This is a genomic window from Aeromonas veronii (assembly GCA_041319085.1).
Classification (GTDB): Bacteria; Pseudomonadota; Gammaproteobacteria; order Enterobacterales; family Aeromonadaceae; genus Aeromonas; species Aeromonas veronii_F.
Genome location: CP101033.1, coordinates 4,105,001 through 4,162,527 on the forward strand (window position 1 = coordinate 4,105,001; position 57,527 = coordinate 4,162,527).

At 58.4% G+C, this 57,527-nt stretch carries 51 protein-coding genes and 8 pseudogenes; 21 read left to right on the plus strand and 38 right to left on the minus strand.

All coding sequences use genetic code 11. The features are described 5' to 3' along the window. Window positions 1-150 precede the first annotated feature (150 nt). The 6 genes from NMD14_19535 to NMD14_19560 are packed head-to-tail and all read right to left on the minus strand — an operon-like array spanning window position 151 to window position 4,978. Window positions 151-1,329: a hypothetical protein gene (locus NMD14_19535; protein ID XEI32834.1), complete on the minus strand. Its 1,179-nt coding sequence runs from the start codon at window positions 1,327-1,329 to the stop codon at window positions 151-153. A gap of 2 nt (window positions 1,330-1,331) precedes the next feature. Beyond that, window positions 1,332-1,994, minus strand: a complete 663-nt coding sequence (locus tag NMD14_19540) for an energy transducer TonB (protein XEI32835.1) — start codon at window positions 1,992-1,994, stop codon at window positions 1,332-1,334. Then, window positions 1,991-2,392, minus strand: a complete 402-nt coding sequence (locus tag NMD14_19545; GenBank protein XEI32836.1) for a biopolymer transporter ExbD — start codon at window positions 2,390-2,392, stop codon at window positions 1,991-1,993. Before NMD14_19545 ends, NMD14_19540 begins: the two co-directional genes overlap by 4 nt. Continuing rightward, window positions 2,389-2,919 carry a MotA/TolQ/ExbB proton channel family protein gene (locus tag NMD14_19550; GenBank protein XEI32837.1) on the minus strand — a complete coding sequence of 177 codons (531 nt, stop codon included), beginning with the start codon at window positions 2,917-2,919 and terminating at the stop codon, window positions 2,389-2,391. Before NMD14_19550 ends, NMD14_19545 begins: the two co-directional genes overlap by 4 nt. Further along, window positions 2,916-4,220, minus strand: coding sequence for a MotA/TolQ/ExbB proton channel family protein (locus tag NMD14_19555; protein XEI32838.1), 1,305 nt, complete (start codon window positions 4,218-4,220; stop codon window positions 2,916-2,918). Before NMD14_19555 ends, NMD14_19550 begins: the two co-directional genes overlap by 4 nt. Then, a complete protein-coding gene (locus NMD14_19560) occupies window positions 4,217-4,978 on the minus strand; it encodes a DUF3450 domain-containing protein (protein ID XEI32839.1) in 762 nt (253 codons plus the stop codon). Before NMD14_19560 ends, NMD14_19555 begins: the two co-directional genes overlap by 4 nt. A gap of 210 nt (window positions 4,979-5,188) precedes the next feature. Here NMD14_19560 and NMD14_19565 point away from each other — a divergent pair, with 210 nt between their 5' ends. Continuing rightward, complete coding sequence (locus NMD14_19565; protein ID XEI32840.1) at window positions 5,189-5,965, plus strand: LuxR family transcriptional regulator; 777 nt, start codon at window positions 5,189-5,191, stop codon at window positions 5,963-5,965. Between the two features lie 73 nt (window positions 5,966-6,038). Here NMD14_19565 and glmS read toward each other — a convergent pair whose 3' ends face one another. Both glmS and NMD14_19575 read right to left on the minus strand, forming a co-directional pair. Continuing rightward, a complete protein-coding gene (glmS, locus tag NMD14_19570) occupies window positions 6,039-7,871 on the minus strand; it encodes a glutamine--fructose-6-phosphate transaminase (isomerizing) (GenBank protein XEI32841.1) in 1,833 nt (610 codons plus the stop codon). 68 nt (window positions 7,872-7,939) lie between these two features. Beyond that, window positions 7,940-8,713 (minus strand): DeoR family transcriptional regulator, encoded by a 774-nt coding sequence (locus NMD14_19575; GenBank protein ID XEI32842.1) that lies wholly within the window; start codon window positions 8,711-8,713, stop codon window positions 7,940-7,942. A gap of 122 nt (window positions 8,714-8,835) precedes the next feature. Here NMD14_19575 and blrA point away from each other — a divergent pair, with 122 nt between their 5' ends. The 4 genes and pseudogenes from blrA (at window position 8,836) to creD (ending at window position 13,312) form a co-directional block, all read left to right on the plus strand. Continuing rightward, complete coding sequence (gene blrA, locus NMD14_19580) at window positions 8,836-9,510, plus strand: beta-lactam response regulator transcription factor BlrA (protein XEI32843.1); 675 nt, start codon at window positions 8,836-8,838, stop codon at window positions 9,508-9,510. After that, a complete protein-coding gene (gene blrB, locus NMD14_19585) occupies window positions 9,507-10,928 on the plus strand; it encodes a beta-lactam sensor histidine kinase BlrB (GenBank protein XEI32844.1) in 1,422 nt (473 codons plus the stop codon). The genes blrA and blrB overlap by 4 nt, the downstream gene beginning before the upstream one ends. Before the next feature lie 95 nt (window positions 10,929-11,023). After that, window positions 11,024-11,818 (plus strand): OXA-12 family class D beta-lactamase, encoded by a 795-nt coding sequence (blaOXA, locus tag NMD14_19590; protein XEI32845.1) that lies wholly within the window; start codon window positions 11,024-11,026, stop codon window positions 11,816-11,818. A gap of 121 nt (window positions 11,819-11,939) precedes the next feature. Next, window positions 11,940-13,312: pseudogene (gene creD / locus NMD14_19595) on the plus strand (cell envelope integrity protein CreD). A gap of 56 nt (window positions 13,313-13,368) precedes the next feature. On the opposite strand, the gene glmU reads toward creD, so the two are convergent. From glmU to mioC, 15 genes are all read right to left on the minus strand, one after another. Beyond that, a complete protein-coding gene (glmU, locus tag NMD14_19600; protein ID XEI32846.1) occupies window positions 13,369-14,730 on the minus strand; it encodes a bifunctional UDP-N-acetylglucosamine diphosphorylase/glucosamine-1-phosphate N-acetyltransferase GlmU in 1,362 nt (453 codons plus the stop codon). A 95-nt stretch (window positions 14,731-14,825) separates the two neighbouring features. After that, window positions 14,826-15,254: a F0F1 ATP synthase subunit epsilon gene (locus NMD14_19605; protein XEI32847.1), complete on the minus strand. Its 429-nt coding sequence runs from the start codon at window positions 15,252-15,254 to the stop codon at window positions 14,826-14,828. 18 nt (window positions 15,255-15,272) lie between these two features. Then, a complete protein-coding gene (gene atpD, locus NMD14_19610; protein XEI32848.1) occupies window positions 15,273-16,661 on the minus strand; it encodes a F0F1 ATP synthase subunit beta in 1,389 nt (462 codons plus the stop codon). A gap of 33 nt (window positions 16,662-16,694) precedes the next feature. Next, window positions 16,695-17,561, minus strand: coding sequence for a F0F1 ATP synthase subunit gamma (gene atpG, locus NMD14_19615; GenBank protein ID XEI32849.1), 867 nt, complete (start codon window positions 17,559-17,561; stop codon window positions 16,695-16,697). Window positions 17,562-17,604: 43 nt separating this feature from the next. Then, window positions 17,605-19,146, minus strand: a complete 1,542-nt coding sequence (atpA, locus tag NMD14_19620) for a F0F1 ATP synthase subunit alpha (GenBank protein XEI32850.1) — start codon at window positions 19,144-19,146, stop codon at window positions 17,605-17,607. A gap of 15 nt (window positions 19,147-19,161) precedes the next feature. After that, window positions 19,162-19,695: a F0F1 ATP synthase subunit delta gene (gene atpH / locus NMD14_19625; protein XEI32851.1), complete on the minus strand. Its 534-nt coding sequence runs from the start codon at window positions 19,693-19,695 to the stop codon at window positions 19,162-19,164. A 13-nt stretch (window positions 19,696-19,708) separates the two neighbouring features. Then, window positions 19,709-20,179, minus strand: a complete 471-nt coding sequence (gene atpF / locus NMD14_19630; GenBank protein XEI32852.1) for a F0F1 ATP synthase subunit B — start codon at window positions 20,177-20,179, stop codon at window positions 19,709-19,711. A 54-nt stretch (window positions 20,180-20,233) separates the two neighbouring features. Further along, complete coding sequence (gene atpE, locus NMD14_19635) at window positions 20,234-20,476, minus strand: F0F1 ATP synthase subunit C (protein ID XEI32853.1); 243 nt, start codon at window positions 20,474-20,476, stop codon at window positions 20,234-20,236. A 58-nt stretch (window positions 20,477-20,534) separates the two neighbouring features. Further along, window positions 20,535-21,317, minus strand: coding sequence for a F0F1 ATP synthase subunit A (atpB, locus tag NMD14_19640; GenBank protein ID XEI32854.1), 783 nt, complete (start codon window positions 21,315-21,317; stop codon window positions 20,535-20,537). A gap of 8 nt (window positions 21,318-21,325) precedes the next feature. Next, a complete protein-coding gene (locus NMD14_19645; GenBank protein XEI32855.1) occupies window positions 21,326-21,736 on the minus strand; it encodes an ATP synthase subunit I in 411 nt (136 codons plus the stop codon). 190 nt (window positions 21,737-21,926) lie between these two features. Beyond that, window positions 21,927-22,835, minus strand: coding sequence for a ParB/RepB/Spo0J family partition protein (locus NMD14_19650; protein XEI32856.1), 909 nt, complete (start codon window positions 22,833-22,835; stop codon window positions 21,927-21,929). Continuing rightward, the gene (locus tag NMD14_19655) at window positions 22,832-23,635 is read right to left on the minus strand and encodes an AAA family ATPase (GenBank protein XEI32857.1); all 804 of its coding nucleotides are present in this window, start codon (window positions 23,633-23,635) and stop codon (window positions 22,832-22,834) included. The genes NMD14_19650 and NMD14_19655 overlap by 4 nt, the downstream gene beginning before the upstream one ends. A gap of 26 nt (window positions 23,636-23,661) precedes the next feature. Next, window positions 23,662-24,288, minus strand: a complete 627-nt coding sequence (gene rsmG, locus NMD14_19660) for a 16S rRNA (guanine(527)-N(7))-methyltransferase RsmG (GenBank protein ID XEI32858.1) — start codon at window positions 24,286-24,288, stop codon at window positions 23,662-23,664. 8 nt (window positions 24,289-24,296) lie between these two features. Then, entirely contained in the window at window positions 24,297-26,186 is a 1,890-nt protein-coding gene (gene mnmG / locus NMD14_19665; protein ID XEI32859.1) for a tRNA uridine-5-carboxymethylaminomethyl(34) synthesis enzyme MnmG, read from the minus strand. A gap of 508 nt (window positions 26,187-26,694) precedes the next feature. Next, window positions 26,695-27,144: an FMN-binding protein MioC gene (mioC, locus tag NMD14_19670; GenBank protein ID XEI32860.1), complete on the minus strand. Its 450-nt coding sequence runs from the start codon at window positions 27,142-27,144 to the stop codon at window positions 26,695-26,697. A gap of 396 nt (window positions 27,145-27,540) precedes the next feature. On the opposite strand from mioC, the gene NMD14_19675 reads away from it, so the two are divergent. The 5 genes from NMD14_19675 to fhuB all read left to right on the plus strand — a co-directional run bounded on the left by NMD14_19675 (window position 27,541) and on the right by fhuB (window position 35,071). Continuing rightward, window positions 27,541-29,637: a TonB-dependent siderophore receptor gene (locus NMD14_19675; GenBank protein ID XEI32861.1), complete on the plus strand. Its 2,097-nt coding sequence runs from the start codon at window positions 27,541-27,543 to the stop codon at window positions 29,635-29,637. Between the two features lie 79 nt (window positions 29,638-29,716). Beyond that, on the plus strand, window positions 29,717-31,363 hold the full coding sequence (locus NMD14_19680; GenBank protein XEI32862.1) for a multidrug ABC transporter permease/ATP-binding protein: 1,647 nt from the start codon (window positions 29,717-29,719) through the stop codon (window positions 31,361-31,363). A gap of 46 nt (window positions 31,364-31,409) precedes the next feature. Further along, the gene (locus NMD14_19685) at window positions 31,410-32,174 is read left to right on the plus strand and encodes an ATP-binding cassette domain-containing protein (GenBank protein ID XEI32863.1); all 765 of its coding nucleotides are present in this window, start codon (window positions 31,410-31,412) and stop codon (window positions 32,172-32,174) included. A 54-nt stretch (window positions 32,175-32,228) separates the two neighbouring features. After that, window positions 32,229-33,092 carry an ABC transporter substrate-binding protein gene (locus tag NMD14_19690; protein XEI34806.1) on the plus strand — a complete coding sequence of 288 codons (864 nt, stop codon included), beginning with the start codon at window positions 32,229-32,231 and terminating at the stop codon, window positions 33,090-33,092. Continuing rightward, a complete protein-coding gene (gene fhuB, locus NMD14_19695) occupies window positions 33,089-35,071 on the plus strand; it encodes a Fe(3+)-hydroxamate ABC transporter permease FhuB (GenBank protein XEI32864.1) in 1,983 nt (660 codons plus the stop codon). The genes NMD14_19690 and fhuB overlap by 4 nt, the downstream gene beginning before the upstream one ends. Window positions 35,072-35,124: 53 nt before the next feature. Here fhuB and NMD14_19700 read toward each other — a convergent pair whose 3' ends face one another. The 4 genes and pseudogenes from NMD14_19700 to intI1 form a co-directional block, all read right to left on the minus strand. Continuing rightward, a complete protein-coding gene (locus tag NMD14_19700) occupies window positions 35,125-36,462 on the minus strand; it encodes an IS4 family transposase (GenBank protein XEI32865.1) in 1,338 nt (445 codons plus the stop codon). 593 nt (window positions 36,463-37,055) lie between these two features. Next, a complete protein-coding gene (locus tag NMD14_19705; GenBank protein ID XEI32866.1) occupies window positions 37,056-38,375 on the minus strand; it encodes a type II toxin-antitoxin system HipA family toxin in 1,320 nt (439 codons plus the stop codon). Then, a complete protein-coding gene (locus tag NMD14_19710) occupies window positions 38,375-38,629 on the minus strand; it encodes a helix-turn-helix domain-containing protein (GenBank protein XEI32867.1) in 255 nt (84 codons plus the stop codon). The genes NMD14_19705 and NMD14_19710 overlap by 1 nt, the downstream gene beginning before the upstream one ends. A 695-nt stretch (window positions 38,630-39,324) precedes the next feature. Continuing rightward, window positions 39,325-40,337: pseudogene (gene intI1, locus NMD14_19715) on the minus strand (class 1 integron integrase IntI1). A gap of 144 nt (window positions 40,338-40,481) precedes the next feature. On the opposite strand from intI1, the gene dfrA12 reads away from it, so the two are divergent. The 9 genes and pseudogenes from dfrA12 to NMD14_19760 all read left to right on the plus strand — a co-directional run bounded on the left by dfrA12 (window position 40,482) and on the right by NMD14_19760 (window position 46,520). After that, window positions 40,482-40,979: a trimethoprim-resistant dihydrofolate reductase DfrA12 gene (dfrA12, locus tag NMD14_19720; GenBank protein ID XEI32868.1), complete on the plus strand. Its 498-nt coding sequence runs from the start codon at window positions 40,482-40,484 to the stop codon at window positions 40,977-40,979. Window positions 40,980-41,090: 111 nt separating this feature from the next. Continuing rightward, window positions 41,091-41,381 (plus strand): DUF1010 domain-containing protein, encoded by a 291-nt coding sequence (locus NMD14_19725; GenBank protein XEI32869.1) that lies wholly within the window; start codon window positions 41,091-41,093, stop codon window positions 41,379-41,381. A 5-nt stretch (window positions 41,382-41,386) separates the two neighbouring features. After that, window positions 41,387-42,225: pseudogene (locus NMD14_19730) on the plus strand (AadA family aminoglycoside 3''-O-nucleotidyltransferase). 116 nt (window positions 42,226-42,341) lie between these two features. Then, a complete protein-coding gene (locus NMD14_19735) occupies window positions 42,342-42,689 on the plus strand; it encodes a quaternary ammonium compound efflux SMR transporter QacE delta 1 (protein ID XEI32870.1) in 348 nt (115 codons plus the stop codon). Beyond that, complete coding sequence (gene sul1 / locus NMD14_19740; GenBank protein XEI32871.1) at window positions 42,683-43,522, plus strand: sulfonamide-resistant dihydropteroate synthase Sul1; 840 nt, start codon at window positions 42,683-42,685, stop codon at window positions 43,520-43,522. The genes NMD14_19735 and sul1 overlap by 7 nt, the downstream gene beginning before the upstream one ends. Before the next feature lie 127 nt (window positions 43,523-43,649). After that, window positions 43,650-43,853, plus strand: a complete 204-nt coding sequence (locus NMD14_19745; GenBank protein ID XEI34810.1) for a hypothetical protein — start codon at window positions 43,650-43,652, stop codon at window positions 43,851-43,853. Between the two features lie 155 nt (window positions 43,854-44,008). Beyond that, entirely contained in the window at window positions 44,009-45,214 is a 1,206-nt protein-coding gene (gene chrA, locus NMD14_19750) for a chromate efflux transporter (protein ID XEI32872.1), read from the plus strand. 10 nt (window positions 45,215-45,224) lie between these two features. Continuing rightward, entirely contained in the window at window positions 45,225-45,530 is a 306-nt protein-coding gene (locus NMD14_19755) for a PadR family transcriptional regulator (protein ID XEI32873.1), read from the plus strand. Between the two features lie 226 nt (window positions 45,531-45,756). Continuing rightward, window positions 45,757-46,520 (plus strand): annotated as a pseudogene (locus NMD14_19760) (IS6-like element IS6100 family transposase). Between the two features lie 492 nt (window positions 46,521-47,012). On the opposite strand, the gene mphR(A) reads toward NMD14_19760, so the two are convergent. From mphR(A) to NMD14_19815, 11 genes and pseudogenes are all read right to left on the minus strand, one after another. Then, window positions 47,013-47,597 (minus strand): macrolide-binding transcriptional repressor MphR(A), encoded by a 585-nt coding sequence (gene mphR(A), locus NMD14_19765; protein ID XEI32874.1) that lies wholly within the window; start codon window positions 47,595-47,597, stop codon window positions 47,013-47,015. After that, a pseudogene (gene mrx(A) / locus NMD14_19770) lies at window positions 47,597-48,834 on the minus strand (macrolide resistance MFS transporter Mrx(A)). Before mrx(A) ends, mphR(A) begins: the two are co-directional and overlap by 1 nt. Next, entirely contained in the window at window positions 48,831-49,736 is a 906-nt protein-coding gene (locus NMD14_19775; GenBank protein ID XEI32875.1) for an Mph(A) family macrolide 2'-phosphotransferase, read from the minus strand. The pseudogene mrx(A) and the gene NMD14_19775 overlap by 4 nt, the downstream one beginning before the upstream one ends. Window positions 49,737-49,857: 121 nt before the next feature. Continuing rightward, window positions 49,858-50,562 (minus strand): IS6-like element IS26 family transposase, encoded by a 705-nt coding sequence (locus tag NMD14_19780; protein XEI32876.1) that lies wholly within the window; start codon window positions 50,560-50,562, stop codon window positions 49,858-49,860. Window positions 50,563-50,626: 64 nt separating this feature from the next. Continuing rightward, window positions 50,627-51,877, minus strand: a pseudogene (locus NMD14_19785) (transposase). Between the two features lie 74 nt (window positions 51,878-51,951). After that, window positions 51,952-52,620: an EAL domain-containing protein gene (locus tag NMD14_19790; GenBank protein XEI34807.1), complete on the minus strand. Its 669-nt coding sequence runs from the start codon at window positions 52,618-52,620 to the stop codon at window positions 51,952-51,954. Between the two features lie 35 nt (window positions 52,621-52,655). Further along, entirely contained in the window at window positions 52,656-52,892 is a 237-nt protein-coding gene (gene merE, locus NMD14_19795) for a broad-spectrum mercury transporter MerE (GenBank protein ID XEI32877.1), read from the minus strand. Further along, on the minus strand, window positions 52,889-53,251 hold the full coding sequence (gene merD, locus NMD14_19800; protein XEI32878.1) for a mercury resistance co-regulator MerD: 363 nt from the start codon (window positions 53,249-53,251) through the stop codon (window positions 52,889-52,891). The genes merE and merD overlap by 4 nt, the downstream gene beginning before the upstream one ends. A 17-nt stretch (window positions 53,252-53,268) precedes the next feature. Further along, window positions 53,269-53,766: pseudogene (locus NMD14_19805) on the minus strand (mercuric reductase). A 160-nt stretch (window positions 53,767-53,926) separates the two neighbouring features. Beyond that, on the minus strand, window positions 53,927-54,787 hold the full coding sequence (locus tag NMD14_19810; GenBank protein XEI32879.1) for a broad-spectrum class A beta-lactamase TEM-1: 861 nt from the start codon (window positions 54,785-54,787) through the stop codon (window positions 53,927-53,929). Window positions 54,788-54,969: 182 nt separating this feature from the next. Further along, window positions 54,970-55,287, minus strand: a pseudogene (locus tag NMD14_19815) (recombinase family protein). 62 nt (window positions 55,288-55,349) lie between these two features. Here NMD14_19815 and NMD14_19820 point away from each other — a divergent pair. Both NMD14_19820 and NMD14_19825 read left to right on the plus strand, forming a co-directional pair. After that, a complete protein-coding gene (locus tag NMD14_19820) occupies window positions 55,350-56,054 on the plus strand; it encodes an IS6-like element IS26 family transposase (protein ID XEI32880.1) in 705 nt (234 codons plus the stop codon). A gap of 72 nt (window positions 56,055-56,126) precedes the next feature. Next, window positions 56,127-57,371, plus strand: coding sequence for a RepB family DNA primase (locus tag NMD14_19825; GenBank protein XEI32881.1), 1,245 nt, complete (start codon window positions 56,127-56,129; stop codon window positions 57,369-57,371). The last annotated feature ends 156 nt before the right edge of the window (window positions 57,372-57,527 follow it).

The following is a 57,527-nucleotide window of genomic DNA, read 5'->3' on the forward strand; positions in this document are numbered from 1 at the left end:
AAGCTGGCTCATCAGTTCGGCGTGTTCCGCCGTGCTGGTAGGGGCGCATTATAGGGAGCCGCGCCGGGATGACAAGGGCTTTTTGCAAAAACGTGTTCGTTTGCTGCAAAAGCGAACTGCCCCCTCCCAAACAGCCACTCGGCACCTCTTTTACGCCGCTTTTTTGCTCAACTCTTCGCTTTGTGCCCGGATATAGTTGACCCAGCTGGTTGCCTTCTGCTGCCAGTTATCCTGTTGCAGCAGCTCACGGGCCAGTTCCAGCGCCTGGGCATACTGCTCCTTATTAAGGTGTGCCTGCACCAGCAATGCTTTGGCACGATTGCCTTGCTCGCCTTTTACCGACGTGATGGCGGCGAGCTGGGTCATGGCGGCATCTGTCTTACCCTGTTGCAGCAGCAGTTCGGCGGCGCGCATGGCGGCTTTGGGCTGACCGTGCTGGTTAGCGAGCTGCTGCCAGCTATCAACCGCTTGTGACCACTCCCGGGCACCTTCCCACAATTGGGCCAGCAGTTGGCGGTTTTCAGCACTTTGCTTCATCTGCCCCTTGGCCATGGCCGCTTCCAGCATACGAGCACCACGATAAGGCAGCCCTTGCCAGGCATAGAGGCGGATCAGCTGATTGCGGGCTGACGCGTCATCCATCAGTTTTCTGTCGATGGCAGTTTGAAGCAACGCCAGCGCCTGATCGCCGCGCTTGGCGGAGAGGTTGAGCGACACCGCCTGCTGCCACCATTTGCTCTCTGTCGGCTCGTGACGGATCAGCTCGGCCGCCTGATCGGCTGCCACACTATAACGTTGCTGGGCGGTGAGGGCAGAGAGACGAATAATGGCGGCCTGCTTCTGCCAACCCTTCTTCAACAACTGTTCGCTCTGGCTGGCGGCATCACCGTACTGCTTGTTGTGGTAATAGAGGCCGGCCAGACGCAGGCGCAGTGCATCGTCTTGCTTCAGTGCCAGCGCCGCCTTGTAGCTGGCGATGGCGCCAGACCAGTTGGATTGCTGGGCCTGAATATCGCCGCGCAGTCGCAGCAGCTGGAGCTGTTGCTGCTCGGGCCACTCTTTATAGGTGAGAGCCTGCTCCACATAACGGCTCGCCTGGGCGGTCTGTTGCAGGTTGGCTGCCAAGGACGCCTGCAGCTGGGCCAGCCAGGCACGCTCGGCATCGCTATTTGGCTTGAGGCCGGATGCCTTGCTCTGGGCCTGTTGCCATTGGCCAGACTGATAGAGCTTCATCACGGGTTCAAGCTGACGGGAGAAGTGAGGACTGACCTCCATCGCCAAACAGGCTTGGCTGACCAGGGCCAGCAGACAGATCCAGATCCGCAACATAGTTATGACTCCAGTTTGAATTTGAGCGTGATGACTTGCACCAGCTTGTCGGTGGCACCCGGTCTCGGCTGATAACGCCATTGCTTAATCGCCCCCATGGCCGCCCGCTCGAACTGACGTTTCGGCTTGGCCTCGACCACTTCCACATCCTGCACGCTACCTTCGGCATTCACGCTAAAGCGCAGGGTGACGAATCCTTCGATCCCTGACTGTTGGGCACGATAGGGGTAGACCGGCTCGATCCGTTGCAGCGGCATCAGCATGTCACCGGCGCCGATACCCGCCCCCTGCTGCTGGCCGTGGTAATTGCCACTCAATACCGGTGCGGCACTGGTCGCTACACCCGGGGCATAAACCTGCACCGCGCTGAGGCTGGAAACCAGATCCAGGCTCGGCTCAACGGCCGCCAAAGGGGCCGCTGCGGGCATCGGCAGCGGTGCCGAGGCCAATGCGGCAGGAGGCTCTGGCAGAGGCTCGGGCTCCTGCGGTACCGTACGCTCGCGCACCTGCACCTCGGTCACCTCGTTCTGCATATTGATGACGATGGGCTTCTGTTCGCTCGCCACCTTCTCGCCCCGGGGCGGTTCAACCAGCGTGGCCATAAACAGCAGGATGCCCAGACTGAGGGCAACCCCCAGCCCCAGGCTCATCAGCTTGTATTTCATTTCGGCGCCACCGCCACGGCGATATTGGCGATACCCGCCGCCTTGGCCTCATCCATCACCCGCACCACCTTGCCGTGGGGCACCCGCTCGTCGGCCTGGATCACCAGACTCGCATCGGGTTGCTCCGCCAGCAGACGGGCAATGGTGGCCTGCACCCGCTCCACATCGATCTGCTTGCGGTCGAGGAAGATCTGACCCTGAGCCCCGATCGCCAGCATGATGCTGGAGGATTTCTGCGCCTTGGCCTGACTGGCCTGGGGTCTATGTACCTCGAGCCCGGCTTCGCGCACGAAGGAGGTGGTGACAATAAAGAAGATCAGCATGATGAACACGATATCCAGCATGGGGGTCATGTCGATCTGCACTTCGTCACGCTGGCGTTTGGATTGCCGTCTCATTGCATTACCTTCTCTTCTCGCAGGCCGTCCCGGGTTTTGGCCAGCGCACGCTTGGCCTGACTCTCGAGCCGACTGAGTAACAACACGCCGGAGAGCGCCACCACCATGCCTGCCATGGTGGGGATGGTGGCGCGGGAGATTCCGCCCGCCATGCTCTCCGGGTTAAAGCGGTTGGCTGCAGCCAACGCATCGAATACACCGATCATGCCGGTCACTGTGCCCAGCAACCCCAGCATGGGGCAGAGCACCACCAGGGTGCGGATGAAGATCAGATGACGATTCAGTTCCAGCTCTACTTGCGCCAGCCAGCGGCTGCGGATCGCCCGGGCGTGCCAACTGTGGCGCTCGCTGCGGGCCTGCCAGCGGCCGAGCAGCTGTTGCTGCAAGGGGCCGAAACCCAGATTGAGGTAGAGCAGCCGCTCGATCATCAAAATCCACATCAGCACCAGCAGGGCCAGAATAACCCAGAGCACCGGGCCGCCACGGCCCATGAAACTCTGCAGCTGTTGCCAGATGTCGAGCATCATGCTGCTCGCTCCATCCCGTTGTTATTGCTCTCGGCGCGCTCGGCCAGAATGCCGGCTACCTGCTGCTCCAGTACATTGGAAAGCTCGGTAAAGCGTGACTGCAACAGACTGTGGGCCAGGATCAGCGGAATGGCCGCTACCAGACCCTGTACCGTGGTGACCAGCGCCATGGAGATGCCGCCCGCCATGATCTTGGGATCGCCGGTACCAAACTGGGTGATGGCCTGGAAGGTGCCGATCATCCCGGTTACGGTACCGAGCAGACCCAGCATGGGAGCGATGGCCGCGATCACCTTGACCATGCCGATGCCGCGCTCCATGCGAGGAGTCTCCTGCAGGATTGCCTCATCAAGACGCAGCTCGAGGGTCTCCATGCTCAGCTCGGGGTGTTTGTCTGCCACCGTCAGCACCCGGCCAAGGGCGTTGTCGGCATGGTACTCGCCGCTCTTGAGCTGGCGACGAACCCGACCCAGTTCTCGGGAGAGGCTCCACAGCCGTACCGCCGCAATTCCCAGACCGATGGCGGCCAGCAGCACGATAATGGCACCGACCTGCCCCCCCTGTTGTACTTGCTGCCAGAAGGTGGGCGCCTGTGCCTGCATCGCCAGCAGAGTGCCATGAGAAGGATCCAGCGGCAGCGTTTCCCCTTCCTGACCCTGATACGCCGCAACGGCAGAGAGCACGCGACCGGGCAGCCCCAGCACCGGACTCAAGCCTTCGGCGGTCGGTTGCAAGAAGCTTTCGCTCCCCAGCAGGGCAAAGCTGCCAACCCGGGTCAGCGACTGCTCGCTGGCAGCCCCCTGGGCATCGAGCACCTTGCCGTTGAATTGGGCAACCCGGCCAGATTCGCGGATCTCTTGCAGCAGAGTAGCGGGCAGCAGAGCGAGAGCTGCGCGATCCGGCACCTGTTTATCCTGTGCCATGGCTTTCAGCGGGGCGAGACGCTCCGGGTACTGGCCCTCGACGGCGGATTCGCTCAGCAGCTTGACTGCATCGCTGGCGCTCTGACGGGTAACCGCGAAGATCTCGTTCATGTCGCCGGAGGCTTGCTCCCACCGGGCGTTGAGTTCGACCAGTTGCTTCTCGTTGCTGGCGAACTGGCTGGCCAGCTCCTTGCTCAGGCGCTGGGCCTCGGCCAGTCTGGCGCGGGCAGTGCCGAGCTCCTTGGCAACAGTCGCCAGATCTTGCTGAGCCTGCTGCTCACGAGCCTGTTCCTGCGGCTGCCACTCATCGGCGACCGCGGCGTTGGCACCGCAGGAGAGGGCAATAAGGAGGGGGAACCACTTCATGGTGACTCTCATGATTGGGCCTCCTGACTGCGGCTGACAGAGAGGGGGATATTGAGCAACTGGGGAACGTTCTTGTCGGCGGCCACATCCATCGCCTCGGCGATGGGGGAGAGCCACTGGCTATCGAGGGCTTGCCACTGCTTCTCCTCGGCAGACCAGCGCCATGCCTGACTGCGATCGGCAGTCATCGCCAGCAGGGAGACCCGACCGAGCGCCAGCACATCGACCCGACGCGGGGCACCATCCAGCTCCAGCTCGGCGGAATAGCTGTCCATCCGGCTGCCGTACTCGGCTTCAATCTGATAGGCCTGCAGCAACTGACGGAATTTCTCCGCCTCGCTAACGTCTGCGCGGGCCAGGGTCGCTTTCAGCTGTTCAACCCGCGCCAAACGATCTTCCTTGCGCAGCGGGATGTCATTTTGCACCAGCTGTTCCAGATCTGCCTGCATCTGCAGCATCAGCGGAATCAAGCCCTGACGGGTCTCTTGCACCGCTTCAAGCTGCTGGCTCAATTTACCCAGCTCATTTTGCTGATCGGCCACCAGAGATTGCATGTAGCGGTTGTAGGCTTCGAGGTCGCGCAGTTGCAGCTGGGCATTTTGCAGCTCCAGTCGTGCGGCAACGGCGGCATCGGCGGCTTTTTCCACCCGCTGCTGAGAGGCTTTCCCGGCAGCTATGCTGTTCTTGAGGGCGGGAGCAACCAGCTCATCCCCGATGGCAGCAAAGTGGACTGACAGTGGCAGCAGGGCCACACCCCATAACTTGTTCATTGAAATACATCTTATTAATGATAACTATTATCATTATCTCAAATGCAACGCAGACTGGCAACGAGAGGATTTCCTTGGCCTTTATGCACAAAAAAAGGATAATTTTTAAGCAAGCACGGAATAAGTGGCGCCAATAGCCACCGCACAAATATAAATAACGAGAAAAAATCTTTTCGATCAGTGTGATAGCGATCGAAAAAGGAGAAAGTAATGCTCAACGATGCGATCTGGGAACATATAGACCAGTTCACCAAGGCAACAAAAACCAGCGATATCCAGCAACTGCTGGAGCGCTTCAGTCATCAAATGGGCTTTGATTACTTTCGGCTGCTGATTATTTTCCCCATTAGCATGCAAAAATCCCACGTAGCACTGTTCAACAACTGTCCGACCACCTGGTTTGACGCTTATAGCGAAAACCAGTATCTGACCCAGGATCCGGTGGTCTATCTGGGGCTGAAACAGACCCAGCCGATCTTCTGGAACAAGCTCGACTGCGACTCGCCCTGGCTGCCCAGCGCCAGCCGCGACGTGATGAACCTGGCGGCCGATTTCGGGGTGCGCAATGGCGTCTCCTTTCCGCTGCACACCCCGCAGGGGGAGCACGGCATCCTGTCATTCATTACCAAGGAGAAATCCAACTCCGACCTGATGTTTGAAAATGTCCCACTGCTGTCGTTCTGCGCCAGCTACATCTTCAACGCGGCGCTGCAACTGATCAAAAGCAGACCGGATCTGATGAAGTACCTGGCCGAGCTGTCGGATCGGGAGAAGGAGTGCCTGTTCTGGGCCAGCGAGGGCAAGACCTCCTGGGAAATCGCCACCATCCTCGGTATCAGTGAGCGGACGGTCAACTTTCACCTGACCCAGGTGACCAACAAGACCGATTCGAAAAACCGCAGTCAGGCCATCGCCAAGGGGATCACCAGCGGCATTATAGTGCCCTCTCTTGACGAGGTGACCATCACCAACCTGCGGCTGTCGTAACCCTCAGCCGAAACAAAAAGAGCCGCAATTGCGGCTCTTTTTCATTTCAGAAAGTGACTTATCAGAGAGTGACTTACTCAACAGTCACCGATTTTGCCAGGTTGCGCGGCTGGTCCACGTCGGTGCCCTTGATCAGGGCAACGTGATAGGAGAGCAGCTGCAGCGGCACGGTATAGACGATGGGGGCGATCACCTCTTCCACATGGTTGAGGTTCATGACCCGCATGGTCTCGTCGCTCTTGAAGCCGGTATCGGCATCGGCGAACACGTAAAGGATACCGCCACGGGCGCGTACCTCTTCCACGTTGGACTTGAGCTTCTCCAGCAGATCGTTGTTCGGCGCAACCACAATGATGGGCATTTCGGCATCGATCAGCGCCAGCGGGCCGTGCTTCAGTTCGCCTGCGGCATAGGCTTCGGCGTGGATATAGGAGATCTCTTTGAGCTTGAGCGCCCCTTCCATGGCGATGGGGTACTGGCTGCCACGGCCGAGGAACAGGCTGTGGTGCTTGTCGGCAAACTCTTCGGCCAGGGTTTCGATATCCTTGGCCAGTGCCAGGCTCTCTTTAATGCGCAGCGGCAGGGCTTGCAATGCCTTGACCAGTTCGGCTTCGGCGGCTGCGCTCAAGTGGCCACGGCAGTGACCAACCGAGGCCACCAGCATCAGCAGGCCAGCCAGCTGGGTGGTGAACGCCTTGGTGGAGGCCACCCCAATTTCTGCCCCCGCGCGGGTCATAAAGGCCAGATCTGATTCACGCACCAGCGAAGAGCCCGGCACGTTGCAGATAGCCAGCGAGCTCATGTAGCCGGACTCCTTGGCCAGACGCAGCGCCGCCAGGGTATCGGCGGTCTCGCCACTCTGCGACAGGGTCACCAGCAGGCTGTTGGGACGTACCACCGACTTGCGGTAGCGGAACTCGGAGGCGATCTCCACATCGCAGGAGACGCCAGCGATCTCTTCGAACCAGTAGCGGGCCACCATGCCGGAGTTGTAGGAGGTGCCGCAGGCGACAATCTGCACGTGCTCGACCTTGTCGAAGATGGCGCGCGCACCGTTGCCGAACGATTCGACCACCACGTGATCGCTGCCCAGACGCCCTTCCAGGGTATTGGTGATGGCTTTGGGCTGCTCGTAGATCTCTTTGAGCATGTAGTGGCGGTATTCGCCCTTGTCACCGGCATCGTGGGAGAGCTCGGATTCCAGCTCCTCGCGCACCACGGCGTTGTCGTTGGTATCGAAGATGCGCACATCGCGGCGGGTCACTTCGGCCACATCACCCTCTTCCAGGAAGATGAAGCGACGGGTCACCGGCAGCAGCGCCATCTGGTCGGAGGCGATAAAGTTCTCGCCGATACCGCGGCCGATCACCAGCGGTGAACCGGATCGGGCCACCACCACGCGGCTGTCGTCGCGGCTGTCCATCACCACAGTACCGTAGGCACCGCGCAGTTGCTTCACCGCCACCTGCATAGCCGCCAGCAGGCTGGGGGCGGATTTCAGCTCATGGTGCACCAGATGGGCGATCACCTCGGTATCTGTGTCGGAGCTGAACTCATAACCCATACCCTGCAGCCGGGTGCGCAGTTCCTCGTGGTTTTCGATGATGCCGTTGTGGACCACCACGATATGCTCGGAGACGTGGGGGTGGGCGTTGCGCTCGGACGGCTCGCCGTGGGTGGCCCAGCGGGTATGAGCGATACCGGTACCGCCATGGACGGACTGCTCGTCGAGCGCCTTGGCCAGCTCGGCCACTTTGCCCAGACGGCGAACCCGCTGCAGCGGCTGGTTGGCGCTGAACACGGCCACACCGGCTGAGTCATAACCGCGGTACTCCAGACGGCGCAGGCCCTCTACCAGAATTTCAGCCACATCACGTTGGGCTACGGCCCCGACGATGCCACACATAGGATTCTCCTTGAGACGTTAATGCTTAATACGTTTGGATAGTTGGATATTCGGTCTAGCCAGTCATATCAACTGGCAACAGGGGCACAGATTAACTGGATCCCCTTGGCTTGAATCTGTGCTCTGGCCTCGCTGGCCAGCCCCTCGTCGGTCACCAGGGTATGGATGCTCGACCAGGGCAGTTCGAGATTGGGGATCTTGCGGCCGATCTTCTCCGACTCGACCATCACAATGACCTCCCGCGACACCTCGGCCATCACCCGCGACAACCCCACCAGCTCGTTAAAGGTGGTGGTGCCACGCTCCGGGTCGATACCGTCGGCACCGATAAAGAGCTGGTCGAAGTCGTAGGAGCGCAGCACCTGTTCCGCCACCTGCCCCTGGAAGGACTCCGAGTGAGGGTCCCAAGTGCCACCGGTCATCAGCAGGGTAGGCTCATTTTCCAGCTCGCGCAGGGCACCGGCCACATTGAGGGAGTTGGTCATCACAATGAGGCCGCGCTTGTTGCCGAGCAGCGGGATCATGGCGCTGGTGGTGCTGCCACTGTCGATGATGACGCGATTGTGATCACGCAACCGCTCGGCCGCCGCACGGGCAATGGCTAACTTTCGGTTCGAAACTTGTTCAGGATTAGCCTCGACCACCATCTCGCTCGGCAAAGGGACAGCACCACCGTAACGGCGCAGCAGCAGGCCGCCGGTCTCCAGCACCGCCAGATCTTTACGGATAGTCACTTCGGAGGTAGAAAAGTGTTTGGCAAGGGCGTCGACACTCACTTCACCCAGCTCTTGTACCAGGGTCACTATGGTGTGGCGACGTTGTTGAGTATTACGTTTTGTCATTTTTAAATTTCGATTCGAAAGAACATCGAAATTTTAGCCCCTTTTTCGGAAAAATAAAACAGCAAATAGGATCCGTTTTGCTTCGATGCCAGAATGGGGAGCCAATTTGCGACGAGGATGCCATGCAAAAGAGAGTCATCTGGCTGGTGGAGGATGAGGCCAGCATCGCCGACACCCTGATTTACGCCCTGCAGACCGATGGGTTCGAGGTGGAGTGGTTCATGCTGGGCCAACAGTTGCTGACACGACTGGAACAGACGCGACCCGACTTCCTGATCCTCGATGTGGGGCTGCCCGATATCAGCGGCTTCGAACTCTGCAAGCAGGTGAGAGCGCTGACCGATATTCCCCTGATGTTCCTCACCGCCCGCAGCGAGGAGATAGACCGGCTGATCGGGCTGGAGATCGGTGCCGACGACTATGTGGCCAAACCCTTCTCGCCACGGGAGGTGTGTGCCCGGGTGCGGGTCATCCTGCGCCGCAGCCAACCCGTCGCCCCCCAACCCAGCGCCCTGCTGGTGCTGGATGAGGAGCGGGCCCGCATCCATTTTCGCGGCCAGCCGCTGGCCCTCACCCGCTACGAATATCTGCTGCTCAAGACCCTGATGCAGGCGCCGGGGCGGGTCTACTCCCGTCAGCAGCTGATGGATCTGGTGTGGCAGGATGCCGAGGAGAGTCTGGATCGCACCGTCGATACCCATATCAAGACCATCCGCGCCAAGCTGCGCGAGCATGATCCCGAGGCCAACCTGATCCTCACCCACCGCGGGCTGGGCTACAGCCTGGAGCTGGCATGAGACTCGGGCTGCAACTGCTGTGCGGCCTGCTGCTGATCTTCGCGCTGGCCGCCTGGTTCGTGCTGGAGATCTTCGTCGAGGAGATCAAACCCGGGGTGCGCAGCGCCACCGAGGATACCCTGGTGGACATGACCCAGCTGCTGGCGCCGCTCGCGCTCGATGATCTGCAAGAGGGCAATATGATGAACGGGCGGTTGGCCAGCGCCTTCGCCCGCCTCAACCAGAATCCCATCAATGCGATGATCGATGGCCATCTCAAGCAGCAGGCGGAGTATCGCATTTATGTGACTGACCAGAAGGGTATGGTGATTTACGACTCCGATGGCACGGATCTGGGCAAGGACTATTCGCGCTGGAACGATGTCTACCGCACCCTGCGCGGCCAGTATGGCGCCCGCAGCACCCGCACCGAGCCCGATGATGCCACCAGCTCGACCATGTATGTGGCGGCGCCGCTGCGGGAAGGGGCCGAAATCATCGGCTCCCTCACCGTCGCCAAACCCAACCGCACCCTGATGCCCGCCATCGAACGGGGGGAACAGGAGCTGCTGCGGGCCGGCGGCCAGATGCTGCTCATCTCGCTGCTGATCGGCAGCCTGCTGGTGTGGTGGCTCAACCGCGCCATCGGCAAGCTGGTGCACTACGCCGACTCGGTCAGCAAGGGGGAGGCGGCACCGCTGCCACGGCTGCACACCGTCGAACTGGATCGGCTCGGCCGCTCGCTGGAGACCATGCGCCACCAGCTCGATGGCAAAAGCTACATCGAGGATTACGTCCATAGCCTGACCCACGAGCTGAAGAGCCCGCTGGCCGCCATTCGCGGGGCAGGGGAGATTTTGGCCGAAACGCCGCCCCCCGAAGTCGCCAAACGGTTTATCGGCAACATCAATCTGGAAACCGCCCGCATGCAGCAGCTGATCGAGCGAATGCTGCAACTGGCGCGGCTGGAGTCGGGGCAGGGGCTGGATCGCCAGTCGGTGGAGCCGGCAAAACTGGGCAAGCGCACCCTCGACGCCCGCCAGATCATCGCCCAGCGCCGTCAGGTCGGGTTGGTGGCCGAGCTGGCCAGCGCGCCGAAACAGAAGTGGGATCCGCTGCTGGTGGAGCAGGCCATCGGCAACCTGCTGGATAACGCCATCGACTTCTCTCCCGCCAACGGGCAGGTCACCCTGAGCGGCAGCCAGCAGGAGGAGGGCTACTGTTTTCGGGTCACCGACAGCGGCCCCGGCATTCCCGACTACGCCCTGCCACGCATCTTCGAGCGCTTCTACTCCCTGCCGCGGCCGGACAAGGGCAAGAGCAGCGGTCTGGGGCTCAGCTTCGCTCATGAGGTGGCCCACCAGCATGGCGGCCGTCTGACCCTGAGCAACCGGCCGGAAGGGGGCGCGCTGGCGGAACTCTGGCTGCCATTCGCCTAGTCACCCCCCGCCACTTCACATTCACCACACAAAGCGGCGTTAAACTGCCGCCTTATCTTATTGATTAGCCTCATCCATTTGCTCAAGGAAATGCTATGTCCCGCCTGCTTCTCTCCAGCCTGCTGGCTGCCGGTCTGCTCGCAGCCCTGCCAGCCTCCGCCGCCAGCGGCTGCTTTCTCTATGCTGACGGCAACGGCCAGACCCTCTCCAGCGAAGGGGACTGCTCCAGCCAGCTACCGCCCGCGTCCACCTTCAAGATCCCGCTGGCGCTGATGGGTTACGACAGCGGTTTTCTGGTGGATGAAGAGCATCCGGCGCTGCCTTACAAGCCGAGCTATGACGGCTGGCTACCCGCCTGGCGCGAAACCACCACCCCGCGCCGCTGGGAAACCTACTCGGTCGTCTGGTTCTCCCAGCAGATCACCGAATGGCTGGGGATGGAGCGCTTCCAGCAATACGTCGACCGCTTCGACTACGGCAACCGGGATCTCTCCGGCAATCCGGGCAAACATGACGGCCTGACCCAAGCCTGGCTCAGTTCCAGCCTCGCCATCAGTCCGGAGGAGCAGGCCCGCTTCCTCGGCAAAATGGTGAGCGGCAAGCTGCCGGTTTCGGCGCAGACCCTGCAGTACACCGCCAATATCCTCAAGGTGAGCGAGATCGACGGCTGGCAGATCCACGGCAAGACCGGCATGGGCTACCCGAAGAAGCTGGATGGCAGCCTCAACCGCGATCAGCAGATTGGCTGGTTCGTCGGCTGGGCCAGCAAACCGGGCAAGCAGCTGATCTTCGTCCATACCGTGGTGCAAAAGCCCGGCAAGCAGTTCGCCTCCCTCAAGGCGAAAGAAGAGGTGCTAGCCGCATTGCCCGGGAAGTTGAAGACCCTGTAATTCCTCCAGAAACCGGCGCAATGCCGGTTTTTTTGATCCTTCTTCACCACCACTTCACACAAGCCCATCCCCCCTTCACGTCCGGCCGGCAGACTCGCTCTATACAACAAGGAGACGTGTCATGGTCAAACAGATATTCACCCACAAGATCTTTCTGCTGCTATTGCTCAGCCTGCTGTTGATGGTGCCGGTGCAATCCATCATGGAGCTCAACCGCGAGCGTCAGGCTTACCGCAGTCAGGCCATTCACAGCATCATGGCCAGCAGCAGCGGCCCGCAACGGCTGATGGGGCCTATCCTGGTACAGCCCTATACCCGCTCGGTCACGGTCGAGCAAGAGGGCAAGCGCTTCGTCCGTCAGGAGCAGGTCTACCGCTACCTGCTGCCGGAGCAGCTGGATATCAAGGCCAACATGGAGGTCACCCCGCGCAAGCTGGGCATCTATCAGGCGCAGGTCTACCAGACCCGGCTCACCCTATCCGGCCGCCTGCCCACCCGGCAGAGTTTGCTGAATGACGCGACCTCACCGCTCGGTGAAACGGCCGAGCTGGTGGCGGGCAAACCCTACCTGAGCCTGGTGCTCTCCGATGCCCGCGGTATCAACAGCGTCCCCGAACTGCAACTCGGCACACAGCGGATCCCGTTTGCCCCCGGCGCCCGCCTCGGTGATGCGCTCGCGGGTATCCATGCCCCGATCGACAGCCTGCCGCAGCAGGATGGCACCTTCCATCTGGAGCTCAATCTGCAGGGGATGAACGCCCTCGACATAGTCCCGCTGGGCAAGGAGAGCACCCTGCTGCTGGCGAGTAACTGGCCCCATCCAAACTTTATCGGCGACTTTCTGCCGGGCAGTCGTACCCTGAGCCCGCAAGGGTTTGAGGCCAACTGGCAAACCAGCTGGTTTGCCAGCGACATGGAGACCCGCTTCAACCGGATGATGAACGGGGGCGATAGCCATCTCTCCACCTTCAGCGTCAGTCTGGTGCAGCCGGTGGATCACTATCAGCTCAACGAGCGGGCGGCCAAATATGCCCTGCTGTTTATCGGCCTCACCTTTATCAGCTTCTTCATGTTCGAGCTGCTCAAGGGGCTGCGGGTCCACCCGATCCAGTACGCGCTGGTGGGCATGGGGCTGGCCATCTTCTATCTGGACTGCTGGCACTGACCGAGCACCTCGGTTTTGGCTGGGCCTATCTGGTGGCCGCGCTGGCCAGTGTGCTGCTCAACGGCTTCTACCTCAGCCATGTGCTGGGTGGCCCGAAGCAGGGGATCGGTTTCGCGGCACTGCTCGGGCTGGTCTATGCCATCCTCTACAGCCTGCTGCAGGCCGAAGAGATCGCCTTGCTGCTCGGCGCCCTGCTGTTGTTCGCCACCCTGGCGCTGATCATGATGCTGACCCGCAAGCTCGACTGGTATCAGGTGATGGACTACAGCCCCCCCACCACCACATGGGCGGCCCCCCAGCCATCGAGCAGTGACACCATCCATCAGTGATAAGTCCAAAAAAAACCGGCGCCATCAGGCGCCGGTTCTATTTTATTGATCGGGCATCACTTCTTCTTGACCGGGCGAGCCCAGTTTTTGATGTGACGCTGGGGCACCCGGGTGATCACCAGCTCGTTCTCTGCCACATCCTTGGTGATGGTGGAACCCGCCCCTAGAGTCGCACCCTTGCCAATGCGCACCGGCGCCACCAGCTGGGTATCGGAACCGACAAACACATCATCCTCGATGATGGTCTGGAACTTGTTCACGCCGTCGTAGTTGCAGGTGATGGTACCGGCACCGATATTCACCTTGGCCCCCACCTCGGCATCCCCCAGATAGGTGAGGTGACCACACTTGGAGCCAACCCCTAGCCGGGCCTTCTTCATCTCGACGAAGTTGCCGACGTGGGCATCCTGCTCCAGCACGGCACCCGGGCGCAGACGGGCAAACGGGCCGACCGAGCACTGATCCGCCACCTGAGCCCCTTCAACGATGGAGTAGGGCTTCACTTCGGTGTGATCGCCAATGACGCAATCCTTCAACACAGCACCGGCACCGATACGAACGTGGTTGCCGAGGGTTACCTTGCCTTCGATGATGACGTTGACGTCGATCACCACCTCTTCACCGATCTCGAGGGTTCCGCGCAGATCGAAGCGAGCCGGGTCGATCAGGGTGACACCGGCGATCATCAGCTTCTCGGCCTGCATCTGCTGGTAGCTGCGCTCAAGGGCAGCCAGCTGGACCCGGTTGTTGGCCCCTTCCACCTCGGCGGCACGCTCCGGATGGACCGCCGCGATCGGGCAGCCATCGCCGTGCGCCATGGCGATCACGTCGGTCAGGTAGAATTCGCCCTGGGCATTTTTGTTGTCCAGACGGGAGAGCCAGCTGCGCAGCTGGCCGCCGTTGGCCACCAGCACGCCGGTGTTCACTTCGCGAATGGTCAGCTGCTCGGCGTTGGCATCTTTCTGCTCGACGATACCGACCACCTGACCGTTTTCACGGACGATACGGCCATAGCCGGTGGGGTTGTCCAGCACCACGGTCAGCAGTGCCATGCCATCGCTTGCCTTGGCAGCCAGCAGTCGTTGCAGAGTCTCTGGCTGGATCAGCGGGGTATCGCCGTACAGCACCAGCACGTCGTCTTCATCCTGCCAGAACGGGATGGCCTGGGCGACGGCATGACCGGTCCCCAGCTGCTGCGCCTGCAGCACCCAGTTCACGTCGGCAGCGACGATCCGCTCTTTCAGCAGCTCGGCACCGTGGCCATAGACCAGATGCAGCTGCTCGGCGCCGACCTGACGGGCGGTATCGATCACATGGGAGACCATGGGTTTGTTGGCTACCGGGTGCAGTACCTTGGGCAGAACGGAACGCATGCGGGTACCTTTACCCGCCGCCAGGATCACGACGTTGAGAGACATGACTTCGACCTTGAACTTGTGTGGAAATACTCGGCGGAGTCTATCGAACGGGTAAAAAAAAAGCGACCCGAAGGTCGCTTTTTACATCACCGTTATCAGCGGTAATTCTTTTTGACGATATCGATGACTCGCAGTTGAGCCATCGCCTTGGCCAGCTCGGTGGCGGCCTGGGCGTAGTCGATATCACCATGGGAGCTGTGGATCCGCTCTTCGGCTGCGCGCTTGGCTTCCTGGGCTTTCGCCTCATCCAAGTCGTCAGCACGAATCGCGGTGTCCGCCAGCACGGTCACGGATTCAGGTTGTACTTCCAGCATACCGCCGGAGATGTACAGCACCTCTTCAGTTCCGTTCTGCTTCACCAAGCGGACCAGGCCCGGCTTGATGGCAGTCAGCAACGGAGCATGACCGTGGCGGAGACCCAACTCACCTTCGGAGCCTGATACCTGAGCGGATTGCACGCGACCGGAAAACAGTTTTCCTTCGGCGCTCACCACGTCCAGGTGAAAGGAGATCATCTCTGCCATGGGCCCTCCTGTCGAGGCTTACAGTTTCTTGGATTTCTCGACGACTTCGTCGATACCGCCAACCATGTAGAACGCCTGCTCGGGCAGATCGTCATACTCGCCTTTCAGGATGCCCTGGAAACCACGGATGGTCTCTTTCAGCGGCACGTATTTACCCGGAGAACCGGTAAACACTTCTGCTACGAAGAACGGCTGAGACAGGAAACGCTCGATCTTACGGGCACGGGCTACGGTCAGTTTGTCTTCTTCTGACAGTTCATCCATACCCAGGATGGCGATGATGTCCTTCAGCTCTTTGTAGCGCTGCAGTACGGTCTGAACGCCACGAGCGGTCTCGTAGTGCTCTTTGCCAACCACCAGCGGATCCAGCTGACGAGAGGTAGAGTCCAGCGGGTCAACGGCCGGGTAGATACCCAGTGCCGCGATTTGACGGGACAGTACGACGGTCGCATCCAGGTGGGCGAAGGTGGTCGCCGGAGACGGGTCAGTCAAGTCATCCGCAGGAACGTAAACGGCCTGTACGGAGGTGATGGAACCGGTCTTGGTGGAGGTGATACGTTCTTGCAGAACACCCATCTCCTCGGCCAGGGTCGGCTGGTAACCTACTGCGGAAGGCATACGGCCCAGCAGTGCGGATACTTCAGTACCGGCCAGGGTGTAACGGTAGATGTTGTCCACGAAGAACAGCACGTCACGACCTTCGTCACGGAACTTCTCGGCCATGGTCAGGCCGGTCAGCGCTACGCGCAGACGGTTTCCGGGCGGCTCGTTCATCTGACCGTAAACCAGAGATACTTTGTCCAGTACGTTGGACTCCATCATCTCGTGGTAGAAGTCGTTACCCTCACGGGTACGCTCACCTACACCGGCGAACACAGAGTAACCACTGTGCTCGATCGCGATGTTACGGATCAGCTCCATCATGTTTACGGTTTTGCCTACACCGGCACCACCGAACAGACCAACCTTACCACCCTTGGCGAACGGGCATACCAGGTCGATAACCTTGATGCCTGTTTCCAGCAGATCGTTGCTGTTGGACTGATCTTCGTAGCTGGGGGCAGCGCGGTGGATAGACCAGCACTCTTCTTCACCGATCGGACCTTTTTCGTCGATTGGCTCACCCAGTACGTTCATGATCCGACCCAGAGTCGCAGTACCGACCGGAACCTGGATGGATTTACCGCTATTCACTACTTCCAACCCACGACGCAGACCGTCGGAGGAGCCCATGGTGATGCAACGAACGACGCCGCCACCGATCTGTTGCTGAACTTCCAGCACCAGACCCTGGCCTTGACCTTCGCTAACGACCTTCAGTGCATCGTACACCTGGGGCACGGCATCCTGCGGGAACTCGATGTCCACCACAGCGCCGATGATTTGGACGATGAAACCGTTACTCATGTCAAATCCTCTAAACCTTTGATAACCCTTGCCTTACACCGCAGCAGCACCGGATACGATCTCTGTCAGCTCCTGGGTAATACTGGCCTGACGGGCCTTGTTGTATACCAGTTGCAGATCGTTAATCAGGTTACCGGCGTTGTCAGTCGCGGCTTGCATGGCAACCATTCGGGCTGCCTGTTCACTTGCCAAGTTTTCCACTACACCTTGGTACACCTGGGATTCGACATAGCGAACCAGCAGGGTATCCAGCAGCTTCTTGGGATCCGGCTCATAGAGGTAATCCCAGTGGTGTTTCTTGGCGAGCTTGCTGTCTTCAGTTACGGGCAAAGGCAGCAGTTGATCGACCCGTGGTTGCTGCACCATGGTGTTGACGAACTTGTTATACACCAGATACAGCTTGTCAATCTCACCGTTGTCGTAAGCCTTCAGCATGACCTTGACTGAACCAATCAGGTCATTGACGCTCGGACTATCGCCCAGTCCTGCGACATGAGCTTTAACCTTGGCGCCGTGCCGTTCAAAGAAGTTGGAGGCCTTGTTACCGATCAGTGCCAGGTCAACCTTGGCACCTTTCGCGCTCCATTGCTTCATATCATTGAGGGCAGCCTTGAACAGGTTGATGTTCAAACCGCCACACAGGCCACGGTCGGTGGAGACGACGATGTAACCCACTCGCTTGACCTCACGTTCGATGAGGTAGGGGTGCTTGTATTCCAAGTTCCCCTGAGCGATATGGCCGATCACCTTGCGCATGGTTTCAGCGTACGGACGGCTGGCAGACATGCGTTCCTGCGCACGGCGCATTTTGCTTGCTGCCACCATTTCCATAGCGCCGGTGATCTTCTGAGTGTTTTTCACACTCCCGATCTTGTTACGTATCTCTTTTGCGCCGGCCATCTCTTACTCTCCATCAGGTGGCAGCTCGCGCTGCCACACACGCTTACCAGGTCTGGGTTGCCTTGAAGTCATCCAGCAACGCAGTCAGCTTGCCAACGATCGCGTCGTTGTAATCGGCCTTGGCATTGATTTCAGCCATCAGCTCGGCATGCTGGGTATTGGCGTAAGAGAGCAGAGCGGCTTCGAAGTCGACGATCTTGTTCAGCTCGACATCGGCGAGATAGCCTTTCTCGGCGGCGAACAGCACCAGAGACTGGTGAGCCACGCTCAGCGGAGAATACTGCTTCTGCTTCATCAGCTCGGTCACTTTCACACCGTGATCCAGCTGCTTGCGAGTCGCCTCATCCAGATCGGAAGAGAACTGGGCGAATGCCGCCAGTTCGCGATACTGGGCCAGCGCGGTACGGATACCACCGGACAGCTTCTTGACGATCTTGGTCTGAGCAGCACCACCTACACGGGATACGGAGATACCCGGGTCAACCGCCGGACGAATACCGGAGTTGAACAGCTGTGAAGTCAGGAAGATCTGACCATCGGTAATGGAGATCACGTTGGTCGGAACGAACGCAGATACGTCACCGGCCTGGGTTTCGATGATCGGCAGCGCGGTCAGAGAACCGGTCTGGCCTTTCACGGCACCATTGGTGAACTTCTCTACGTACTCAACGTTAACGCGAGCAGCACGCTCCAGCAGACGAGAGTGCAGATAGAACACGTCACCCGGGTAGGCTTCACGTCCTGGCGGACGGCGCAGCAGCAGGGAGATCTGGCGATAAGCTACGGCCTGCTTGGACAGGTCATCATAGATGATCAGCGCGTCTTCACCGCGGTCACGGAAGTACTCACCCATGGAGCAACCGGCATACGGAGCCAGGTACTGCAGGGCAGCCGCTTCGGAGGCAGAGGCAACCACCACGATGGTGTTGGCCAGGGCACCGTGCTCTTCCAGCTTGCGCACCACGTTGGCGATGGTAGAGGCCTTCTGGCCAATCGCAACGTAGACACACTTAATGCCGGAATCTTTCTGGTTGATGATGGTGTCGATCGCGATGGCGGTCTTACCAACCTGACGGTCACCGATGATCAGCTCACGCTGGCCACGACCAATCGGGATCATGGCATCGATGGCTTTCAGACCGGTCTGGACCGGCTGGTCAACAGACTTACGCTCGATAACGCCCGGTGCGATCACTTCGATCGGCGAGAAGCCGTCGTTGTCGATCGGACCTTTACCGTCGATCGGCTGACCCAGGGTGTTCAACACCCGGCCCAACAGACCACGACCTACCGGCACTTCCAGAATACGGCCAGTCCCTTTTACTTTCATTCCTTCTGACAAACCGTCATAGGAACCCATGATCACCGCACCGACGGAGTCACGCTCCAGGTTCAATGCCAGAGCGTAACGGTTGCCCGGCAGCTCGATCATCTCACCCTGCATGGCATCAGCCAGGCCGTGAATACGAATGATACCGTCGCTCACAGAGACGATTGTACCTTCGTTACGCGCTTCGCTTTTTACATCAAACTGCGCAATGCGCTGCTTGATCAGCTCGGCGATTTCAGTGGAATTCAGTTGCATGCTCTAATACCCCAATCAAGATTGCAGCGCGTCAGCCATGCGATCCAGCTTACCGCGGACTGTGCCGTCGATTACCAGATCACCGGCCTTGATGAGCACCCCGGCCATCAAGGACGCATCGATGCTGCAATTCAGCTTCACTTTGCGCGCGAGACGTTGTTCCAGAGAAGCCTGAATATTGGCTTTCTGCTGGTCGGTCAGTTCGATCGCCGAAATCACGTCAGCCTGAACTTCTTTATCCAGTTCAGCTTTGAACGCGACAAATTCAGCAACGACCGCCGGCAGCACACCCAAGCGACCATTCTCGGCCATCACCCGGATCAGGTTCTGGCCATGCACGTCGAGTTGCTCACCGCAGATACCGACAAACAGCGTTGCCAGCTCTTCGGCAGCCACTGAGCCGTTTACCAGGTTATGGATGGTCTCGTTTTCCACTACTTGCGCAGCGAAACCGAGCATCCCCAGCCACTGGTCAACCGCCTTGTGCTCAACGGCAAACTCGAAAGCAGCCTTGGCGTAGGGGCGAGCGATTGTAGTCAGTTCAGACATAGCCCGGTTCCCGTTACAGTTCTGCTACCAGTTTGTCGACGATGTCGCTGTTGGCAGCCTGGTCGATTTGACGCGCCAGGATCTTCTCTGCACCAGCAATGGCAAGAGCAGCAACCTGCTTACGCAGTTCTTCTTTGGCACGATGACGTTCAGCTTCGATCTCGGCACGGCCCTGAGCCAGGATTTTTTCCCGCTCAGATTGGGCTCCAGCGGCAGCTTCATCAATGATCTGGGCTTTACGTTTGTTAGCCTGTTCAATGATTTCAGCAGCCTGCATCTTGGCTTCTTTCAGCTGATCGGTGGCGTTGGCCTTGGCCAAATCCAGATCTTTCTTGGCACGTTCGGCAGAAGAGAGACCGTCAGCAATAGCTTTCTGACGGGCTTCGATGGCAGCAATCAGCGGCGGCCATACGTACTTCATGCAAAACACTACGAAGAAGAAAAAAGCAATTGCTTGGCCGAGGAGGGTGGCATTGATATTCACAGCCGATGTCCTCTTAAGTTAGTTAATGGGTTATGCCTGGAGAGTCGTAACGACTTAGCCAGCAACCGCAAACATCACGTACAGACCCAGACCAACGGCGATCATCGGGATCGCATCCACCAGACCCATTACGATGAAGAACTGGGTACGCAGAACAGGGATCAGATCCGGTTGACGAGCAGCACCTTCCAGGAACTTGCCACCCAGGATACCGATACCGATGGAAGCGCCGATAGCAGCCAGACCCATCATCATTGCAGCAGCGATGTACAGCAGGTCCATGTTCAAGTTTTCCATGAGGATCTCCAGTTATTTAGATGTAATTGATTGTATAAAAAGGATTATTTGAGTTGCATCAATTATGGTCTTCCTGCGCCATCGACAGATAGACGATAGTCAGAACCATGAAAATGAATGCCTGCAAAGTGATGATCAGGATGTGGAAAATTGCCCAAGGCACGGACAGGATCCACTGTGACCACCAGGGTAACAAACCCGCAATCAGGATAAAGATCAGTTCGCCAGCATACATGTTGCCGAACAGTCGAAGACCCAGAGAAACAGGTTTGGAAATCAGCGTAACAGTTTCCAGGATGAGGTTAACCGGGATGGCCGCCGGGTGGTTGAAAGGCTGAAGCGTCAGCTCCTTCACAAACCCGCCGATACCCTTGACCTTGATGCTGTAGTACAGGATCAAGAAGAACACGCCCAAAGCCATGGACATGGTGATGTTAACGTCAGCAGAGGGAACCACACGCAGATAGGGAATACCCATCAATTGTGCAGCGTGAGGGATAAAGTCAACGGGGATCAGATCCATGAAGTTCATCAGGAAGATCCACACAAACACAGTCAGCCCCAAAGGTGCGATGACCTTGTTGCGACCGTGAAAGATGTCTTTGACGTTACCATTCACAAACTCGACCAGCATCTCCACAAAGCACTGCAGCTTACCCGGCACACCGCTGGTAGCGTTAACGGCTACTTTGCGGAACAACAGGATAAACAGGGCGCCTAGCACGACGGAAAATATCATTGAGTCGATATTGACCGTCCAGAACCCGGACCCGACTTGAAGGTGGGTCAGGTGGTGGGAGATATATCCCTGAGGAGTCAGGACTTCTCCGGTTGCAGACATGAGTTTTCCTAATAGTGGTTGTTAAGCGTGAATGAAACCATCCACTGTACAACGAGGGCGAGGATATAAGTGGCGAAAAACGAGACGGTAACGACCTCGACTCCCGCACCAAACATCAGGGCGAATAGACCTGTTGTAGAAATGAGCTTAATCCCTGCCCCACCATAAAAGTCCCGCAAAACCAGGCCCACACTCTCGGTTGTCACCTTGCGGCGCAGCACCCAGACAGTAAACAAGGCTTGAGGAACCCAGTACATCCCCCCTCCGTAGAGGGCGGAATAACCGGCGCTGGCACCAGTCAGGTAAAACCAGACGGCACTCATCGCCAGGATCAGGATGAGCTGACAAACGAGCATAACCCAGGCCAGTGTCAAACCTTCCAAGGCTAATTTCTGCTTCACCAACCTACCCCTGAACATTACAGAACTGTAAAAAATCGGGATCCGAAGACCCCATGTTAACAGCTCTTAAAGCCGGTCAAATTATACCCTTGAGGGCCACTATTGCAATATGACAAAAATCCTTAATTTTTGCGGCTTTCCGCGGCAAATCAAGGTTATGGCCATATCAAAAGGAATGGATGTTTTATTACTACAAAAAGCGTAAAGATCACGATTCCGACACGCCAAAATAGCCCAATATACGGTCCAAATCGGACAAATTCTCGTAACTTATTACTAACTTCCCGCTATCCCGCTTGCCAGGCTGAAGTTGCACCTGATTGCCAATTTTTTCTGCCAGTTGGCGCTCCAGGTAACCGATCTGCGGATCACGGGCCGGTTCGCCCCTGGCTTTTGCCGGTTCGAGCGCTCTTTGCACCAGCTTCTCGGTATCGCGCACAGTCAGTCCCTTCTGAGCAACCAGCTTGGCCAGTTCGGACTGTGCCTGGCCGCTCAGCGCCAGCAAGGCACGGGCATGACCCATGTCGAGGTCGCCATGCTCGACGAAACGCTTCACGTCGTCGTTGAGCTGGTTGAGGCGCAGCAGGTTGGTCACCGTGGTGCGGGACTTGCCCACCGCCTCAGCCACCTGCTGGTGGGTGAGTTCGAATTCGGTCAGCAGTCTTTGTAAAGCGACCGCCTCTTCGATGGCATTGAGGTCTTCCCGCTGAATATTTTCAATCAGCGCGATGGCGACGGCGGCCTCGTCGGGCACATCCTTGACGATGCATGGCACCACCTCGAGCCGCGCCAGCTGGGACGCGCGCCAACGTCGTTCACCGGCGATGATTTCGAAGGATTGTTCGCCGAGAGGGCGTACCACGATGGGCTGGATCACCCCCTGGGCACGGATGGAGTTGGCAAGCTCTTCCAGTGCATCCTGGGACATGTCCTTGCGGGGCTGGTACTTGCCGGACTGCAACCACTCCACCGGCAGCTTGCGCAGCTCGCCCTGGTTGGTGGGGGCCATGGCCTCTTCAGTACGTTGATCGCTCATCACCTGTTTCTGACGGGCAGCCGTGCTGGTACTGAGCAGGGCATCCAGCCCCTTGCCCAGTCCACGTTTTTTCGGAGTCATATGCTCTCTCGGTCTGCGATGGTAGCCTGACGCTCCTGCTCCTGGCGGCGCAGCATTTCGCCAGCCAGTGCCAGGTAGGCCTTGGCGCCCACCGATGATTTGTCATAGTGCATAGCCGGGGCACCGAAACTCGGGGCCTCAGCCAGTCTAACGTTGCGGGGTATGATGGTGCGGTAGACTTTGTCGCCGAAGTGCTGTTTTAGCTGATCGGACACATCATTGGCCAGCCGGTTGCGGTGATCGAACATGGTGCGCAGCACCCCTTCGATCTTGAGCTCCGGATTGACCACGGCGGCCAGCTTGCTGATGGTGTCGACCAGGGCGGTGAGCCCCTCCAGCGCGTAATATTCGCACTGCATCGGCACCAGCACGGAGTCGGCGGCGGCCATGGCGTTCACGGTCAGCATGTTGAGAGAGGGCGGGCAGTCGATGAAGACATAGTCGTATTTGTCCCGCACCGAGGCCAGCGCATTGCGCAGGCGGATTTCGCGGGCGAAAAATTCCATCAGACGGATTTCGGCCGCGGTCACGTCGGCGTTGGCGGCGATCAGGTGATAACCCCCGGTGGTTTCGGGGATGATCACTTCGCTGATGGGGGCATCCTCGATCAGCAGCTCATAGGCGGTGCGCTCGACGTCATACTTGTCGACACCGCTGCCCATGGTGGCATTGCCCTGCGGATCCAGATCGATCACCAGCACCTTGCGCCGGGTGGCAGCCAGGGAGGCGGCCAGATTCACACAGGTGGTGGTTTTACCCACTCCACCCTTCTGGTTGGCTATGGCGATGACTTTTCCCACACGATCCCCTAAATGAAACTGCGACCCTATTCGGGCTGGATATGTTTGAATTCCAGCAGATGACGTTCGCCTTCCAGCTCCGGCACCCGCAACTCATGACAGGCTACCAGACGGATATTGGCAGGCAACTGGGCCAGCTCCTGCTCGGGATATTGCCCCTTGAGTGCGAGGAAGCAGCCCTGATCTGACGGCAGGTGGTGACACCAGCTCAGCATGTCCTCCAGCGAGGCAAATGCCCGACTCAGTACACCATCAAACCCCACCTCGGGTTGATACTCTTCAACCCGGGATTTGACCGGCGTCACATTGGTCAGACCCAGCTCCTGGATCACCTGACGGATGAAGTTGATCCGCTTGCCCAGACTGTCGAGCAGGACGAACTGCTTGTCCGGATTGACGATCGCCAGCGGCAATCCCGGCAGGCCGGGACCGGTCCCCACGTCGATGAAGCGCTCACCGTGCAAGTGGGGGCTTACCACCAGACTATCGAGGATATGCTTGACCAGCATGGCGTCCGGATCTCGCACCGAGGTGAGATTGTAAGCCTTGTTCCACTTGTGCAGCAACTCGACCAACTGCACCAGTTGGCTCTTTTGGGTTTCGGTGATAACAATTTCGGCCTGCTTGAGCAGGCCGTTCAATCTTTCCAACATGGGATTCCTCAGGCGGTTTTACGCAGCAGGCCGTGTTTTTTCAGGTGAACCAGCAGGATGGAGATGGCCGCCGGGGTAATGCCGGAGATACGGGAAGCCTGACCAATGGTCTGCGGCTTGGCATCGTTCAGCTTGGCTTTCACCTCGTTGGAGAGGCCGTTCACCTCGCGATAGTCCAGATCCAGCGGCAACAGGGTGTTCTCGTTGCGCAGCTGCTTTTCCACTTCATCGTGCTGACGCTCGATGTAACCGGCGTACTTGATCTGGATCTCAACCTGTTCGGCCGCGGCAGGATCGGTCACGGAGGGGCCGACACCTTCGATGGCCATCAGCGCATCATAGGTCACCTCGGGGCGACGCAGCAGCTCTTCCAGACTCTGTTCGCGGGTCAGCGGGGTGTTGACCAGGGCGTTGACCGCTTCCAGTGACGGATGTTGCGGGTGGATCCAGGTTGAACGCATGCGCTGACGCTCCAGCTCGACCTGTTCCATCTTGGCGTTGAATTTGCCCCAGCGCTCGTCATCCACCAGACCCAGCTCGCGACCAATGGCGGTCAGACGGATATCGGCGTTGTCTTCCCGCAGCAGCAGGCGGTATTCGGCGCGGCTGGTGAACATGCGGTAAGGCTCGCGGGTCCCCAGGGTAGAGAGATCGTCCATCATCACGCCCATGTAGGCCTGATCCCGACGCGGGTTCCAGGGATCCTTGTCCTGGGCACGCAGGGCGGCGTTCAGACCGGCCATCAGGCCTTGTGCCGCCGCTTCTTCGTAACCGGTCGTGCCGTTGATCTGGCCAGCGAAGAACAGGTTTGGAATGCACTTGCTCTCCATGTTGGCCTTGAGATCCCGCGGATCGAAGAAATCATATTCGATGGCATAGCCGGGGCGGGTGATGTGGGCGTTCTCGAAGCCACGCACGGAACGGACGATCTGCACCTGCACGTCAAACGGCAGGCTGGTGGAGATCCCGTTCGGATAGAGTTCGTGGGTGGTCAGGCCTTCCGGCTCGACGAATATCTGGTGTGCCGTCTTGTCGGCGAAACGGGTGATCTTGTCTTCGATCGACGGGCAGTAGCGCGGGCCGATCCCCTCGATCACCCCGGCGTACATGGGGCTGCGATCCAGGTTATTGCGGATCACCTCGTGGGTACGCTCGTTGGTGTGGGTGACGTAGCAGGGCACCTGACGGGGATGCTGGCTGGCATCGCCGATAAACGAGAAGACCGGACGCGGATCGTCGCCGTGCTGGGTCTGCATCACAGAGAAATCGACGCTGCGGGCATCGATGCGCGGCGGCGTACCGGTCTTGAGACGATCGATGCGCAGCGGCAGTTCACGCAGGCGCTGGGCCAGGGCGATCGAGGGAGGATCCCCGGCGCGGCCGCCCTTGTAGTTTTCCATCCCGATGTGGATCAACCCGTTCAGGAAGGTACCGACTGTCAGCACCACCGTCTTGCCGCTGATGCGGATCCCGCTCTGGGTGACCACACCGGCAACACGATCCCCGTCCATGATCAGATCGTCACAGGCCTGCTGGAAGATCTTCAGGTTCGGGTAGTTCTCCAGCATCTGGCGAACGACGGCCTTGTAGAGCAGGCGATCCGCCTGGGCACGAGTGGCTCGCACAGCCGGGCCCTTGGAGGAGTTAAGGGTGCGAAACTGGATCCCGCCAAGATCGATGGCACGTGCCATGATCCCGCCGAGTGCGTCAACTTCCCTGACCAGGTGTCCCTTGCCGATCCCGCCGATCGCCGGATTACAGGACATGTGTCCCAGCGTATCGATATTGTGGGTCAGCAACAGGGTGTTCATGCCCATACGGGCTGCCGCTGTTGCTGCTTCGGTTCCGGCATGACCGCCACCGACGACGATCACATCAAATTGTTCATGGTATTGCATTGGGATCACCTTGATCTGCACGCCTGAAGATCTTTATTTGCCTGGGCTAAAGGGCGGAACATTCTATCTGTTTCGCGTCCTGAGGGGAACGTCTACTTAACGTTCAGTATGAAGGGAGGATCCACTAATTAGATCTTAAGGATCTTTAGATCGATCTTTTACTGGATCTCTTATTAGGATCCGCCCTTTCTGTTGATAAGCACTTTTTGATCATAAAGATCATTAATTTAAGGACGATCCTAGCTTGTGGAAAAGCTTGGATCCTGGCCCGGTGAACGAGGGGATAACCAGGGCTTTTATACACAGAGGTCTGTCGGTCTGGATCTAATACATGGATAACTATAGGTTTTGCAGAGCTTTACACCGTAGTTATGCACATTATCCCTGGGCGTTGTGGGTAACCTTGTAGAACAACTCCCCCGGATCAATCTGTTAATAACATGGTGGATAGTCGATCTGGGGATAAGTGGGGAGATCAAGCTTTTTTTCAGGATCTCCCGCACGCTGATCAGGCGATCATCGTCATCCAGTCGCGGATCCACACTTCTGCGGCATCTTCGGGGATCTCGTGTTGGGTCACATCTATGTCGAGCCGCTCGCCGATCCGGCTGGCACCGCACTCGGTCAACAGTCGATCCAGCGTCTTGCCGCCCTGGCAAAAGGTGTCATAACTGCTGTCGCCAAGGGCGATCACGCCATATTTCAAGGCATTAAGATCCGGATGCTGCTCGGCAAGATCCTTGGCGAAGGGTTGCAGGTTATCGGGAACATCACCGGCACCGTGGGTCGAGGTGACCACCAGCAGGATGGATCCCGCATCATCCAGCACCTCTGCCAGCTTGGCCGGGTTGTGGATCCGGGTCTGGTGGCCAGCCTGTTCCAGCAGGTTGGCGACGTGGTCTGCGACATATTCGGCGGCGCCCAGCATGGAGCCGACGACGAGATTAAGTTTGGCCATGGAATGGATCCTGATTTCAGACAAAGAAACGGAAAGCCGGATTCTACCGCCAAAGGGTGTGGATAAATATGGATAAAGCTTGGGGATAATGGATCCAGTCAGATAATGCCGCCGGATCCATCCCATCGATCTTTTTTCTGCTTCTTTCTATTCCTCTTCATTTTCTTCTCCGCTTATGGCTCTCCTGGTGACTCCCATCCCCCGCAAAATCCTGTCAACGATGTAGTTAGATAGCAATGTAGATGCAAATGATTAGCAATTATTAAATCGATTCGATCACGGATTCTGTAGTAGGATTGCGCTGTTTTATTCGCCCATGGAACAGGGTGATGTCGTGACAAACGACCATGAATAACAATTAAAACAACATAACTCATTGATAAACGAGACTTTAATATGATTGCGCAAAAATACACTACAGGACCCGGCAAGAAGGGCGCCTTCGGCGTGCTTTCGCTCTCCGGTTTGCTCGTCTCCCTGCCGCTGATGGCCGAACAAACCACCGCTGAGCTGCCCAAAGCCAGCGAAACCATGGTGGTGACCGGTACGGCCATGAAGGTGGAAGTGCCGATGGCCGAGACGCCTCGCGCCGTCTCCGTGGTTAATCGCGAGGAGCTGGATCAGCACGCCGTGTTGCAGCTGGATGAAGCGATTCGCTACCGTTCCGGCGTATTGACCGGCCTCTATGGCTCAGACAACAACACCGACTGGTTCAAGGTGCGTGGCTTCGATGCCGCCTCTTATCTGGATGGCAACCGGTTGTTTGGCACCGGCTACTACGTCTGGACTCCGGAACCGTTTGGTCTGGAGAGTGTGGAAGTGCTGAAGGGGCCAGCCTCGATCCTTTACGGTGAGGCACCTCCGGGCGGGGTGATCAATGCCATCAGCAAGCGACCGACTGCCAAGCCACAAGGGCAGCTGGACCTGCAGCTTGGCAGCCGGGATCATCGTCAGGTCGCGGTGGATGTCTCTGATGCGCTCTCCGACAGCAGCCGCTACCGCATGGTCGCACTCTACAAAGAGCGCGATGGGGTGCTCACCGGTACCTACAACGATCGGGTTTATTTGGCGCCGAGCGTCACCTTTGATCTCTCGGATCGTACCAGCCTGACCCTGCTGGCCAGTTTCCTGCACGACGAAGGGGTCCCGACCAACGGCTTCTTCCCGGTCTATGGCACCCTGAACACCTCGGGCGGCCAGATTGATCCCTCCACCAACCTGAGCCAGCCGGATTACGATCGCAACCGCAATACCCAGATCTCCACCGGTTACGAGCTCGCCCACCAGCTCAACCAGACCTGGGAGTTCAAGCAGAACGTCCGCTTCAACTACAACGATCTGCTGCTGCGCCAGACCTATATCTTCCCGACCTATGAAGGCACGACTGCCTATCGCGGTTTGGTTTACCGCGATGGCAATACCAAGAGTACCACCATGGATAACCAGATGGTGGGCTACTGGAACACCGACAGCACCGAGCAGACCTTGCTGTTGGGGGTGGATCTGCAGCGTCACGTCAATGAAGGGGTCGAGGCCGACAACTACGGCATGGGCTCCATCAATACCATGAACCCCGATTACAGCGGCTTCCCCGGTTTTGACGAGTCGACCGCCACTCACCAGAAGAGCACCAAGGGCCAGAGCGGTCTCTATGCCCAGCACCAGATCCGCTGGGACGATCGCTGGTTGCTGACTGCCGGTGGCCGTTTCGACTATGTGGAGACCCACAACACCAATACCAGCAAGGACCAGCGCCAGTACGATCACGAGCTCTCCCTGTCGGGCAGCCTGATGTATCTGGCCGACAACGGCCTCTCTCCCTACTTTGCCTATGCCGAGTCGTTCGAGGTGTTGCCGGGGATCGACCCCAACACCAAGAGTTCCTACAAGCCACTCAAGGGTAAGCTCTACGAGACCGGCGTGAAGTATGCGCCAGCCTTCCTCGACGGTTACATCAATCTGGCGCTGTTCGATCTGGCCCAGACCAACTCGCTGGTCTCTACCGGTTCCGGCCAGCAGACCCAGGCGGGTGAAGTGACCTCTCAGGGGATTGAGCTGGAAGGGAGTGTGCAGGTGACCGATGCACTGCGTCTGACCGCTGCTTATACCTACACCGATGCCAAAACCAACGACACCGGCAGTGGCGATCGCCGTGCCAGCCTGATCCCGCGCCACATCGCCTCCTTCTGGGGCAACTACAAGGTGCAGCAAGGGGTGGCTTCCGGTCTGGATCTGGGTACCGGTGTGCGTTATGTCGGTTCCAGCGTGGGTATTGGCGCCGTGAATGCGGACTATACCCCCATCTACGGCTCTGCCGAGGTGCCGGCCCATACCGTCTGGGATGCGATGATCGGGTATGACTTTGCCAAGAACTGGCGTGCCCAGCTCAACGTCAACAACCTGCTGGGTGAAACCTATGTGGCCAGTTGTGACTACTACTGCTACTACGGCGAGCCGCGCAGCGTAGTGGGTAGCATCAACTACCGCTGGTAATCGAAGTCGGGCGGGAACCGGGTTCCCGCCCTTCTTTTCACCTGCAGTTGTTTTGATCTCTCTGGAATACCGGTCCGTTATGGAACTCTTGTCTCTGGTTTATCGCCAATATCGTTGGCCCTTTATTGCCATTACCCTGCTCAGTCTGCTCAGTGCCGTCAGCGGGATTGGCGTCATTGCCTTTATCAATCAGTCTCTTATCGAATCTATAGGTGATCCGCTGCCGATCCTCGGTCAGCTGATCGGCCTGATTGTGCTGCTGCTGGTGATCACACTCGGATCTCAGCTGGCCCTGACCACTCTCGGTCACCATTTTGTCTACCGGTTGCGTGGCCGTCTGCTCAAGCAACTGCTGGATACCGATGTCGCCCGCATCCGCCAGATTGGTCAGGGGCCGCTGCTGGCCTCCCTCTCCAGCGATATCGGACAGATCACCATTGCCTTCGTGCGCCTGCCTGAGCTGGTGCAGGGGTTGGTGCTCACGCTGGGTTCTGCCCTTTACCTCGGCTGGCTCTCTCCTGCGTTGCTCGGGGTGACTGCGCTCTGGGTCACAGTCACCATGGTGGTGGGCTGGCTGCTGGTGAACCGTGTTTATCGCCATCTCTCCCACATGCGTCAGGCCGAAGATCGGCTCTATCAGAACTATCAGGCCATCATCGCCGGCAGCAAGGAGCTGGCGCTTAACCGCGAGCGGGCTCACTTCGTTTACCACCAGCTCTATGAGCAAAATGCCCGTGACTACCGCCAGCAGATCATTCGCGCCGACACCTATCACCTGAGCGCGGTGAACTGGTCGAATATCATGATGCTGGGGGCGATCGGTCTGGTCTTCTTTCTGGCCAACGGCCTTGGCTGGGCCAATACCAATGTGGCGGCTACCTTTGCGCTGACCCTGCTGTTCCTGCGCACCCCGCTGTTGCAGGGGATTGGCGCCCTGCCGACCCTGCTTGCCGCTCAGGTGGCGTTCGACAAGATCGCCGCCCTCAATCTGGCCGAGCCGGATGCGGACTTCCCGCTGCCGCCCGCCATCCGCCCCTGGCAGCGTATCGAGTTGGAGCAGGTGAGCTTTCACTATCAGGGGGAGGGCTGTTTTGCCGTTGGCCCCATCGATCTGGTCATCGAAAAGGGCGAGCAGATCTTCATCATCGGCGGCAATGGCTCCGGCAAGTCGACGCTGGCCATGCTGCTGACCGGCCTTTACCAGCCGGTATCGGGCCGGATCCTGCTGGATGGTGAGCCGATCGCCGATCGCAACGGCTATCTGGCGCTCTTCTCCGCCATATTCACCGACTATCACCTGTTCCAGCACCTGTTGGGGCCGGAACCCAAGGATGAGCTGGTGGCCGAGTGGCTGGAGCGGCTGCAGATGGGCAGCAAGCTCACCATCGAGGATGGCTTTATCGCCGATATAGAGCTCTCCCAGGGGCAGCGCAAGCGGGTCGCCCTGCTGCTGGCGCTGGCCGAGCAGCGCGAGGTGATGCTGTTTGACGAGTGGGCTGCGGATCAGGATCCCCAGTTCCGCCGCATCTTCTATCAGCTGCTGTTGCCGCGCCTCAAGGAGATGGGCAAGACGGTGATTGCCATCAGTCACGACGATCACTACTTCCCGCTGGCCGATCGCCTGCTGGAGATGCGTCAGGGCCAGCTCACTGAGCTGAACGGCGCGCGCCGTGCCGCAGTGAGCCGCGATGCGATCGCCCATCTGGATTGCGAGGTGCCGGCTTGATGCCGGCACTGATGAGACTGGCGGCAAGCCAGCACAGGAATTGCTTATGTTCGAGATGAAATCAGCCAGCTTCACGGTCAATGACCGCACGCTGCTGCACCCCACCGACCTGCGTTTCGAGCAGGGACAGGTCTATGGCCTCATCGGCCACAATGGGTCGGGCAAATCGACCCTGCTCAAGCTGCTGGCACGCCAGCAACCCCTCAGCGACGGCGAGATCCTGTTCGATGGCAAGCCGCTGCCCGACTGGGGCAATCGGGAGTTTGCCCGTCAGGTGGCCTATCTGCCCCAGCATCTGCCGAGCGCCGAGAATCTGCTCGGGCGGGAGCTGGTGGAGATGGGCCGCTACCCCTGGCGCGGCCTGCTGGGCCGGATGGGGGCGGAGGATCACCGTCAGGTCGATCGGGCCATCGCCCTTACCCATACCGAACGCTTTGCCGATCGGCTGGTGGATACCCTCTCCGGCGGCGAGCGGGGCCGGGTCTGGCTGGCGATGCTGCTGGCGCAGGAGAGCCGGTTCATCCTGCTGGACGAGCCGCTGGCCGCGCTGGATGTGGCCCATCAGGTGGAGGTGCTGACGCTCGTCAAGCAGTTGAGCCGTCAGCTGAACCTCGGGGTCATCATCGTCATTCACGACATCAATATGGCATCCCGCTTCTGCGATCGGCTGGTGGCACTGCACTCCGGCCGCCTGCTTACCTACGGCGAGCCTGAGGGGATCATGACCAGCGAGACCCTTCACGCCATCTATGGCATTCCGATGGAGGTCATTCGCCACCCGGCTCATGCTCATCCCATCGCCATCGTCTGACCGGGGGCATCCTTGAACCGTTTATTGAAGAAGATAGCGCCCTGCCTTATCAGCCTGCTGCTGCCATTTGTGGCGCAGGCCGACACATCCCCGATCGCTTCTGCGCCGCCACCCCGTATCGCCACCGTCGACTGGACCATAGCCGAGACCCTGTTGGCACTCGGGGTGACCCCGTTGGCGGTGGGGGATGCAGGCCCCTATCAGGCCTGGGTCGGCGAGCCACGGCTACCCGCCGGGGTGGTGGATATCGGCCTGCGCACCCAGCCCAACCGCGAGCTGCTGGCGGAGCTCAAACCCGACCGCATCCTCATCTCGCCGCTGGCGGCCCCGCTGGCGCCAACTCTTTCCCGCATCGCGCCGGTGAGCACCATCGCCCTCTATGATGGGCAAACCGATCTGTGGCAGCGGCTGCACGAGGTGACCCTGACCCTCGCCCGCATGGTGGGCAAAACCGTCGAGGGAGAACGGCTGCTGGCGGGACTGGATCGGGATCTCGCCAGTATGAAGGCCGGATTGCCTGCGGATCTGCCGCCCCTGCTGGTGGTGCAGTTTATCGATGAGCGCCATGTGCGGGTGTTTGGTCGCCACAGCCTGTTCGATGCGGTGATGACGCGCCTCGGGCTGCGTAATGGCTGGCAGGAGCAGACCAATGACTGGGGTTTCTCGGTGGTCAGCATCGAGCAGTTTATGACCTTGCCAACCGCGCGGCTGGTGGTGGTCGATCCCATTCCGGTCGGGGTGAGCGAACGGCTGCAGGAACATGGGCTGTGGCACCATCTGCCGCTGGTACGGCAGGCGCCCGTGCTGCATCTGCCTGCGGTCTGGAGTTTTGGCGGCGTATTGGCCGCCCGCCGTTTCGCCGGTCTGCTCAGCGATGCATTGTTGCAAGATGTCGAGCGTATGGAGGCTAGCCGATGAAGCGACTGCTCACATCGCCGCTGCTGCGGCCGGTCTCGATCCTGCTGGGGTTGACCCTCTTGCTCGCGTATTGGGAGCTGGCTCGCCAGCTGCCCGGTGCGCTCTGGTGGCAGAGCCTCTTCGCCCCCAATCTGAATGACGTCAGCCAAGCAGTGGTGCATTTCAGCTGGCTGCCCCGCTTGGCGGTCACCCTGCTGGCCGGGGCGGCGCTCGGGCTGGCGGGCACCCTGATGCAGCAGGTGCTGCGCAACCCGCTCGCGTCACCGACCACCTTGGGGGTGGCCTCCGGTGCCCAACTGGCGCTGATGATGGTGACCCTGTTTGCCCCCTCCTGGTTGCTGTTGGGGCGGGAGTGGATCGCCATGGCCGGTGGCAGCCTCGCGATGGCACTGGTGTTTGCCCTGGCCTGGCGTCGCCAGCTCAATCCGGTGGTCATCGTCTTTGCCGGGTTGGTGATCAACCTCTATCTGGCGGCCATCAGCATGGGGCTCTTGCTGTTTTTTCAGGAGGAGCTGAAAGGCTTGCTGGTGTGGGGCAGTGGCTCGCTGGTGCAGAACAGCTGGAGCGGGGTGAGTTACTTGTTACCCCGCCTGCTGGCAGCCGCTGTGCTGGCCGTTGTGCTGGTGCGCCCGCTGGCGGTGCTGGAGCTGGATGATGCCAGCGCCCGCAGTCTGGGGGTCTCCCTGCAGCATCTGCGTTTTGCCGGACTGGGACTGGCGGTGTTTGTCACCGCTTGCGTGGTGAGCGTGGTGGGGCTGATCGGCTTTATCGGGTTGGCGGCGCCCGCCATGGTGCGGCTGCTCGGGATCCGCCAGCTCGGCCAGCGGCTGCTGTGGGCACCGATCCTCGGCGCCCTGCTGCTGGCGGCGACCGATCTGCTGCTGCAGAGTCTGAGCCGCTTCTGGCCGGTATTGATCCCCACCGGCGCAATGACCGCCCTGCTGGGGGCGCCGCTGCTGCTCTGGTTGATCCCGCGCCTGGGCATCAAGTCGGGTGCGCCTAAGTCAAACGCCGGCCTGCTGGTGGCTCGCCATCCGGTACCGGCTCGCCTGATCGGCCTGTTGCTGGTCGGGTTGATGCTGGCCGTGGTCGCCTCCCTGCTGTTTGGTCAGGGAATGACAGGCTGGAGCTGGCCGAGCTGGCTCCGCTGGCAGGCCCAGCTGGAGTGGCGACTGCCGCGCACACTGGTGGCGGGGGCTGCTGGCGTGCTGCTGGCGCTGGCGGGCACCCTGTTGCAGCGGGTCAGCAACAACCCGATGGCGAGCCCGGAGTTGCTGGGGGTGAGCGGCGGCACCTTTATGGGGGTGATAGCGACGGCGCTGTTGCTGCCTGCATTGCCCCTGCCGCTGATGCTGGTCGGTGGCCTGTTCGGTGCCTTCGCTTGTCTCTTGCTGCTGGTGCTGGTCAATCGCAAGCACGGCTTCCAGCCGGAGCGGATCCTGCTCTCAGGTATCGCCATCACAGCGTTGTTTGAGCCGCTGCAGGCCATCGCGCTGGCCAACGGTGACCTGCGGGTGCAGCAACTGCTCTCCTGGATGTCCGGCTCCACCTATTACGTCACCCTGCCGGTGGCCTATGGGCTGGTGGGGCTGGCGCTGTTGATGCTGGCCGCCTGCCTGCTGGTGAGTCGTTGGCTCGATCTGCTACCGATGGGGAGTGCTGTAGCGACTGCGCTTGGCATTCGCCTCAACCGTGCCCAGCTCGCCATCTTGCTGCTGGTGGCCGTGCTCACCGCCAGTGCCACCCTGGTGGTGGGGCCGCTCTCCTTCGTCGGTCTGTTGGCGCCACATATGGCCAAGCTGATGGGGCTGGTGCGGGCACGCTGGCACCTGCTTGGGGCCGCCGCTTCCGGCGCCCTGTTGATGGTATCGGCGGACTGGGTCGGTCAGCAGATCCTCTTCCCGCAGGAGGTGCCGGTCGGGCTGGTCTCCACCTTGTTAGGGGGCGCTTACTTCATGTGGTGCCTGCGCCGCCTCTAGGTTTGTGGACAAAAAATAGACAATAAAAAGCCCGGGATGAACCCCAATGCTGTTCACTTAAGCGGAGCCGCATTGCGATCTACCGGAAAGCGGGTCTTTGATATCTTCACCGCCCTGGGTCTCGATGGCCTGGGGCGTTTTTCTATGAACATGACGCCTATGCTCCCCCGCAACTCCGCCAACCTCCGTGGGGTATGGGCTGGCGATATCGCGCCCGCCATCACTGCCATCTGGTTCGCGATGAACTGACAGGCAAACTTGAAGCTCACCTCATTGGGCGCTCGCTGATGAGCTACGGCGGCCTGGCTCGCCTCCCGCCTGACCAGATTGTATCCAAGCAGCAAACCCCACTGTTCCTGATAAACCAAGTCCACTTTCTTGCTTCTCAGTGTGATGGCGTTGTGCTGCATCGCACTTTTGATATCCCGGTATCCCAACTCGATTTCCCAGCGCTCGTGGTACAGGGTCGCCACCTGCGCTGCGCTGAATCGGGTTACGGGCAGGGAGGTAAAGACCGTTTTCTCCTTGCCTGCCACCTCGTAGGTCACTGCGCGAACTTGCCAGTGCGTCGGCAACGCCGGGTTTTTCTTGCGTGCCTGAGGCGAGACCGTCATTTGCAACAGACGGTCACCGTCGCCATAGCGCTCCAGTTCCGTGTATACCAGCCCCTTGCGTTCCGGGATGAGCCAGTGACGGTCGGTGTCTTCGGCCTGAATTCGTAGCAACAGGTCGGCACCGAAGAAACCTTTATCCAGCAGGGTCACCGACTTGTCCGGCAATGAGTGAATGAACTCACTGGCCAGGGGGATTTCCCCTTTGCGATACGGGCTGATGGCCGCGTTGGCAATGACATGCGAGCGGACATTCATCAGCGTGACCAGCCGCAGCATTGGATAGGGTGTCTGCCGGTTGGTTGACGTGTTACCCGAACCGAAATGCGCCCTGAGTTCAGGCATATCCTGGGTACGAAACAGGGCTCCATCGATGGCAAAGACCTGTAAACCGTGCCACTGGTCTTCAGGATAACGTTCCCGTCCCCACACATCGGCACACTGCTTGAACAGCCACTCGAGCGGCTGTTTGCCGAGCCGCTGACGGGCTTGAGACAGGGCACTGTCCGCGAGCAAGGCGTCATTGGCCAACCCGTCTGCACAGATATTGAGGCGCCGAGCGACCTCGGAGATGGGCTCATTACGGAAAAAGGCCATCCCCACGACGAGCCACAAGACCATATCAGAAGGTAAGCGGCGTCGGCGGATAGTGGCCTTTTCAGACAAGGCGGCAGCGGCAGTAATCCATTCGTCGGGAATATGGTCGGCAAAAATTGCCAGCCGAGCCAGCATGTCGCCAGATGTCTCAACAACATCGCTCAGGTCGTTTGCAATAGACATAAAAAAATCCGGAACCAGTGATTGGTTCCGGATTGTCCTACAGCAGAAGGATCGGTCAATGGATCCTTAACTGATCAGCATTGCGGGATGAACCCGGGCTTCAGATTGCTGACAAAGCCAAAATCGTCATCGTAACGCATTGATTTTACTTGATGAGAAAACCCTGTTTTTCTGAAATTAGGGGGTTTTTCAATAGTCTGAAGCCCGGGATGAACCCGGGCTTTTTATTGTTTGCCGAACCGGCTTACTTGCCGATGCAGAATGTAAATAATTTATTATCTTCAATATGTTAGTGACTTTTCGGGGGCCACTTGGGGTAAAAGTAACTAAAACAGCATATTGAGAGGCCGCTCACGGGTTTCTGCCATCGTGCAGCGTTCCCACATAGTCCATTCTCGATCGTGCAGCCTTCCCATATGAATCAACGCGATGCCACCACACGCAGTCAAAGCCGCCTTTTAAGTGAGTTTTGAACATATTTTGAACCGACTATAGCACCGTCCGGAACCTGGAAAGCCGCTTTACTCTTCGAACCGTGCAAGTTTCCCATAGGTAGTTTGGCTAACCGTGCAGTCATCCCACATACCGCCATTTTAATCCCAGCCCTTTATCAGCCTGGCTGAGCGGGCTTTTAGGCCCTCTAGAATGGTGCTGCTGATGGTATCGGGGAAGCCTGCTGGCAATTGCTGTGTAACGCGCTCAATAACATCATCAACGGAGTTGGCCAGTTCTGTCAGGATCTCTTCCATAGCAGAACGCTCAAATCCCACAGCTTTCGCCGTTTGGAAGAAATGACGCGGGAATATCTGCTCAATGGCGTACTTCTTTCCCTTGCTGCTTGCTAGGCCCATAGCGAGCTTGGCGTCCCTTCGGTTGAGGCCTCGGCCGCCAAATACTGGATAGACAGATAGGATGTCGTAAAAAGGGGTCAGGCGAAAACGCCCTTCCGGCTCAATAAAGACCGAGAAGTTTTTTGCATGGCCATCGGTGGCCGCCAGCAGCCAGAACAGGACCTGAGATTTCATGAATAGGTAGCGATCCTGTTCTGGTGTCGCAGAGCCCAGCAAGGTTTTCATGATGTCAGTGATCCCCGGTCCTCCATGGTTCTCGTATTTCCGTGCTGACGGAACATTCAATACCTGACAGAAATCTTCTTGGGGAAGGCGCATGATCCAACTGCGATCGGCAGCGTAACGTCTGTCGAAGCGTTCCACAGCCAGTGCTTTGACCTGGCCAACCTGCATCATGAAGCAGTGAGGTACGGGTAGACCAAACTCCTTGGCAATCAGAGTGCAGAGATATTCGTTTTCTACGCTCTGGGAGAGGTCTATCGAGTAGGAGTGGCTTTCAATCTTGCCGATAGGGAGTTTGATTATGTGGGTTGTCGGCGTTGCATTGAGTGGCAAGTACCAACGGCCATCGAGATAGAGCAGTGCAGTCTTTTCTTGCGCCCCGGCGATAGAGATCCGGAACTCCTCTTGCTCCCTGACCATCCCCAAAGGGATTCCTGATTTGTAGCTGGTCAGGATCTGCTCGAGCTCGTCATCGGAAAGTGCCTTGTAGTCGATTCGCCTGACATCTGGAACATCGTGCCCTTCGGTAACCAGCTGTAATGCCCCTACGCTATCCTGGCCAATGCAACTGAGCAGATCGAAGGGCTGGGTTGATGCCGCTTGATAGCGTGCTACAACCCTGTTTCTCACCTCCGTATTATCTGGCAGCAGGTTGTCGAAGAAGTTATAGGCTTCATCGCCCCGGTAGGTCTGATGGCGCAATGGCATGGAGAGTGAGATCGGACGGCTGCCCGGTTGTGCTAGCCATGACTCATGGTACTGAAAATGATGGGCGCCGCTGGTAGTTTTGGTGAATGTGCCTACCCGATAGCCGTTCATATAGACAGCCAGATTGGCCATTACCACTCCTCCTTCCAGCCCGATGCCGGACTCTCGGATGACTCATTGCGGGGTTTGATATCCACTGACAACTCGAGTGCCGCGAGGATCTTGAACAGGGTCTCCAGCTTGGTGGACTCAGGGTTGAGCTCGAAGCTGGAGACTGTGTCTTGCCTAATCCCTACTTTCTCGGCCACTTTGCCTTGAGAGAGCTTTTGAGAAAGCCTGGCATCCTTGATACAGGCGCTCAGCTGCTTGGCGCTGGTTACTTTCATGATTCGACAACCTGGTAGCGTGCCTTCTTCCAATTTACACGCTATGGCAGGTATATCAATATTTACCTGTTATAGGAGGTAAATGTAACTTACACGCTGTAGGCGGTATCTAACATTTATCCCCTATAGCGGGTAAGAGAACAGCAGACGGGGAGATTACCAAGCCATGGGGTAAAGAACTGCCGCGCTACGCTTGGCTGCTGGCTTGTTCGGTGAGTCGAAAAGATGACTCACCTCAAAGCCCAGCTTCTGTAGATTTCCTCCTTTGGCATCCCATTCAGCAGATCAGGAATGGTGAGCAACGTCGCTTAAATACTCAAATACAACTCAAAAGCGACTTTGTGATGACGGATCACACTTAAAGTTTGTGCTGTCAGATCAAAAGGCTATCGAAAGGTTGTGTTTCGATCGTCATGTGGTGGTTCTAAAAAGGTATACCCCATTAAAACCACTTAATACCCTCTCGAAAATCATATTGAAACCACTTATATTGTGTCGTTTTCAGAAGACGGCTGCACTGAACGTCAGAAGCCGACTGCACTATAGCAGCGGAGGGGTTGGATCCATCAGGCAACGACGGGCTGCTGCCGGCCATCAGCGGACGCAGGGAGGACTTTCCGCAACCGGCCGTTCGATGCGGCACCGATGGCCTTCGCGCAGGGGTAGTGAATCCGCCAGGATTGACTTGCGCTGCCCTACCTCTCACTAGTGAGGGGCGGCAGCGCATCAAGCGGTGAGCGCACTCCGGCACCGCCAACTTTCAGCACATGCGTGTAAATCATCGTCGTAGAGACGTCGGAATGGCCGAGCAGATCCTGCACGGTTCGAATGTCGTAACCGCTGCGGAGCAAGGCCGTCGCGAACGAGTGGCGGAGGGTGTGCGGTGTGGCGGGCTTCGTGATGCCTGCTTGTTCTACGGCACGTTTGAAGGCGCGCTGAAAGGTCTGGTCATACATGTGATGGCGACGCACGACACCGCTCCGTGGATCGGTCGAATGCGTGTGCTGCGCAAAAACCCAGAACCACGGCCAGGAATGCCCGGCGCGCGGATACTTCCGCTCAAGGGCGTCGGGAAGCGCAACGCCGCTGCGGCCCTCGGCCTGGTCCTTCAGCCACCATGCCCGTGCACGCGACAGCTGCTCGCGCAGGCTGGGTGCCAGCTCTCGGGTAACATCAAGGCCCGATCCTTGGAGCCCTTGCCCTCCCGCACGATGATCGTGCCGTGATCGAAATCCAGATCCTTGACCCGCAGTTGCAAACCCTCACTGATCCGCATGCCCGTTCCATACAGAAGCTGGGCGAACAAACGATGCTCGCCTTCCAGAAAACCGAGGATGCGAACCACTTCATCCGGGGTCAGCACCACCGGCAAGCGCCGCGACGGCCGAGGTCTTCCGATCTCCTGAAGCCAGGGCAGATCCGTGCACAGCACCTTGCCGTAGAAGAACAGCAAGGCCGCCAATGCCTGACGATGCGTGGAGACCGAAACCTTGCGCTCGTTCGCCAGCCAGGACAGAAATGCCTCGACTTCGCTGCTGCCCAAGGTTGCCGGGTGACGCACACCGTGGAAACGGATGAAGGCACGAACCCAGTGGACATAAGCCTGTTCGGTTCGTAAGCTGTAATGCAAGTAGCGTATGCGCTCACGCAACTGGTCCAGAACCTTGACCGAACGCAGCGGTGGTAACGGCGCAGTGGCGGTTTTCATGGCTTGTTATGACTGTTTTTTTGTACAGTCTATGCCTCGGGCATCCAAGCAGCAAGCGCGTTACGCCGTGGGTCGATGTTTGATGTTATGGAGCAGCAACGATGTTACGCAGCAGGGCAGTCGCCCTAAAACAAAGTTAGCCATATGAACTCGGAATCAGTACGCATTTATCTCGTTGCTGCGATGGGAGCCAATCGGGTTATTGGCAATGGTCCTAATATCCCCTGGAAAATTCCGGGTGAGCAGAAGATTTTTCGCAGACTCACTGAGGGAAAAGTCGTTGTCATGGGGCGAAAGACCTTTGAGTCTATCGGCAAGCCTCTACCGAACCGTCACACATTGGTAATCTCACGCCAAGCTAACTACCGCGCCACTGGCTGCGTAGTTGTTTCAACGCTGTCGCACGCTATCGCTTTGGCATCCGAACTCGGCAATGAACTCTACGTCGCGGGCGGAGCTGAGATATACACTCTGGCACTACCTCACGCCCACGGCGTGTTTCTATCTGAGGTACATCAAACCTTCGAGGGTGACGCCTTCTTCCCAATGCTCAACGAAACAGAATTCGAGCTTGTCTCAACCGAAACCATTCAAGCTGTAATTCCGTACACCCACTCCGTTTATGCGCGTCGAAACGGCTAACCATTCCGTCAACGGGACGCCAAAATGCTGCGCATTTTGGTTCCCTCCGCTGCGCTCCGGCTCTCGTTACGTCCAACGTTAGCACCACTGAAACCCAGCTTTATTTAGCTCATGTTTATTCAAACGGCATTTAGCTTTTCAGGCGTTATTCAGTGCCTGTTTTGCCTTTTTTCCGGGCTTCGCCTGCATGGGCTGCGCAGGTTTTCAGTCTTTTTGGCCTCTAGCCCTTGCGTAGCAAGCGCAAGCAGCTATCGTTTTTGCAGTGCTGTGCCGCCTCGGTGGCGCAGCGTTTTTTCACGGTTAGCGCCCGTCGCCAAATTCAAGTTATCCGTTTTGGCTTCTGGTTCTAACATTTCGGTCAAGCCGACCCGCATTCTGCGGTCGGCTTACCTCGCCCGTTAGACATCATGAGGGAAGCGGTGACCATCGAAATTTCGAACCAACTATCAGAGGTGCTAAGCGTCATTGAGCGCCATCTGGAATCAACGTTGCTGGCCGTGCATTTGTACGGCTCCGCAGTGGATGGCGGCCTGAAGCCATACAGCGATATTGATTTGTTGGTTACTGTGGCCGTAAAGCTTGATGAAACGACGCGGCGAGCATTGCTCAATGATCTTATGGAGGCTTCGGCTTTCCCTGGCGAGAGCGAGACGCTCCGCGCTATAGAAGTCACCCTTGTCGTGCATGACGACATCATCCCGTGGCGTTATCCGGCTAAGCGCGAGCTGCAATTTGGAGAATGGCAGCGCAATGACATTCTTGCGGGTATCTTCGAGCCAGCCATGATCGACATTGATCTAGCTATCCTGCTTACAAAAGCAAGAGAACATAGCGTTGCCTTGGTAGGTCCGGCAGCGGAGGAATTCTTTGACCCGGTTCCTGAACAGGATCTATTCGAGGCGCTGAGGGAAACCTTGAAGCTATGGAACTCGCAGCCCGACTGGGCCGGCGATGAGCGAAATGTAGTGCTTACGTTGTCCCGCATTTGGTACAGCGCAATAACCGGCAAAATCGCGCCGAAGGATGTCGCTGCCGACTGGGCAATAAAACGCCTACCTGCCCAGTATCAGCCCGTCTTACTTGAAGCTAAGCAAGCTTATCTGGGACAAAAAGAAGATCACTTGGCCTCACGCGCAGATCACTTGGAAGAATTTATTCGCTTTGTGAAAGGCGAGATCATCAAGTCAGTTGGTAAATGATGTCTAACAATTCGTTCAAGCCGACCGCGCTACGCGCGGCGGCTTAACTCCGGCGTTAGATGCACTAAGCACATAATTGCTCACAGCCAAACTATCAGGTCAAGTCTGCTTTTATTATTTTTAAGCGTGCATAATAAGCCCTACACAAATTGGGAGATATATCATGAAAGGCTGGCTTTTTCTTGTTATCGCAATAGTTGGCGAAGTAATCGCAACATCCGCATTAAAATCTAGCGAGGGCTTTACTAAGCTTGCCCCTTCCGCCGTTGTCATAATCGGTTATGGCATCGCATTTTATTTTCTTTCTCTGGTTCTGAAATCCATCCCTGTCGGTGTTGCTTATGCAGTCTGGTCGGGACTCGGCGTCGTCATAATTACAGCCATTGCCTGGTTGCTTCATGGGCAAAAGCTTGATGCGTGGGGCTTTGTAGGTATGGGGCTCATAATTGCTGCCTTTTTGCTCGCCCGATCCCCATCGTGGAAGTCGCTGCGGAGGCCGACGCCATGGTGACGGTGTTCGGCATTCTGAATCTCACCGAGGACTCCTTCTTCGATGAGAGCCGGCGGCTAGACCCCGCCGGCGCTGTCACCGCGGCGATCGAAATGCTGCGAGTCGGATCAGACGTCGTGGATGTCGGACCGGCCGCCAGCCATCCGGACGCGAGGCCTGTATCGCCGGCCGATGAGATCAGACGTATTGCGCCGCTCTTAGACGCCCTGTCCGATCAGATGCACCGTGTTTCAATCGACAGCTTCCAACCGGAAACCCAGCGCTATGCGCTCAAGCGCGGCGTGGGCTACCTGAACGATATCCAAGGATTTCCTGACCCTGCGCTCTATCCCGATATTGCTGAGGCGGACTGCAGGCTGGTGGTTATGCACTCAGCGCAGCGGGATGGCATCGCCACCCGCACCGGTCACCTTCGACCCGAAGACGCGCTCGACGAGATTGTGCGGTTCTTCGAGGCGCGGGTTTCCGCCTTGCGACGGAGCGGGGTCGCTGCCGACCGGCTCATCCTCGATCCGGGGATGGGATTTTTCTTGAGCCCCGCACCGGAAACATCGCTGCACGTGCTGTCGAACCTTCAAAAGCTGAAGTCGGCGTTGGGGCTTCCGCTATTGGTCTCGGTGTCGCGGAAATCCTTCTTGGGCGCCACCGTTGGCCTTCCTGTAAAGGATCTGGGTCCAGCGAGCCTTGCGGCGGAACTTCACGCGATCGGCAATGGCGCTGACTACGTCCGCACCCACGCGCCTGGAGATCTGCGAAGCGCAATCACCTTCTCGGAAACCCTCGCGAAATTTCGCAGTCGCGACGCCAGAGACCGAGGGTTAGATCATGCCTAGCATTCACCTTCCGGCCGCCCGCTAGCGGACCCTGGTCAGGTTCCGCGAAGGTGGGCGCAGACATGCTGGGCTCGTCAGGATCAAACTGCACTATGAGGCGGCGGTTCATACCGCGCCAGGGGAGCGAATGGACAGCGAGGAGCCTCCGAACGTTCGGGTCGCCTGCTCGGGTGATATCGACGAGGTTGTGCGGCTGATGCACGACGCTGCGGCGTGGATGTCCGCCAAGGGAACGCCCGCCTGGGACGTCGCGCGGATCGACCGGACATTCGCGGAGACCTTCGTCCTGAGATCCGAGCTCCTAGGGATCGCCTCAGAAAACGGAAAATAAAGCACGCTAAGCCGTAAGTAAGCGTGCTCCTGTGAAAGCCACAGCTAAAACTGCGTAGTACACATAGAGGTATTTTTTTCTAGATTTATATCGAATTTCGTTATCGAATTTCGCTTATTATTGATCAACTCGTTGCAGATCATGAAGGCGAAAGTATGACGAATAACCCTACCGATGACAGCAGACCATGGTCGGTCTTTCTTATTTTTCTGCGGCTTGGATTGACATCTTTTGGCGGCCCCATTGCGCACTTGGGCTACTTCCGCGCCGAATTTGTCACACGGCGGCGCTGGCTCTCCGAACGGAGCTATGCTGACTTGGTCGCGCTTTGTCAGTTCTTGCCAGGGCCTGCAAGCAGCCAGGTCGGCATAGCGGTAGGACTGTCTCGGGCTGGATACAGCGGGGCGCTGGCTGCTTGGGCTGGCTTCACGCTGCCGTCTGCCATAGCCTTGATCCTTTTTGCGCTCGGCATCTCCAGCTATGGCGATTACGTCTCGCAGGGCGCGTTGCATGGCTTAAAAGTGGTGGCTGTGGCCGTGGTCGCTCAAGCAGTATGGGGCATGGCGCGTAACCTATGCACGGATGGGCTGCGAGTCACCATCATGGCAATTGCTACCTGCGTCGTTTTACTTGTGCCGTCCGCGTGGGGACAGGTTGGCGTGATTGCTATCGCAGGCATCGCAGGCCGGTTATTGTTCAAGCCAGCGAAAGTTGTTGAGCATGACCCCCTACCTATCACGGTCAGTCACCGGGCCGGCGTGCTTTGGCTCTCGCTGTTCTTTGTCTTGCTGATTGGCCTGCCGGTGTTGGCCGAACTGATGCCAAGTCAAACCATGGCAATGGTGGATTCCTTCTATCGTGTCGGATCACTGGTGTTCGGCGGTGGTCACGTTGTGCTGCCATTACTGCAAGCCGAAGTGGTGCCCTCCGGCTGGGTCAACAATGAATCCTTTCTCGCGGGGTACGGGGCAGCTCAAGCGGTGCCCGGCCCTTTGTTCACGTTCGCCGCGTTTCTTGGTGCCTCGATGAACACCGCCCCGTCGGGCTGGATCGGCGGCATTGTGTGTCTGCTGGCTATCTTCGCGCCCTCGTTCTTGCTGGTCGTCGGATCAATGCCATTTTGGGAGCGTTTGCGCCGCAATACAGGCATCCAAGCTGCGCTGGCCGGGATCAATGCCGCTGTAGTCGGCTTGCTGCTGGCCGCGCTGTATCAGCCTGTATGGACTAGCGCCATCTTTCAGCCGCAAGACTTCGGCTTGGCATTAGTTGCCCTTGTCGCACTTATGTTCTGGAAGCTCCCGCCGTGGCTGGTTGTCCTCGGTAGCGGTGCAGCTGGGTGGCTGTTGAGCGTCGCTCTGTGAGGCACAAAAAATGACTGACAAAGACCTCTACGGCGGTTTGATCCGCCTGCACATCCTTCACCATGCAGCCGAGGAACCTGTCTTTGGGCTGGGGATCATCGAAGAGCTACGCCGACACGGCTACGAGATGAGCGCTGGCACCGTGTACCCGATGCTGCACGGCCTGGAAAAAAAAGGCTATCTGACCTCACGCCACGAACGCACCGGGCGACGTGAACGGCGTGTTTATGACATCACTGAACAAGGCAGAACTGCACTTGCTGATGCGAAAACAAAGGTCAAGGAGCTGTTCGGAGAGTTGGTAGAAGGTGGTTGAGTTTTTGCTTCTATGTCAGGTTGAGCTATACCCTAACTGGATTGTCATTTTCAGAAGACGACTGCACCAGTTGATTGGGCGTAATGGCTGTTGTGCAGCCAGCTCCTGACAGTTCAATATCAGAAGTGATCTGCACCAATCTCGACTATGCTCAATACTCGTGTGGGCTCTGTTGCAAAAATCGTGAAGCTTGAGCATGCTTGGCGGAGATTGGACGGACGGAACGATGACGGATTTCAAGTGGCGCCATTTCCAGGGTGATGTGATCCTGTGGGCGGTGCGCTGGTATTGTCGCTATCCGATCAGCTATCGCGACCTTGAGGAAATGCTGGCGGAACGCGGCATTTCGGTCGACCATACGACGATCTATCGCTGGGTCCAGTGCTACGCCCCGGAGATGGAGAAGCGGCTGCGCTGGTTCTGGCGGCGTGGCTTTGATCCGAGCTGGCGCCTGGATGAAACCTACGTCAAGGTGCGGGGCAAGTGGACCTACCTGTACCGGGCAGTCGACAAGCGGGGCGACACGATCGATTTCTACCTGTCGCCGACCCGCAGCGCCAAGGCAGCGAAGCGGTTCCTGGGCAAGGCCCTGCGAGGCCTGAAGCACTGGGAAAAGCCTGCCACGCTCAATACCGACAAAGCGCCGAGCTATGGTGCAGCGATCACCGAATTGAAGCGCGAAGGAAAGCTGGACCGGGAGACGGCCCACCGGCAGGTGAAGTATCTCAATAACGTGATCGAGGCCGATCACGGAAAGCTCAAGATACTGATCAAGCCGGTGCGCGGTTTCAAATCGATCCCCACGGCCTATGCCACGATCAAGGGATTCGAAGTCATGCGAGCCCTGCGCAAAGGACAGGCTCGCCCCTGGTGCCTGCAGCCCGGCATCAGGGGCGAGGTGCGCCTTGTGGAGAGAGCTTTGGCATTGGGCCCTCGGCGCTGACGGAGGCCATGGGCATGCTCAACCACCATTTCGCAGCAGCCGCCTGATCGGCGCAGAGCGACAGCCTACCTCTGACTGCCGCCAATCTTTGCAACAGAGCCCGCCGTGCTAGTCTGCTCGGTGATGGTGGAGTGAAGCCAACCCGCAATCGGGTTATGAATCTGCATCGCGATTCGCAATCAGCTGTCTCTTGAGCATGTCGAACTCCTGCGATGTTATCTCGCCGTGCTCGTGCTGCTACACCAACTTGTCCAACTCATCCGCCACACCGCTCCCCACCACCTGCGATGGCCAGGTTGTTTGCTGGGCGCATTGGCGGAGTATCGTCTCGACCCGGGACACCCACACCGGCACAACCTTACGGGAGTGATTCACTGTCAAAGAATCGGCCCGGTGCTCTGACGCAAGTATCGGGATGGTCACCATTTGTAAGCCGTAGACCTGAGTGGTGATCAAGACTTCGATACCACCGACCGTACCGGTACTAATCGACGACGGTCGTGTTCGTCGCCTGCCGCAGGGACTCTGCACACCTCCGTTTACGCATGTGCCTGGAGGAGTTGGAAATCGTCGTGTTCGGGAAACATTAAACACAGGATGGCAGCGATCTGAGCCAGCACATGATCAGCTAGCTCACCATCCGGATCGACGGCCCACTGCATCGTCGCGCCAGCGATGACCGAGTGCAGGAGCAACTCAGCTGCCGCAGGAGCACCTGGGGGCAGTCGCTTGCGGATCCCCTCCACCACCGCGCGGTTCCGCTGGATCGCAAGCGTGCGTAGCTCCGGCACCTGGAGCTCGTACCAGGAGATGAGATAGTTCACCGAGAAGTCGTTGCGAGTGTTCATGCTCCGAACGAGCACCTGCAAAAATTCCCAGAGCCCTTGCGGCCCTGCGCCTATCGGTATCGCATTCAGGTAATGCCGCACCTGCTCGACGCCGCGCTCCATCATCCTCACCAGCAGCGTATCGCGGTTGGTGAAGCGCTGGATTAACGCTGCGCGGGAGAGCCCCACCTCCTTTGCTACTCCGCTGAGCGTGAACTCTATGGGACCGCAACGCTTCAGCACTACGGTGGCGGCCTCGAGTACCTCGTCATCGGACTTGAGCTTGGGGCGGGGCATCAGTGTTCACCTTCTGTATGGGTTGGGGCGGAGGCTGTGGCTGCCGCCGCCATTGTAGCAAATTGAAGACGGAGCGAGAGTAGAGCCACGAGCCCCGCAAACACGGCCGATACAACGAGGCCAGGGAGCGGACCAGCAAGGTCGACAAACGCGCCGGCCGCAAGCATAACCATGGGCGAGGCTGACAGCATCACCGCCGAGACCGTGCCGAGTACCCGGCCGAGAAGTTCTGGCGGCGTGCGGTTGTAGATGGCAGCGTTGAGAATGGGAGAGACTGAGCCGGTCAGCAGTCCCACGAGCGCGCCCAACAACATCAGCACCGGCACGCCTGGCAACTGTGAAAGCAGAAGCGAGCCCACCGCAGAGCCACAAAATGCCACCGCCAGCCAGTTCTGCGCTGATATCCGGGCGCCGACCGACGCATGAATGGCAATGCCAAGGAGACCACCAGCCCCCATCATTGAGGAGAACAGCCCGAGCTCTGCTACTTGGCGTCCTGCATCTACAAACAGCGCAGGCATGATGACGCTGCCGTTGGCGCCAACGATGCCCACGAAGATCATCACTATACCAAAGAGAGGGCGCAGCAGGGGTTCGCTCCAGAGAAAAGCGACGCCGGCGCGCATGGAGAGAGTCGCCGTCGTGGTCATCGTCCGAGCGGCACGCGCGGGAAGCACCCACGCGCCGAGCAGACCTGCAAGGACGGAGCAGAACGCCGTCAGCCCGAGCGTTGGCGCAGCGCCAAGCAGGCCGATTGCGGCCCCCCAAGGGCCGGGCCACCTAGAATCGCGACGTTCCCGATCACCGCTTTCAGTGACGAGACGCGCTCAACGGAGAGCCCGGCGACGTGGCCGAGTTTGGGCAGCTCACTGTCCTGCGCGGCCATACCGGGTGCGTCGAACGCGGCACCGAGCACCACGCAAGCGATCAGCCCAGTGTTCGAGAGGGCGCCAACGGCATCGAGCAGTGGGATGCTCGCCATGGCCACGCCGCCCACCACACCCGAGATCAATGCGACGGGCGCGCGCCCGAACCGATCGACGAGGCCACCACCAACCCACGCGCCGATGATGGTCGCGATGACGCTGCTAGCGGCCGTGGCGCCCGCCCAGGCCGCGCTCTTTGTATGAGACAGGACGAACCATGGAAGCGCGAGGGCCGCCACCGCGTTGCCGATCCGGAAGAGAAAGGTCGCCGCGAACAGCGTCGCGAGCGGGCTATATCGACGTTCGCTCATTCCGCTGCGGCGAGCTGCGCCTTCGCCGCAGCGAGGTACTCTTCGTTACCCGAGTCGAGGGCGAAGAGTGCGTAGGTGACCGCCCCGAACGCAAGGCGCTCCGCGATGTGGTGGGCGAGCCGCGGCCACACCCGGCCACCGGCCGCTTCATACGTGAGGAGGAGCTTCGCGAGCCCCTCTTCACCAAAGACCATAAGGTGCGCGGCCATGTCGATGGCAGGGTCATCAACGCGGGCCTCGCTCCAGTCGATCATCCCGCTGACGCGCTCCGTGTTGTCGATGAGCACATGGCCCACGTAGAGATCGCCATGCACCACCACGGAGAAATCTGGCCACGACGAATCGTCGTCGAGCCAGCGCTGCCACCGGTGGAGGCGCTTGTCGTTCACCACGAACTCGCGTCGGACGCGGTCAACGTCGTCGGCCACCTTCTGACGGGCCTGCGTCGGTGTACGGATGAGCATCCCCGCATCCACGGCGGCGGAAATGGGGACGGCATGCAGGGCGGCGAGCGCGGTCGCGAAGCTCTCCGCGAAGACCTCCGAGTCCTGCGGCACGACCCAGTCGGGCGTGGACGAACCAGGCTGGATGACCATCGCAGTCGAGTCTTCGAGCATGGGATAGGCAACGAGCTCGGCGTTGGCCACGCGCCAGTCCGGCACCGCGAACGGCAGGCGATTCTTGAGCATTGCCAGCACCCGCGCCTCTGGTTCGACCTTCGCGCTTACCTCGGCTCGGCGCGGGATGCGCAGCACCCACCGACGTCCATCGTCGACGGTGGCGATCACGATCCTATAGTCGAGCCCAAGCTCATTGACAGTCAGCGGGCCATGGAGCTTGAGCCCATGTCGGGCTGCAAGTGCGTACAGTTGGGAGGTATCGGCGGTCGTGACTACGGTCATGATTCACTCCTGAGGGCTTGACGGGTTTAGCCACCTAAATGTAACAGTCACGTCGGTTATATTCAATCCGGCACTGTTGCAAAGTTAGCGATGAGGCAGCCTTTTGTCTTATTCAAAGGCCTTACATTTCAAAAACTCTGCTTACCAGGCGCATTTCGCCCAGGGGATCACCATAATAAAATGCTGAGGCCTGGCCTTTGCGTAGTGCACGCATCACCTCAATACCTTTGATGGTGGCGTAAGCCGTCTTCATGGATTTAAATCCCAGCGTGGCGCCGATTATCCGTTTCAGTTTGCCATGATCGCATTCAATCACGTTGTTCCGGTACTTAATCTGTCGGTGTTCAACGTCAGACGGGCACCGGCCTTCGCGTTTGAGCAGAGCAAGCGCGCGACCATAGGCGGGCGCTTTATCCGTGTTGATGAATCGCGGGATCTGCCACTTCTTCACGTTGTTGAGGATTTTACCCAGAAACCGGTATGCAGCTTTGCTGTTACGACGGGAGGAGAGATAAAAATCGACAGTGCGGCCCCGGCTGTCGACGGCCCGGTACAGATACGCCCAGCGGCCATTGACCTTCACGTAGGTTTCATCCATGTGCCACGGGCAAAGATCGGAAGGGTTACGCCAGTACCAGCGCAGCCGTTTTTCCATTTCAGGCGCATAACGCTGAACCCAGCGGTAAATCGTGGAGTGATCGACATTCACTCCGCGTTCAGCCAGCATCTCCTGCAGCTCACGGTAACTGATGCCGTATTTGCAGTACCAGCGTACGGCCCACAGAATGATGTCACGCTGAAAATGCCGGCCTTTGAATGGGTTCATGTGCAGCTCCATCAGCAAAAGGGGATGATAAGTTTATCACCACCGACTATTTGCAACAGTGCCCATCGGCGTAGTAGTGGATGTGGTCGATGACAAAGCCGGTGCGGGTCAGCGTGCGCCGGAGGATCGGCAGAAAATCGACCAGGAACGAAGTAGCGCGTGTGACGACGGCCGGTACGCCGACACGCGCCACGGCCTCGGCCCAGCGCGCGGCCGGCGGTTGGAGCAGGCCGTTGTGCACCGAACCGTGGTAGGTGCCGACCGCCAATGTGAGCCAGCGCTCTAGCTCGCGCAGCGTCAGGGCGGCCTTGTTTTCGGAATCGTAGTCGCCGCGCTGGTCAGGGTTGGAGAAGGTCGTTCCCGGCAGTTCGTCGTGAATCATCTGCATCGCCGTGCCGATGATCCGTTCCACGATGCCGCCATAGTGCGGCTGTCCCAGCGGGCGATAGTCCAGCCGGATGCCATGCTGCTCGCAACCCCGGCGCAGGGCCTCGCTCTTGAACTCGGCCGCGTTGTCTAGGTAGAGCAGCAAGGGCTTGCCGCTCATCTGCCAATCCATTTCCACGTTCAGTCCTTCCAGCCAAGGGCGCTTGTCGCAGGCGACATGCACGAGGCACAGGCCAACCGAAACGGCAGACGGCGCTTCCAGCGTGACGACCATGCCGAGCACGCAGCGGGTGAACACGTCGATGGCGAGGGTCAGGTACGGGCGGCCAATAGGTTGCCGGTCGCGGTCATCGACCACGATCAGGTCGATGACCGTATGGTCTATCTGCACCTGCTCCAGCGGCGCGGTCACGGCAGGAGGCTCGCCGCCCACACCTTGTAGGTCACGAGCGGCATCCTGGCCTTCCCGCCGGCGGATGACCTTGCGCGGGTCAAGGCTAGCGATCCGTAAGGCCACGGTATTGCGCGCCGGCACTCGCAGTTTTTGAGCCTTGCACACCTGAGTGACTTCGCGGTGAAAGGCCGCTAGGCTGCGCTTCTGCTTGGTCAGGAACCGCTTTTGCAGTAGCTCGTGGATGACGCGCTCGACCGGTTCCGGCAAGCGCCCCTTACCTTTACCTCCACCGGACTGGCCGGGCACCAGATCCGTCACGAGGCCGCTGCCTTGCCGGGCACGCCGGATCAGAACGTATACCTGGCGCCGAGACAAGCCCAGCGCCTGAGCCGCCATATCGGCCGCTTCGTGCCCGACCGTCTCCGACTGCGCCAACGGACTGATGATCTCCGCACGACGGCGCGCACGCTCCCAAGCCTCATCAGGCAGAGTGGCCACGCCTTGTTCTGGAATCCGTGGGGTGTCCGTCGCCATGCTCACCTCGCTTTGGTGCACACGAGTATTGAGCATAGTCGAGATTGGTGCAGATCACTTCTGATATTGAACTGTCAGGAGCTGGCTGCACAACAGCCATTACGCCCAATCAACTGGTGCAGTCGTCTTCTGAAAATGACATCCATGCCCAGCCCGTGCGCGAGCTGGATCACCGCCCGCACGATAGTTTGGTCACGGGCATCATCCGGGAGCCTGGCGACAAAGGATTGGTCGATTTTCAATGTGGTGATGGGGCAGCATTTCAGATGTTGCAGGCAGGAATAGCCGGTGCCGAAGTCGTCGGCGGCGAAGCGCACGCCGATGGCGCGCAAGGCGTCGAAACTGGCGAACAGGGCTGGATTGCCGAATGCGACCGATTCGGTCAGTTCGATCTCCAGAAGCTCGGCGGGCAGGGCCATATCGGCCAGCACCCGCTTTACCTCGTCGTCGAACGTTGGCCCAACCTGGCTGGCGGACACATTGATGGCAAGACGGAACGGTTGCCATGCCGGTCCTTGCCACTTGTGCATCTGGCGACAGGCCTCGCCCAGCACCCACGCGCCTATTTCCGGCATCAGGCCGAACGACTCGGCCAGCGGCAGGAACTGGCCGGGCGGCAACAGGCCAAGCCTCGGATGCCGCCAGCGCATCAACGCTTCCGCGCCAGCGATCCGGTGATCGCGCAGATCGACCAGCGGCTGGTAATGCAGGTCAAGCTGTCCGCGCGCCGCCGCCTGCGCCAACTCGGCCGCCGTCCATCCGGCGGGCTGCGAACTCGTCATGATCCGCCCCGGAAGGCGCGCAGCAGCCGCGTTACGGCCAGAACGAACAAGCCGGTCAGCGCGAGCGCGGCAACACCCCAATGCTCGCCAAGGAAGGCACCGGCGGTCGTCCCGGCCAGCACGGCGGCGAGAATCGGCAGATGGCAGGGGCAGGTCAACACGGCCAGCGCACCCCACAGGTAGCCGGAAACGGGTTGGCGCGTCTCGGGCGGCAGTTTGTCAGGGGCGTTCACGGCAATGCCTCCTCGTGCGCCCGCTCGGCTGGCATGGAGGCCAGTTGCGCGTCCAGATGGGCCAACGCCGCGCGCCGCCGCTCGACCAACTGGCGCAGCACGGCAAGCTGCGCTGCGGCTTGTGCGCCGTCCGCTGCGTCGAGCGCACGGCACAGCCGCGCCAGGGCATCCAGGCCGATACCCGCCTCGAAGGCCGCGCGCACGAAGCACAGCCGTTGCAAGGCCGCATCGTCGAACACGCCGTAGCCGCCCGTGGTGCAGGCCACCGGCCGTAACAAGCCGCGCACCAGGTAGTCGCGCACGATATGTACGCTCACCCCAGCGTTATGGGCCAGTTGCGATACCGTGTAGGCGCTCATCGCACACCTCCTTGTCCTCACCCGGCGCAGCAGGAAAGCTGCTTCACATCCTTGTTGAAGGTCTGCGCCGCGAGCTTCAACCCTTCGACCATCGTCAGGTAGGGGAACAACTGGTCGGCCAGTTCCTGCACCGTCATCCGGTTGCGAATCGCCAGTGCGGCCGTCTGGATCAGTTCGCCCGCTTCCGGGGCCACTGCCTGCACGCCGATCAGTCGTCCGCTGCCTTCTTCAACCACCAGTTTGATGAAGCCGCGCGTGTCGAAGTTGGCGAGCGCGCGCGGCACGTTGTCCAGCGTTAGCGTGCGACTATCAGTTTTGATGCCGTCATGGTGCGCTTCCGCCTCGCTGTAGCCTACGGTCGCCACTTGCGGGTCGGTGAACACCACGGCCGGCATCGCGGTCAGGTTCAGGGCCGCGTCACCGCCGGTCATGTTGATCGCGGCGCGAGTGCCGGCCGCTGCCGCCACATAGACGAACTGCGGCTGGTCGGTGCAGTCGCCTGCGGCGTAGATGTGTTCCACGCTTGTAGGGGTCTGACGCTCAGTGGAACGAAAACTCACGTTAAGGGATTTTGGTCATGAGATTATCAAAAAGGATCTTCACCTAGATCCTTTTAAATTAAAAATGAAGTTTTAAATCAATCTAAAGTATATATGAGTAAACTTGGTCTGACAGTTACCAATGCTTAATCAGTGAGGCACCTATCTCAGCGATCTGTCTATTTCGTTCATCCATAGTTGCCTGACTCCCCGTCGTGTAGATAACTACGATACGGGAGGGCTTACCATCTGGCCCCAGTGCTGCAATGATACCGCGAGACCCACGCTCACCGGCTCCAGATTTATCAGCAATAAACCAGCCAGCCGGAAGGGCCGAGCGCAGAAGTGGTCCTGCAACTTTATCCGCCTCCATCCAGTCTATTAATTGTTGCCGGGAAGCTAGAGTAAGTAGTTCGCCAGTTAATAGTTTGCGCAACGTTGTTGCCATTGCTGCAGGCATCGTGGTGTCACGCTCGTCGTTTGGTATGGCTTCATTCAGCTCCGGTTCCCAACGATCAAGGCGAGTTACATGATCCCCCATGTTGTGCAAAAAAGCGGTTAGCTCCTTCGGTCCTCCGATCGTTGTCAGAAGTAAGTTGGCAGCAGTGTTATCACTCATGGTTATGGCAGCACTGCATAATTCTCTTACTGTCATGCCATCCGTAAGATGCTTTTCTGTGACTGGTGAGTACTCAACCAAGTCATTCTGAGAATAGTGTATGCGGCGACCGAGTTGCTCTTGCCCGGCGTCAACACGGGATAATACCGCACCACATAGCAGAACTTTAAAAGTGCTCATCATTGGAAAACGTTCTTCGGGGCGAAAACTCTCAAGGATCTTACCGCTGTTGAGATCCAGTTCGATGTAACCCACTCGTGCACCCAACTGATCTTCAGCATCTTTTACTTTCACCAGCGTTTCTGGGTGAGCAAAAACAGGAAGGCAAAATGCCGCAAAAAAGGGAATAAGGGCGACACGAAAATGTTGAATACTCATACTCTTCCTTTTTCAATATTATTGAAGCATTTACCAGGGTTATTGTCTCATGAGCGGATACATATTTGAATGTATTTAGAAAAATAAACAAATAGGGGTTCCGCGCACATTTCCCCGAAAAGTGCCACCTGACGTCTAAGAAACCATTATTATCATGACATTAACCTATAAAAATAGGCGTATCACGAGGCCCTTTCGTCTTCAAGAATTTTATAAACCGTGGAGCGGGCAATACTGAGCTGATGAGCAATTTCCGTTGCACCAGTGCCCTTCTGATGAAGCGTCAGCACGACGTTCCTGTCCACGGTACGCCTGCGGCCAAATTTGATTCCTTTCAGCTTTGCTTCCTGTCGGCCCTCATTCGTGCGTTCTAGGATCCTCCGGCGTTCAGCCTGTGCCACAGCCGACAGGATGGTGACCACCATTTGCCCCATATCACCGTCGGTACTGATCCCGTCATCAATGAACCGGACTGCCACGCCCTGAGCGTCAAATTCCTGGCACTGTTGCAAATAGTCGGTGGTGATAAACTTATCATCCCCTTTTGCTGATGGAGCTGCACATGAACCCATTCAAAGGCCGGCATTTTCAGCGTGACATCATTCTGTGGGCCGTACGCTGGTACTGCAAATACGGCATCAGTTACCGTGAGCTGCAGGAGATGCTGGCTGAACGCGGAGTGAATGTCGATCACTCCACGATTTACCGCTGGGTTCAGCGTTATGCGCCTGAAATGGAAAAACGGCTGCGCTGGTACTGGCGTAACCCTTCCGATCTTTGCCCGTGGCACATGGATGAAACCTACGTGAAGGTCAATGGCCGCTGGGCGTATCTGTACCGGGCCGTCGACAGCCGGGGCCGCACTGTCGATTTTTATCTCTCCTCCCGTCGTAACAGCAAAGCTGCATACCGGTTTCTGGGTAAAATCCTCAACAACGTGAAGAAGTGGCAGATCCCACGATTCATCAACACGGATAAAGCGCCCGCCTATGGTCGCGCGCTTGCTCTGCTCAAACGCGAAGGCCGGTGCCCGTCTGACGTTGAACACCGACAGATTAAGTACCGGAACAACGTGATTGAATGCGATCATGGCAAACTGAAACGGATAATCAACGCCACGCTGGGATTTAAATCCATGAAGACGGCTTACGCCACCATCAAAGGTATTGAGGTGATGCGTGCACTACGCAAAGGCCAGGCCTCAGCATTTTATTATGGTGATCCCCTGGGCGAAATGCGCCTGGTAAGCAGAGTTTTTGAAATGTAAGGCCTTTGAATAAGACAAAAGGCTGCCTCATCGCTAACTTTGCAACAGTGCCCCTCTTTCCCTCTTGAGCAGATGCCAACAGTCCTTAATGCTGTTGATCATCGTCTTGATACCTGGCTATCACAGGCCGAGTTTATGCGGCCAAACAGGCGAGTCGTGAACCTCCTTCGGATTGGTTTGTTATTCGCTGATCTCGATACCTACAAGATGCCCTGGGCTCAAGGTCGCAAGCCTGAAGAACTGGCGGCGGCCATCACGTACTTTTGCCAGTCTGAAGGCATACCGCAGCCATCCATCATGGTCTATTCAGGGCGTGGCATTCAGGCTAAATGGCTACTGGAAAGGCCAGTACCTCGCCAAGCCCTGCCCCGCTGGAATGCTTGCCAAACCCATCTAATCAACAAGCTGGCCGAGCTGGGCGCTGATCCAGGGGCAAAGGATGCAAGCCGAGTGCTTCGCCTGGTCAATACCGTGAATTCAAAGAGCGGGGCCGTGTGCCGTGTGGTTCACGTACTGGAAGAAGGGGGCTTACCCATTCGCTACAACTTCGAGTATCTGGCTGAAATGCTGTTGCCGGTGGCTCGCTGGGACATCGAGAAGCAAAAGGCGGAACGGCAGCAAGCCAGGCTGACGGTCGTTAATGGTGGCAAGGTCGGGAACCTGCGCACCTTCAGCGGTCGTCAACTGGCCTGGGACAGACTGGAAGACCTACGCAAGTTGGGCCAGCTCAGAGGCGGAATCAACGAAGGCGAGCGAATGAGGCATCTTTTCTGGCGTCTTAACTTTCTCCTTCTCTCTGGGGCGACAAACAGCGCCCAGATGTACCATGAGGCCGCCGCTCTTTCCTCCGAGCTGGATACTCGTTGGTCTTACCGCTCCAAAGAGCTTATGACGCTCTACAGCAAGGCGAAATCCTATGAGGCTGGGGAACGTGTCGAGTTCGGCGGAAAGTCGTTTGCACCGCTATACACGCCCAAAAACGACACGCTGATCAACCTATTCCAGATCTCACAGCAAGAACAAGAGCAACTGAAGACGATTATCAGCACTGACGAGGCTCAGAAGCGCCGCAGAGAGCGCGATAGACTGCGTGATGAAGAACGTCGCCGCGCCGCTGGCCAGCTTGAGCGTGAAGCCTATGAAGCCAACTCATTGAGCAGGCAAAAGCCCTGGGAGGCAATGGGCATGAGCCGGGCTAAATGGTATCGCCTGGGCAAGCCTTCACCTCAACAAAACAGTGAGACAAGTCCCTCCCCTATTACTAATGGCGAAGCCTCAGCCCCAGCGTTACAGGCTGCTAGGTGTAAAGCCGTTTAGATGGCTATTTCAAAGTGAGTGAGATTTTGTAACTGATGGCAGCCCTAGAGGCTGCTTTCTTTTGAGGGGTTAGCAGGCGTATAGCCATGCTGGATCTCAGTCTATCACTACCCGCTTAATCTTCCACCTTTAGATCAACTCACCAGGCACCGGCAG

What these genes read in the sequence shown, in the direction of transcription:
- NMD14_19535 (XEI32834.1), bottom strand. Translation starts at nt 1,329, where the DNA reads ATGTTGCGGATCTGGATCTGTCTGCTGGCCCTGGTCAGCCAAGCCTGT.
- NMD14_19540 (XEI32835.1), bottom strand. Translation starts at nt 1,994, where the DNA reads ATGAAATACAAGCTGATGAGCCTGGGGCTGGGGGTTGCCCTCAGTCTG.
- NMD14_19545 (XEI32836.1), bottom strand. Translation starts at nt 2,392, where the DNA reads ATGAGACGGCAATCCAAACGCCAGCGTGACGAAGTGCAGATCGACATG.
- NMD14_19550 (XEI32837.1), bottom strand. Translation starts at nt 2,919, where the DNA reads ATGATGCTCGACATCTGGCAACAGCTGCAGAGTTTCATGGGCCGTGGC.
- NMD14_19555 (XEI32838.1), bottom strand. Translation starts at nt 4,220, where the DNA reads ATGAGAGTCACCATGAAGTGGTTCCCCCTCCTTATTGCCCTCTCCTGC.
- NMD14_19560 (XEI32839.1), bottom strand. Translation starts at nt 4,978, where the DNA reads ATGAACAAGTTATGGGGTGTGGCCCTGCTGCCACTGTCAGTCCACTTT.
- NMD14_19565 (XEI32840.1), top strand. Translation starts at nt 5,189, where the DNA reads ATGCTCAACGATGCGATCTGGGAACATATAGACCAGTTCACCAAGGCA.
- glmS (XEI32841.1), bottom strand. Translation starts at nt 7,871, where the DNA reads ATGTGTGGCATCGTCGGGGCCGTAGCCCAACGTGATGTGGCTGAAATT.
- NMD14_19575 (XEI32842.1), bottom strand. Translation starts at nt 8,713, where the DNA reads ATGACAAAACGTAATACTCAACAACGTCGCCACACCATAGTGACCCTG.
- blrA (XEI32843.1), top strand. Translation starts at nt 8,836, where the DNA reads ATGCAAAAGAGAGTCATCTGGCTGGTGGAGGATGAGGCCAGCATCGCC.
- blrB (XEI32844.1), top strand. Translation starts at nt 9,507, where the DNA reads ATGAGACTCGGGCTGCAACTGCTGTGCGGCCTGCTGCTGATCTTCGCG.
- blaOXA (XEI32845.1), top strand. Translation starts at nt 11,024, where the DNA reads ATGTCCCGCCTGCTTCTCTCCAGCCTGCTGGCTGCCGGTCTGCTCGCA.
- glmU (XEI32846.1), bottom strand. Translation starts at nt 14,730, where the DNA reads ATGTCTCTCAACGTCGTGATCCTGGCGGCGGGTAAAGGTACCCGCATG.
- NMD14_19605 (XEI32847.1), bottom strand. Translation starts at nt 15,254, where the DNA reads ATGGCAGAGATGATCTCCTTTCACCTGGACGTGGTGAGCGCCGAAGGA.
- atpD (XEI32848.1), bottom strand. Translation starts at nt 16,661, where the DNA reads ATGAGTAACGGTTTCATCGTCCAAATCATCGGCGCTGTGGTGGACATC.
- atpG (XEI32849.1), bottom strand. Translation starts at nt 17,561, where the DNA reads ATGGCCGGCGCAAAAGAGATACGTAACAAGATCGGGAGTGTGAAAAAC.
- atpA (XEI32850.1), bottom strand. Translation starts at nt 19,146, where the DNA reads ATGCAACTGAATTCCACTGAAATCGCCGAGCTGATCAAGCAGCGCATT.
- atpH (XEI32851.1), bottom strand. Translation starts at nt 19,695, where the DNA reads ATGTCTGAACTGACTACAATCGCTCGCCCCTACGCCAAGGCTGCTTTC.
- atpE (XEI32853.1), bottom strand. Translation starts at nt 20,476, where the DNA reads ATGGAAAACTTGAACATGGACCTGCTGTACATCGCTGCTGCAATGATG.
- atpB (XEI32854.1), bottom strand. Translation starts at nt 21,317, where the DNA reads ATGTCTGCAACCGGAGAAGTCCTGACTCCTCAGGGATATATCTCCCAC.
- NMD14_19645 (XEI32855.1), bottom strand. Translation starts at nt 21,736, where the DNA reads ATGTTCAGGGGTAGGTTGGTGAAGCAGAAATTAGCCTTGGAAGGTTTG.
- NMD14_19650 (XEI32856.1), bottom strand. Translation starts at nt 22,835, where the DNA reads ATGACTCCGAAAAAACGTGGACTGGGCAAGGGGCTGGATGCCCTGCTC.
- rsmG (XEI32858.1), bottom strand. Translation starts at nt 24,288, where the DNA reads ATGTTGGAAAGATTGAACGGCCTGCTCAAGCAGGCCGAAATTGTTATC.
- mnmG (XEI32859.1), bottom strand. Translation starts at nt 26,186, where the DNA reads ATGCAATACCATGAACAATTTGATGTGATCGTCGTCGGTGGCGGTCAT.
- mioC (XEI32860.1), bottom strand. Translation starts at nt 27,144, where the DNA reads ATGGCCAAACTTAATCTCGTCGTCGGCTCCATGCTGGGCGCCGCCGAA.
- NMD14_19675 (XEI32861.1), top strand. Translation starts at nt 27,541, where the DNA reads ATGATTGCGCAAAAATACACTACAGGACCCGGCAAGAAGGGCGCCTTC.
- NMD14_19680 (XEI32862.1), top strand. Translation starts at nt 29,717, where the DNA reads ATGGAACTCTTGTCTCTGGTTTATCGCCAATATCGTTGGCCCTTTATT.
- NMD14_19685 (XEI32863.1), top strand. Translation starts at nt 31,410, where the DNA reads ATGTTCGAGATGAAATCAGCCAGCTTCACGGTCAATGACCGCACGCTG.
- fhuB (XEI32864.1), top strand. Translation starts at nt 33,089, where the DNA reads ATGAAGCGACTGCTCACATCGCCGCTGCTGCGGCCGGTCTCGATCCTG.
- NMD14_19700 (XEI32865.1), bottom strand. Translation starts at nt 36,462, where the DNA reads ATGTCTATTGCAAACGACCTGAGCGATGTTGTTGAGACATCTGGCGAC.
- NMD14_19705 (XEI32866.1), bottom strand. Translation starts at nt 38,375, where the DNA reads ATGGCCAATCTGGCTGTCTATATGAACGGCTATCGGGTAGGCACATTC.
- NMD14_19710 (XEI32867.1), bottom strand. Translation starts at nt 38,629, where the DNA reads ATGAAAGTAACCAGCGCCAAGCAGCTGAGCGCCTGTATCAAGGATGCC.
- dfrA12 (XEI32868.1), top strand. Translation starts at nt 40,482, where the DNA reads ATGAACTCGGAATCAGTACGCATTTATCTCGTTGCTGCGATGGGAGCC.
- NMD14_19725 (XEI32869.1), top strand. Translation starts at nt 41,091, where the DNA reads ATGTTTATTCAAACGGCATTTAGCTTTTCAGGCGTTATTCAGTGCCTG.
- NMD14_19735 (XEI32870.1), top strand. Translation starts at nt 42,342, where the DNA reads ATGAAAGGCTGGCTTTTTCTTGTTATCGCAATAGTTGGCGAAGTAATC.
- sul1 (XEI32871.1), top strand. Translation starts at nt 42,683, where the DNA reads ATGGTGACGGTGTTCGGCATTCTGAATCTCACCGAGGACTCCTTCTTC.
- NMD14_19745 (XEI34810.1), top strand. Translation starts at nt 43,650, where the DNA reads ATGGACAGCGAGGAGCCTCCGAACGTTCGGGTCGCCTGCTCGGGTGAT.
- chrA (XEI32872.1), top strand. Translation starts at nt 44,009, where the DNA reads ATGACGAATAACCCTACCGATGACAGCAGACCATGGTCGGTCTTTCTT.
- NMD14_19755 (XEI32873.1), top strand. Translation starts at nt 45,225, where the DNA reads ATGACTGACAAAGACCTCTACGGCGGTTTGATCCGCCTGCACATCCTT.
- NMD14_19775 (XEI32875.1), bottom strand. Translation starts at nt 49,736, where the DNA reads ATGACCGTAGTCACGACCGCCGATACCTCCCAACTGTACGCACTTGCA.
- NMD14_19780 (XEI32876.1), bottom strand. Translation starts at nt 50,562, where the DNA reads ATGAACCCATTCAAAGGCCGGCATTTTCAGCGTGACATCATTCTGTGG.
- merD (XEI32878.1), bottom strand. Translation starts at nt 53,251, where the DNA reads ATGAGCGCCTACACGGTATCGCAACTGGCCCATAACGCTGGGGTGAGC.
- NMD14_19810 (XEI32879.1), bottom strand. Translation starts at nt 54,787, where the DNA reads ATGAGTATTCAACATTTTCGTGTCGCCCTTATTCCCTTTTTTGCGGCA.
- NMD14_19820 (XEI32880.1), top strand. Translation starts at nt 55,350, where the DNA reads ATGAACCCATTCAAAGGCCGGCATTTTCAGCGTGACATCATTCTGTGG.
- NMD14_19825 (XEI32881.1), top strand. Translation starts at nt 56,127, where the DNA reads ATGCCAACAGTCCTTAATGCTGTTGATCATCGTCTTGATACCTGGCTA.